This window comes from Ensifer sp. 22460, assembly GCF_052044935.1.
GTDB lineage: Bacteria > Pseudomonadota > Alphaproteobacteria > Rhizobiales > Rhizobiaceae > Ensifer.
Map to the genome: position 1 here is coordinate 1 of NZ_JBQENZ010000041.1, position 53129 is coordinate 53129.

45 protein-coding genes, 8 pseudogenes and 1 other annotated feature are annotated in these 53129 nt (G+C 56.3%); of the genes and pseudogenes, 40 read left to right on the forward strand and 13 right to left on the reverse strand.

From position 1 onward, the window contains the following. Positions 1 to 89: 89 nt before the first annotated feature. The 3 genes from tnpA (ACTJKM_RS33200) (at position 90) to tnpC (ACTJKM_RS33210) (ending at position 2598) form a co-directional block, all read left to right on the forward strand. A complete protein-coding gene (gene tnpA / locus ACTJKM_RS33200; protein WP_065998904.1) occupies positions 90 to 533 on the forward strand; it encodes an IS66-like element accessory protein TnpA in 444 nt (147 codons plus the stop codon). Beyond that, positions 530 to 883 (forward strand): IS66 family insertion sequence element accessory protein TnpB, encoded by a 354-nt coding sequence (gene tnpB, locus ACTJKM_RS33205; RefSeq protein ID WP_047637286.1) that lies wholly within the window; start codon positions 530 to 532, stop codon positions 881 to 883. The genes tnpA (ACTJKM_RS33200) and tnpB (ACTJKM_RS33205) overlap by 4 nt, the downstream gene beginning before the upstream one ends. 62 nt (positions 884 to 945) lie before the next feature. Further along, the gene (gene tnpC / locus ACTJKM_RS33210) at positions 946 to 2598 is read left to right on the forward strand and encodes an IS66 family transposase (RefSeq protein ID WP_065998900.1); all 1653 of its coding nucleotides are present in this window, start codon (positions 946 to 948) and stop codon (positions 2596 to 2598) included. Here tnpC (ACTJKM_RS33210) and ACTJKM_RS33215 read toward each other — a convergent pair. The 3 genes from ACTJKM_RS33215 to ACTJKM_RS33225 form a co-directional block, all read right to left on the reverse strand. Continuing rightward, positions 2590 to 3045 carry a helix-turn-helix domain-containing protein gene (locus ACTJKM_RS33215; protein WP_440661745.1) on the reverse strand — a complete coding sequence of 152 codons (456 nt, stop codon included), beginning with the start codon at positions 3043 to 3045 and terminating at the stop codon, positions 2590 to 2592. The two genes, tnpC (ACTJKM_RS33210) and ACTJKM_RS33215, sit on opposite strands and share 9 nt — an antisense overlap. A 458-nt stretch (positions 3046 to 3503) precedes the next feature. Next, positions 3504 to 4376 (reverse strand): XdhC family protein, encoded by an 873-nt coding sequence (locus ACTJKM_RS33220; RefSeq protein WP_243016886.1) that lies wholly within the window; start codon positions 4374 to 4376, stop codon positions 3504 to 3506. 712 nt (positions 4377 to 5088) lie between these two features. Further along, positions 5089 to 6003 (reverse strand): LysR family transcriptional regulator, encoded by a 915-nt coding sequence (locus ACTJKM_RS33225; protein ID WP_035209847.1) that lies wholly within the window; start codon positions 6001 to 6003, stop codon positions 5089 to 5091. A 158-nt stretch (positions 6004 to 6161) separates the two neighbouring features. On the opposite strand from ACTJKM_RS33225, the pseudogene ACTJKM_RS33230 reads away from it, so the two are divergent. The 4 genes and pseudogenes from ACTJKM_RS33230 (at position 6162) to ACTJKM_RS33245 (ending at position 8805) form a co-directional block, all read left to right on the forward strand. Beyond that, positions 6162 to 7009 (forward strand): annotated as a pseudogene (locus ACTJKM_RS33230) (DODA-type extradiol aromatic ring-opening family dioxygenase). Then, positions 7006 to 7386, forward strand: a complete 381-nt coding sequence (locus tag ACTJKM_RS33235; protein WP_024900007.1) for a glutathione S-transferase N-terminal domain-containing protein — start codon at positions 7006 to 7008, stop codon at positions 7384 to 7386. Before ACTJKM_RS33230 ends, ACTJKM_RS33235 begins: the two are co-directional and overlap by 4 nt. A 31-nt stretch (positions 7387 to 7417) precedes the next feature. Next, the gene (locus ACTJKM_RS33240) at positions 7418 to 7816 is read left to right on the forward strand and encodes a DoxX family protein (RefSeq protein ID WP_024900006.1); all 399 of its coding nucleotides are present in this window, start codon (positions 7418 to 7420) and stop codon (positions 7814 to 7816) included. An 86-nt stretch (positions 7817 to 7902) separates the two neighbouring features. After that, entirely contained in the window at positions 7903 to 8805 is a 903-nt protein-coding gene (locus tag ACTJKM_RS33245; RefSeq protein WP_064334260.1) for an NADP-dependent oxidoreductase, read from the forward strand. Positions 8806 to 8967: 162 nt separating this feature from the next. Here the strand turns inward: ACTJKM_RS33245 and ACTJKM_RS33250 are convergent, their stop codons facing one another. Further along, positions 8968 to 9642: a TetR/AcrR family transcriptional regulator gene (locus tag ACTJKM_RS33250; protein WP_440661747.1), complete on the reverse strand. Its 675-nt coding sequence runs from the start codon at positions 9640 to 9642 to the stop codon at positions 8968 to 8970. Positions 9643 to 9919: 277 nt separating this feature from the next. Here ACTJKM_RS33250 and ACTJKM_RS33255 point away from each other — a divergent pair, with 277 nt between their 5' ends. The 3 genes from ACTJKM_RS33255 (at position 9920) to ACTJKM_RS33265 (ending at position 13145) form a co-directional block, all read left to right on the forward strand. Beyond that, on the forward strand, positions 9920 to 10387 hold the full coding sequence (locus ACTJKM_RS33255) for a (2Fe-2S)-binding protein (RefSeq protein ID WP_024900002.1): 468 nt from the start codon (positions 9920 to 9922) through the stop codon (positions 10385 to 10387). Beyond that, complete coding sequence (gene ndhA / locus ACTJKM_RS33260) at positions 10384 to 12633, forward strand: nicotine dehydrogenase subunit alpha NdhA (RefSeq protein ID WP_084438676.1); 2250 nt, start codon at positions 10384 to 10386, stop codon at positions 12631 to 12633. Before ACTJKM_RS33255 ends, ndhA begins: the two co-directional genes overlap by 4 nt. Before the next feature lie 80 nt (positions 12634 to 12713). After that, positions 12714 to 13145 carry a pseudoazurin gene (locus ACTJKM_RS33265; RefSeq protein ID WP_051514968.1) on the forward strand — a complete coding sequence of 144 codons (432 nt, stop codon included), beginning with the start codon at positions 12714 to 12716 and terminating at the stop codon, positions 13143 to 13145. Positions 13146 to 13251: 106 nt separating this feature from the next. Here the strand turns inward: ACTJKM_RS33265 and ACTJKM_RS33270 are convergent, their stop codons facing one another. The 3 genes from ACTJKM_RS33270 to ACTJKM_RS33280 all read right to left on the reverse strand — a co-directional run bounded on the left by ACTJKM_RS33270 (position 13252) and on the right by ACTJKM_RS33280 (position 16683). Then, positions 13252 to 14565, reverse strand: a complete 1314-nt coding sequence (locus ACTJKM_RS33270) for a flavin monoamine oxidase family protein (RefSeq protein WP_064334256.1) — start codon at positions 14563 to 14565, stop codon at positions 13252 to 13254. A gap of 29 nt (positions 14566 to 14594) precedes the next feature. After that, positions 14595 to 15992, reverse strand: coding sequence for an aldehyde dehydrogenase family protein (locus tag ACTJKM_RS33275; RefSeq protein ID WP_024899997.1), 1398 nt, complete (start codon positions 15990 to 15992; stop codon positions 14595 to 14597). A gap of 283 nt (positions 15993 to 16275) precedes the next feature. Further along, on the reverse strand, positions 16276 to 16683 hold the full coding sequence (locus tag ACTJKM_RS33280) for a Rid family hydrolase (protein WP_024899996.1): 408 nt from the start codon (positions 16681 to 16683) through the stop codon (positions 16276 to 16278). A gap of 586 nt (positions 16684 to 17269) precedes the next feature. On the opposite strand from ACTJKM_RS33280, the gene ACTJKM_RS33285 reads away from it, so the two are divergent. The 9 genes from ACTJKM_RS33285 to ACTJKM_RS33325 all read left to right on the forward strand — a co-directional run bounded on the left by ACTJKM_RS33285 (position 17270) and on the right by ACTJKM_RS33325 (position 25388). Then, a complete protein-coding gene (locus ACTJKM_RS33285; protein WP_145926120.1) occupies positions 17270 to 17971 on the forward strand; it encodes a maleate cis-trans isomerase family protein in 702 nt (233 codons plus the stop codon). A gap of 12 nt (positions 17972 to 17983) precedes the next feature. Beyond that, positions 17984 to 18766: an alpha/beta fold hydrolase gene (locus ACTJKM_RS33290; RefSeq protein WP_035209863.1), complete on the forward strand. Its 783-nt coding sequence runs from the start codon at positions 17984 to 17986 to the stop codon at positions 18764 to 18766. 26 nt (positions 18767 to 18792) lie between these two features. Further along, the gene (locus ACTJKM_RS33295) at positions 18793 to 19821 is read left to right on the forward strand and encodes a leucyl aminopeptidase (protein WP_024899993.1); all 1029 of its coding nucleotides are present in this window, start codon (positions 18793 to 18795) and stop codon (positions 19819 to 19821) included. Between the two features lie 61 nt (positions 19822 to 19882). Beyond that, a complete protein-coding gene (locus ACTJKM_RS33300) occupies positions 19883 to 20515 on the forward strand; it encodes an isochorismatase family protein (RefSeq protein WP_427142553.1) in 633 nt (210 codons plus the stop codon). A gap of 134 nt (positions 20516 to 20649) precedes the next feature. Next, a complete protein-coding gene (locus ACTJKM_RS33305; protein WP_243016884.1) occupies positions 20650 to 21765 on the forward strand; it encodes an ABC transporter ATP-binding protein in 1116 nt (371 codons plus the stop codon). Positions 21766 to 21767: 2 nt separating this feature from the next. After that, the gene (locus ACTJKM_RS33310) at positions 21768 to 22673 is read left to right on the forward strand and encodes an ABC transporter permease (RefSeq protein WP_024899990.1); all 906 of its coding nucleotides are present in this window, start codon (positions 21768 to 21770) and stop codon (positions 22671 to 22673) included. Next, positions 22666 to 23466, forward strand: a complete 801-nt coding sequence (locus ACTJKM_RS33315) for an ABC transporter permease (RefSeq protein ID WP_024899989.1) — start codon at positions 22666 to 22668, stop codon at positions 23464 to 23466. The genes ACTJKM_RS33310 and ACTJKM_RS33315 overlap by 8 nt, the downstream gene beginning before the upstream one ends. A gap of 31 nt (positions 23467 to 23497) precedes the next feature. After that, a complete protein-coding gene (locus ACTJKM_RS33320; protein ID WP_440636984.1) occupies positions 23498 to 24532 on the forward strand; it encodes an extracellular solute-binding protein in 1035 nt (344 codons plus the stop codon). 160 nt (positions 24533 to 24692) lie between these two features. Beyond that, positions 24693 to 25388: a TetR/AcrR family transcriptional regulator gene (locus tag ACTJKM_RS33325; RefSeq protein ID WP_245337525.1), complete on the forward strand. Its 696-nt coding sequence runs from the start codon at positions 24693 to 24695 to the stop codon at positions 25386 to 25388. Positions 25389 to 25781: 393 nt separating this feature from the next. Here ACTJKM_RS33325 and ACTJKM_RS33330 read toward each other — a convergent pair. Next, a pseudogene (locus tag ACTJKM_RS33330) lies at positions 25782 to 26857 on the reverse strand (IS630 family transposase). Between the two features lie 292 nt (positions 26858 to 27149). Next, positions 27150 to 28348, reverse strand: a pseudogene (locus ACTJKM_RS33335) (IS3 family transposase). Beyond that, positions 27962 to 28064 (reverse strand) — a sequence feature (AL1L pseudoknot). It overlaps the preceding pseudogene by 103 nt. A 523-nt stretch (positions 28349 to 28871) precedes the next feature. Here ACTJKM_RS33335 and ACTJKM_RS33340 point away from each other — a divergent pair. The 8 genes and pseudogenes from ACTJKM_RS33340 (at position 28872) to ACTJKM_RS33375 (ending at position 38548) form a co-directional block, all read left to right on the forward strand. Then, a complete protein-coding gene (locus ACTJKM_RS33340; protein ID WP_024899825.1) occupies positions 28872 to 29906 on the forward strand; it encodes an extracellular solute-binding protein in 1035 nt (344 codons plus the stop codon). A gap of 894 nt (positions 29907 to 30800) precedes the next feature. Continuing rightward, a complete protein-coding gene (locus tag ACTJKM_RS33345; RefSeq protein WP_440636981.1) occupies positions 30801 to 33011 on the forward strand; it encodes a methyl-accepting chemotaxis protein in 2211 nt (736 codons plus the stop codon). 248 nt (positions 33012 to 33259) lie between these two features. Beyond that, a pseudogene (locus ACTJKM_RS33350) lies at positions 33260 to 33972 on the forward strand (transposase); the annotation flags it as partial. Positions 33973 to 34049: 77 nt separating this feature from the next. Next, positions 34050 to 34460, forward strand: a complete 411-nt coding sequence (gene tnpA, locus ACTJKM_RS33355; protein ID WP_427142549.1) for an IS66-like element accessory protein TnpA — start codon at positions 34050 to 34052, stop codon at positions 34458 to 34460. Further along, a complete protein-coding gene (gene tnpB / locus ACTJKM_RS33360; protein WP_440636979.1) occupies positions 34457 to 34804 on the forward strand; it encodes an IS66 family insertion sequence element accessory protein TnpB in 348 nt (115 codons plus the stop codon). Before tnpA (ACTJKM_RS33355) ends, tnpB (ACTJKM_RS33360) begins: the two co-directional genes overlap by 4 nt. A 45-nt stretch (positions 34805 to 34849) precedes the next feature. Further along, a protein-coding gene (gene tnpC / locus ACTJKM_RS33365; protein ID WP_440636977.1) for an IS66 family transposase occupies positions 34850 to 36504 on the forward strand; the annotation gives its coding sequence in 2 pieces (ribosomal slippage) (positions 34850 to 34895 and positions 34895 to 36504; 1656 coding nt in all). 33 nt (positions 36505 to 36537) lie between these two features. Further along, a pseudogene (locus ACTJKM_RS33370) lies at positions 36538 to 36761 on the forward strand (IS3-like element IS426 family transposase); the annotation flags it as partial. A gap of 317 nt (positions 36762 to 37078) precedes the next feature. Then, the gene (locus ACTJKM_RS33375) at positions 37079 to 38548 is read left to right on the forward strand and encodes a purine-cytosine permease family protein (protein WP_427142546.1); all 1470 of its coding nucleotides are present in this window, start codon (positions 37079 to 37081) and stop codon (positions 38546 to 38548) included. A gap of 175 nt (positions 38549 to 38723) precedes the next feature. Here the strand turns inward: ACTJKM_RS33375 and ACTJKM_RS33380 are convergent, their stop codons facing one another. Then, entirely contained in the window at positions 38724 to 39347 is a 624-nt protein-coding gene (locus ACTJKM_RS33380) for a helix-turn-helix domain-containing protein (RefSeq protein ID WP_430764127.1), read from the reverse strand. Between the two features lie 444 nt (positions 39348 to 39791). Between ACTJKM_RS33380 and ACTJKM_RS33385 the strand changes: the two genes are divergently transcribed. The 3 genes from ACTJKM_RS33385 (at position 39792) to ACTJKM_RS33395 (ending at position 41518) form a co-directional block, all read left to right on the forward strand. After that, entirely contained in the window at positions 39792 to 40103 is a 312-nt protein-coding gene (locus ACTJKM_RS33385; RefSeq protein ID WP_427142544.1) for a hypothetical protein, read from the forward strand. Continuing rightward, positions 40100 to 40261 (forward strand): hypothetical protein, encoded by a 162-nt coding sequence (locus tag ACTJKM_RS33390; protein WP_440636974.1) that lies wholly within the window; start codon positions 40100 to 40102, stop codon positions 40259 to 40261. Before ACTJKM_RS33385 ends, ACTJKM_RS33390 begins: the two co-directional genes overlap by 4 nt. A 96-nt stretch (positions 40262 to 40357) precedes the next feature. Next, positions 40358 to 41518 (forward strand): alpha-hydroxy acid oxidase, encoded by a 1161-nt coding sequence (locus tag ACTJKM_RS33395; RefSeq protein WP_427142542.1) that lies wholly within the window; start codon positions 40358 to 40360, stop codon positions 41516 to 41518. 69 nt (positions 41519 to 41587) lie between these two features. Here ACTJKM_RS33395 and ACTJKM_RS33400 read toward each other — a convergent pair whose 3' ends face one another. Both ACTJKM_RS33400 and ACTJKM_RS33405 read right to left on the reverse strand, forming a co-directional pair. Continuing rightward, positions 41588 to 41932, reverse strand: coding sequence for a hypothetical protein (locus tag ACTJKM_RS33400; RefSeq protein WP_427142541.1), 345 nt, complete (start codon positions 41930 to 41932; stop codon positions 41588 to 41590). Further along, positions 41929 to 43033 (reverse strand): annotated as a pseudogene (locus ACTJKM_RS33405) (IS5 family transposase). Before ACTJKM_RS33405 ends, ACTJKM_RS33400 begins: the two are co-directional and overlap by 4 nt. 164 nt (positions 43034 to 43197) lie before the next feature. On the opposite strand from ACTJKM_RS33405, the gene ACTJKM_RS33410 reads away from it, so the two are divergent. Continuing rightward, positions 43198 to 43365: a helix-turn-helix domain-containing protein gene (locus ACTJKM_RS33410; RefSeq protein ID WP_440661749.1), complete on the forward strand. Its 168-nt coding sequence runs from the start codon at positions 43198 to 43200 to the stop codon at positions 43363 to 43365. Between the two features lie 4 nt (positions 43366 to 43369). Further along, positions 43370 to 43614, forward strand: a pseudogene (locus tag ACTJKM_RS33415) (transposase); the annotation flags it as partial. A gap of 260 nt (positions 43615 to 43874) precedes the next feature. On the opposite strand, the gene ACTJKM_RS33420 reads toward ACTJKM_RS33415, so the two are convergent. After that, positions 43875 to 45392: an aldehyde dehydrogenase family protein gene (locus tag ACTJKM_RS33420; protein ID WP_427142540.1), complete on the reverse strand. Its 1518-nt coding sequence runs from the start codon at positions 45390 to 45392 to the stop codon at positions 43875 to 43877. Between the two features lie 580 nt (positions 45393 to 45972). Between ACTJKM_RS33420 and ACTJKM_RS33425 the strand changes: the two genes are divergently transcribed. The 8 genes and pseudogenes from ACTJKM_RS33425 to ACTJKM_RS33460 form a co-directional block, all read left to right on the forward strand. Next, complete coding sequence (locus tag ACTJKM_RS33425; RefSeq protein ID WP_427142539.1) at positions 45973 to 46884, forward strand: dihydrodipicolinate synthase family protein; 912 nt, start codon at positions 45973 to 45975, stop codon at positions 46882 to 46884. A gap of 80 nt (positions 46885 to 46964) precedes the next feature. After that, positions 46965 to 47846: a transporter substrate-binding domain-containing protein gene (locus ACTJKM_RS33430; protein WP_440636970.1), complete on the forward strand. Its 882-nt coding sequence runs from the start codon at positions 46965 to 46967 to the stop codon at positions 47844 to 47846. A gap of 63 nt (positions 47847 to 47909) precedes the next feature. Further along, positions 47910 to 48635, forward strand: coding sequence for an amino acid ABC transporter permease (locus tag ACTJKM_RS33435; RefSeq protein ID WP_427142537.1), 726 nt, complete (start codon positions 47910 to 47912; stop codon positions 48633 to 48635). Continuing rightward, positions 48632 to 49390 (forward strand): amino acid ABC transporter ATP-binding protein, encoded by a 759-nt coding sequence (locus ACTJKM_RS33440; RefSeq protein WP_427142536.1) that lies wholly within the window; start codon positions 48632 to 48634, stop codon positions 49388 to 49390. The genes ACTJKM_RS33435 and ACTJKM_RS33440 overlap by 4 nt, the downstream gene beginning before the upstream one ends. Positions 49391 to 49473: 83 nt before the next feature. Next, on the forward strand, positions 49474 to 50844 hold the full coding sequence (locus ACTJKM_RS33445; protein WP_427142535.1) for an FAD-binding oxidoreductase: 1371 nt from the start codon (positions 49474 to 49476) through the stop codon (positions 50842 to 50844). A 113-nt stretch (positions 50845 to 50957) separates the two neighbouring features. Beyond that, entirely contained in the window at positions 50958 to 51659 is a 702-nt protein-coding gene (locus ACTJKM_RS33450) for a GntR family transcriptional regulator (protein WP_427142534.1), read from the forward strand. 365 nt (positions 51660 to 52024) lie between these two features. Further along, on the forward strand, positions 52025 to 52774 hold the full coding sequence (locus tag ACTJKM_RS33455) for an electron transfer flavoprotein subunit beta/FixA family protein (RefSeq protein ID WP_440661751.1): 750 nt from the start codon (positions 52025 to 52027) through the stop codon (positions 52772 to 52774). 77 nt (positions 52775 to 52851) lie between these two features. Next, positions 52852 to 53129 (forward strand): annotated as a pseudogene (locus ACTJKM_RS33460) (electron transfer flavoprotein subunit alpha/FixB family protein); the annotation flags it as partial.

A 53129-nucleotide genomic window follows, 5' to 3' on the forward strand; every position in this document is an offset into this window, starting at 1 on the left:
GTAAGCGCCGTCTCCGCCCCATTGGATAGGCTGTATTTTGAGGCTGGCCGGGCGTGCGAGAAGGTTTCCAGGACTATCTGGAGATTTGCATGGCAGATGATGGATTTGTTGGGCGCTACGAAGTTGTCGAGCCGCGCCGCGGAAACCGGCGGTGGCCAGATGATGTGAAGGCGCGGATCGTCGCGGAAAGCCTTGAGCCTGGTGTTCGTGTTGTTGATGTCGCGCGCCGTCATGACGTTGTTCCGCACCAGCTTTCCTTGTGGCGCCGGCAAGTGCGCGAGGGCATTCTGACGCTGCCTTTTGAGGCTATGCCGGGCCTGTCGGAGAGCGGCGATGCCGAGCCAGCATTTGTGCCTTTGGCGATTGCGGCAGAGCCGAGCGAGGCTGTGAATGTTTTGGCGCCGCCGCTGTCGGAGGCGGTTTGTCCGGTCTTGACGTTGGAGATCGGCCCGGACGTTGTGATGCGGGTTCCCGGCGATGTGCCAGTTGAACGTGTGGCCGCTCTGGTGCGCGCCATGCGAGGGACGGCATGATCGTCGCGGGCCAACGACTGCCGATCCTGATTGCAACGCGGCCGGTGGACTTCCGCTGCGGGCATCAGGCGTTGGCTCTGATGGTGCAGACCGAGTTGAAGCTCGACCCGCATTCCGGGGTGACGGTGATCTTCCGGTCGAAGCGCGGTGATCGTCTGAAAATCCTGGTATGGGATGGCACCGGAATGGTGTTGACCTACAAAATTCTTGAACATGGAAGCTTTGCCTGGCCCAAGGTGCAGGATGGGACGATGCGTCTTTCCAGGGGGCAATACGAAGCGTTATTCGAGGGGCTCGACTGGCGGCGAGTCATGGCGCAACGGGTGATCGCGCCGTCGGCGGCAGGGTGAATATCCCGCTGCCTTTGCATTGTTTTATTTGGATTTTTTGTGCTGTCTTGCTATAAGACCGCATGTCGTCGTCCCTTGATCTCAGCCTGTTTCCGGACCTTCCGCCAGAGGTGGTGAAGGCGTTTGCGGCGATGCAGTTCGAACTGTCGGTCGAGCGTGCTGCACGTCAGCACGAGCAGGCTGTGGTTGCCGAAAAGGACGCCTTCATCGCCGAGCTGAAGGAACTGGTCGAGAAGCTTGAAGGTCAGGTTCACGACTATCGGCGCACGAAGTTCGGGCCGAAATCGGAAAAGCTCGATCCGGCGCAGATGGAACTGGCGCTGGAAGACCTTGAAACGGCAATTGCCGAAACACAGGCGCGGATTGCCGCCGTGGAGAAAAAGATCGAAGCCAGCGCATCCGATCCGGAAAAAGTCGCTCCTCGCAAGGAGCGTAAAGCCCGTGCACTGCCCGAACACCTGCCGCGGGTCGAGAGAGTGATCGAGCCCGAGAGCATCGTTTGTCCCTGCGGTTGCGGCAACATGGTTCGGATCGGCGAAGACCGGACGGAACGGCTCGACCGGATTCCGGCGCGCTACGAGGTGATCGTCACCATCCGCCCGAAATACGCATGCCCCAAGGGTCGAACGGGCGTCATCCAGGCCAGAGCGCCAGCGCATCTGCTGGAAGGGAGCTGGCCGACGGAAGCCCTTCTGGCTGAGATTGCCGTCTCCAAGCATTCCGAACATATGCCGCTCAACCGGCAGGCCGAGGTCATGGCGCGACACGGGGTGCCGATAGACCGCACGGTCCTGGCCGATTGGATGGGGCGCACGGGCAGCGAAATCGCACCGGTGGTCGACCACATGGCAAAACGGCTGCTGTGGGAAAGCACGCGGCTCTATGTCGATGAGACCACGGCTCCGGTGCTTGATCCGGGGCGAGGCAAGACGAAGACCGGCTATCTGTGGGCCGTGTTGCGTGACGATCGCGGCTGGAATGGCTCTGCGCCGTCGGGCGTGGTGTTCCATTATCGACCTGGGCGTAAAGGCGAATATGCCGCTGAAATCCTCGACGGGTTCAACGGGACAATCCAGGTGGATGCCTACGGTGGTTACTCTCACCTCGCCACGTCGGACCGGATGGGTGGCGATCCCTTGAAGCTGGCCTTCTGTTGGGCGCACGGGCGCAGAAAGCTGATCAAGGCCACGCCAAAGAGTGGATCGCCCATCGTCGACGAGGCGCTGGTGCAGATCGCCGCGCTCTACAAGATCGAAGACAGTATCCGGGGCTCAGATCCCGGACATCGCCGGGCAGTTCGACAGGACCTGTCCCTCCCGCTGGTGGACGAGTTCTTCACCTGGCTGGCAGCGCAAGCCAAGCGCGTCTCACGCAAGTCTGACCTCGGAAAAGCCCTGGCCTATATGCTGACGCGGCAGGACGGCTTCCGGCTGTTTCTGGGCGACGGCCACGTCGATATCGACTCCAACCTGGTGGAAAACGCGATCCGCCGACCGGCCATGAACCGCCGCAATGCGCTCTTTGCGGGGCACGATGAAGGGGGCCGCAATTGGGCCCGGTTTGCCAGCCTGATCGGCACTTGTAAAATGAACGGCGTTGAGCCCTACGCCTATCTGTGCGACCTCTTCACCCGCCTCGCAAACGGCCACCTCGCCAAAGACATCGATGCCCTGATGCCATGGGCCTATGCCGCCCGCATCAAGGCCTCACAATGAGCTCGTCAGGTACTCTTCGGTGAGCTCATTTGACGGCCCGTAGATCAACCTCAGATTGCTGCAACTGAAAAAGCCATGGGGCGTGGACGTCGCATACGCCAGATCGCACAGACGCCAGCGAACAACGCCGTCGAGATAGGGTGTTGGCCCACGCTCGATGGCCTGCGCCAAGGCCGCACGCTGCTGATCGTTCAACCGCGACTGCTGACCAGGAGCTTTGCCATTGATCAGGCCTTGGGGGCCGCGCTCGTTGAAGCGCATGACCCAGTCCCGGACAATCTGGAGCGTCACATTGCCGAGGCGGGCGGCATCGGAACGCGAGCCTCCATCGTAGATCAAGGCCAGTGCCAACAAACGTCGTGCCTGAGCTGCGTCCTTCGTCTGCCGCGCCAGTCGCTGCAGGTCGGCCCCAGCAAAATCCGCCCGTAACGAAATCCCTGATCGCATCGCAGACCTCCGGTTTGCACCAGAGATTCAGATTCACCGCGCTTTGGGAAGGCCAAAGAGTCGAGGTCAGCGAGGCGGCGTATTACTTCCTGATTGCAGGTCCTTTACTGCAACCGCCGCCGATAATGTAGGCGGTGCATACGAAGTTCCAGGGCATGAGGGCTTCGTTTTCGGATGCTGGCCAGACTTGAGCAATACAGGTCAGGGTCTGGGAGAGACGTCTACAAACCTGTTCTGCCGCCAAACCGGGCGGGGTGAGAATGGAAAGGCGAAACCGAGCGCGTATGGCACTGATCCCCCTTTGAAAACCAAAGCCACCTGAATCTTCAAAATCAACCAATTCGAGTCAGAACCAAATTTGCACGCCGGAGCACATTAAGGCAGGCGGTCCGATGCACTGACATAATCGGCCACCTCAGAACAACGGGATATCTCGACGTCGAAACAGCGAAAGGTAGCTATTTATCCGCAATTATTTGTCTAGCCGCTATGTCTGCAAGTATGGAAAGAGCCAGTGAGTTTGCCTCTCTTGCTGGCCCAAACATTCCAATCGGTGCCCTGATGCGCTCGAGCTCGGAGTCTTCCACCCCGTCATCTCGCAGTCGTTCCAGACGTTTCTGGTGTGTACGGGCACTCCCTAGAGCACCGATATAAAATGCGCTAGATCTTAAAGCAACGCGGAGGATTGGACGTTCACGCTCGAGATCATGGTGAAGCAAGACAACGGCGGTGAAGTTGTCAAGCAAGCCTTCTAAGTCGCGGCCGGCATCAACAATGGAAACGACATCATAAGAGCATGCTGCTGCAATCCGAGAAAGTGTTTCAGCTTCGATCCCGTTTCCAGACAGGGCGATCCGGCGCGACGGGACGTACTTAACTAGAAAACTTTCTCCGTCCCACCCAGATATGGCCGGCGGATCGGCAACCGTGAGGGTCTGGGAGCCCGGAGAGTAACTGAGTGCTGTCGGAACCCTTTTTGTGAGGCGCTCCAGAGTGCATTGTATCTCGCCCATTCCTCGCAGGAGGTGAATCGCAACTTTGATGCCGCCACCGCACGGTAGTACGATGTCAAAGTAGGGCGAACCTTCGCCAAGCGTTATCATACGGTCCCGACCTTGTGATATAGCCAGCATTGCTTCAAAAGCGACCGCTGCTTCCACACAACCGCCCGATATGTAGCCGCAAAAGCGGCCGTCTGAGGCAACGGCGATCTGGGACCCTAGCGACCGGGCGGAACCACCGCGGATTTCGATAAGCGTTGCTAGAGCAACGTCTCCTTCTCGCAGCCAAGAAGCCGCCAATGAGAGGATTTCGGCTGGATCGTCGGTCATGACTGCTCTAGTCGGTGACGTTAAGGGCAATTCATTCGAAGTCGTGAGCATAACGGTCCCTTACAAAACCAAACAATTTAGGTTCGCGAATCGAGTGTGTGCGACCTGGCGCAGCGTCGAGGAAGTGGCAGCCGCTCCCCTTATCGCTACCGTCTTGCGAGCGAGCGGACGGCGTACTTCTGTTAGCGCCGCAAGTGCTTATCGTGGCAATCTACCGGCGGGAACCGAGAAGCCTGATGAATGACGGGCGCTCTTCTGCATTTATGACTGTTAGTTTCGGTAGTTGCATCCGCGTCAGGCCTGGCAATCGATTGCGCAGTCGGACATGCAGTCTACCACACGCCTATATTCTCGTTCGCTTGATGTCTCGCACGCTCAATGAGGGGACAATACACGTCCCAGCGTCCCGTTGAAACAAAATTAATCACAATAGGAATTGTTAATTCGATAGGACGCGCCGCAGCTTCGTGATGTGGAATTTTCAAGCAGAAAGGTGGGTGATCTACCAAAACGGTGATAACGAGCCACACAAATCGATCTTGACGCATCGATATTCGATGCCAGTCGTAGGTGTAGGTGCGCACTCGCGCTTGTGGCGTCGGTAGCAACCGAGGGAGAATCTAAGTGGCGATTAAGGATCGTCGGAAACTGCGTTAAGCGATTATGGGGGGCAAAATTCGGCGATTTCTGTATTTCTGTGAATTCGGATAGGCTAACTGCGTAAGGGTGTTTTTTCTAGTCCCTGCAAGTTCGCCGTCATAAAGTCGATGAAGGTGCGGACCTTTGCTGAAAGGTATTTTCGGCTTGGGTAGACGGCGTGAAGCGTGCTGCTGAAGCCAAGCGCAAATGGAAGCACCGTCTCCAGCCGGCCGGCGACAATATCCTCGTCCACCATCCATTTCGGCAGGAACACCAGACCCATTCCCCGAAGGGCCGCGAGGTACAGGACGGTCTCGTTGTCGCTCAGCATCACATTGCGGAACGTGACGTTCTGCCGGCCTTCGGGCCCTTCCAGCGACATGCTCTCGCCCAGGTTGACGCCGCTGTAGCGAAGCATCGCGTGGCCATTGAGTTCGGCGATACTTCGCGGCCGTCCCGTTCGCTTCAGGTAATCAGGCGAGGCCAGCAGGATGAACTCGACATCGGCCAGCGGGCGGGCGACGAGGCCGGGATCCAGCCGATCGCGCGTGGTTGCCCGCAAGGCTAGGTCGAAGCCTTCGTCCACCAGATTGACGATCCGGCCGCTTAGATCCACGTCCAGGCAGACGTCGGGATAACGCCGTTTATATTCTGCCAGCATATCGGCAAAGTAGGCGCTTGCCGTCCATACCGGCGCGCTCAGCTTGAGTGTGCCCCGGGGCGCCACCATGACATTGCCGATGGCCGCCTCCACCTCGTCCAACCCTTCGAGCATCTGCCTGGTCTGATTGAAGTAGAGCCGTCCAGTTTCCGTCAGGCTGACACGGCGGCTAGTTCGGTTGAGCAGGCGCGTCCCCAGCCGGCTTTCGAGCTGTATCACATGTTTGCTCGCCATAGCCGGCGAGATGCCGAGGCGAGTGGCGGAAGAAGTAAAGCTTTTCAGTTCCGCAACGGTGCAGAACACCCGCAGGCTCGTCAACGTATCCATCGATCATCAACATCCAGGAAATAGTTCTTCAATAAATGTCACATTGATCAACGACTGAGAAAAAATCAAACTCTTCCTCAACAGGCGTCGTCGGAGGCTCGCTTTTCCAACGGCGCCACGAGCCGCGGCATTCACGGTATGTTGTGAAGGATAATCCGGTGACCGATTCTCGACTCCCGACTTATTTCATCAGCCATGGCGGCGGTCCCTGGCCATACATGACAGGCGAGTTCCGCCGTATGTTCGACGTGCTGGAGAAGTCGCTAATCGACATGCGCGCCGAACTCGGCGACAAGCCGAAGGCGATCCTGGTAGTTTCGGGCCACTGGGAGCAAAAGGGCTTTGCCATTCCTCGGGCGTGGAGCCCGGCATGGTCTACGACTACCACGGCTTTCCGGAGCACCTCTATCACATCACCTACAAAGCCCCGGGCTCGCCGGACCTCGCCAATCGCGTACAGCGGTTGCTGCGCGCAAGGGCTATCGAAGCGGCGCTTGATCCGACGCGCGGCTACGATCACGGCACCTTCAGCATCATGAAGCCACTCTATCCGGACGAGGATGTTCCGGTGGTCCAGCTTTCGCTGGATGCGGGCTACGATCCGGCACTGCACATCAATGTCGGCCGGGCGCTCGCTCCCCTTCGTGATGAAGGCGTCCTGATTATCGGTAGCGGTCTCAGCTATCACAACCTGTCGGCCATGCGCGGCACCTGGGGATACGAACCGTCCCGCCGTTTCGACGCCTGGCTCCAGGAGACGCTGGTCAATTCGCCATCCGACAAGCGCACCGAGCGGCTGATCGAATGGGAGTTGGCGCCCGCTGCCCGCGCGGCTCATCCGCGCGAGGACCACCTCATCCCGCTGATGGTGGTGGTCGGCGCCGCCGAGGACGAACCGGGCGCCACCACCTATCACCAGAAAGACTTCGGAGGCGGGCTCACCGCATCGAGCTTCCGCTTCGGACACGCCCCCTCAGCCCCGCAATCAAATGGAGACGCGCAATGACCAGCGAAACCTTCAAACCGGTCATCTACCTCAAGGAAAACTGCCCCTTCTGCCTCAAGGTCCGCCTGTTCCTTCTGGAAACGGGACTGGCCTCGGAAGTCGAAAGCCGCAATTTCGTGCCCGGCACGGAGCAGGAGGAAACGATCCGGGCGGAGCTTCAATCGCATCTCGACAAGGTGAGCTTTCCCGCCGCCCAGCTTGAGCCCGGCCGCTACATCGCAGAATCCGACGACATCATTGAATTTTTTGCCGCCAAGACGGGCCGCGATCCGGCCGGCATGACGGTCTACCGGAACTACGTCGATGGCGTGTTCGCAATTTCGATGAGGCTCTGGAAGGAAAACATGGAGCTCAAGAAGGCGGCTTCCGCCGCCTAATCGCTGACAAAAACTTCTTTGGAGAACCTCAATGACCAATATCAGCAAATGGGCGCCTTACGCCCTCACGGCCCTGCGCATCATGGCGGCCCTTCTGTTCCTCGAGCACGCAACGATGAAGTTGCTTCAGTTTCCGGGTCCTGTACAGGGCGTATCCTATCCGCTTCCGACCATCATGATCATCGCCGGTGTCATCGAGGTGATCACCTCGATCCTGATGATCGTCGGCTATCAGACCCGCATCGCGGCATTCATTGCTTCGGGCACAATGGCCATCGCCTACTTCATGGTCCACACGCCCTATGGCTTCTGGCCGTCCCTGAATATGGGCGAGCCGGCGATCCTGTACTGTTTTATCTTCCTCTTCATCGCCGCGAATGGCGGTGGCGCGTGGACGCTCGACAGCGCTCGTCGTTCCGCCATGGCCTGAGACGGCCGCCATCCGGAAACGCAGGGGCTTGGCTGCCGTCGGGCGGCGGGCCCCTCGCGCACACGAAACGATAGATGGAGCCACAAATGAAAGCCGCACTTCTCAAATCCTACGGTGATGTCGATCAGTTCGAAATCGGGGATATTCCGACACCGGCCCCCGGACCCGGCGAAGTCCTGATCAAGATCGAGGCATCCGCCGTCAATCCGTTCGACCTTATTCTCCGCCAGGGCTACATGGCCCAATTCATTCCGCTTCAACTGCCGGCAGTGCTCGGCGGCGACGCCGCCGGCACCATCGCCGAACTTGGCGAAGGCGTGACCGGCTTCGTGGTCGGAGAGCGGGTTGTCGCCGACTTCGCGGCAAACGGCAAAGGGGCGCATGCAGAATTCGGAGTGGTTCCGGCCACATCCGTGGCGAAACTGCCGGCAGGCCTGAGTTTCGAGCAGGGTGCCTCGTTGGTGAAGGCAGGCCTTACCGGCCGGCAGACCGTCGAGGCGATCGACGTTAAGGCTGGAGACCGGGTCCTCGTTTCAGGCGGCCTTGGCACGGTCGGACGTTCCGCCATCCAATATCTCCAGGAGATCGGCGCAATGCCGGTTGCCGGCGTCAGGCCAGAACGGCTGCACGAAGGTCAGGAACTGGCTGGCGAGGTGCTCGATATCACGGTTCCCACCGCACGCCCGAGCTTCGACTATGCGATCAGCACCGCTGGCCCGGTGGCCGACCACCTCATCGGCAATGTTCGCGACGGCGGCAAGGTTGCGAGCATCGTTCCAGTACCCGAAGGCGCCAATGCCGGCAACCGGGTTACGATCTTTGAAATTTACCACCGCACCGACGCGGCCATGCTCGACACAGTGCTGGTCGCCGCCGTCAGCGGATCGCTGGTGATCCCGATTTCCAAGACCCTGACCTTGGATCAGATCGGTGCGGCCCATAACGCGGTGGCGGCAGGGGCTCGCGGAAAAGTCGTTCTCAGACACTGAGATAGACCGACGCGGCTCCGCCTTGAATGCTCCCTCGATCCGCCAATTCTGGGCGGGTCGTTGGCGGGGGTGCCAGATCAACCTCTCGAAATGGGCCAGCCAGCCTATGCGGAGTGGCTAAGCACCCGCGTCAGTCCTCGATTGTAGCCTACGCCAATCAACTTAGCTGGCCGGCGCCCGTAACCCCGCAGAGAGGAAGGCGACGAGGTTCTCGAGCATAGCCTCCTTACTGAGCGATGAGACCTTTCCTTCTGTCAGGTCGCCGATACGGCCTAGGTCGTTCAGCATGAACATGTAGGTGCCTACTAGGAACGCCATGCGTACGCTCAAAAGATCACGCGGTATGCCAGGCATCGCGGTTTGGAGAGCGTCAATGTATCGTCGAACAGAGGCGTCATAAACCTCACGGCGTAGGCGGAGAGCGTGCTCCTCTTGCTCGGCATGCAGACGGGCTTGCAGGCGTACAAAAGAAGCGCCGTTCTCGTTGCTGTACTTCATGTCCCACTGGGGCTGCAGATAGGCCTTTACGATTGCCTCGACAGCTGGGCGCTCAGCCTCTTCCAGCAATTTGTCGAGCAGAACATGTCGGGTACCCGACAATATACCCCCGCGCCGCCGGAAAACTTCATCGAAAAGCGATTCCTTGTCTCCAAAATAATAGCGGATAAGCGCTTGATTTACCCCAGCATTCGCCGCTATTTCGCGCGTCTTCGCCCCAGAGTATCCCCGCTCCGCAAAAGCAATCTCGGCGTGGTCCAGGATAGTCTCTTTAAGGTCACCATCATGCGAGGGGCGGCCAGGCCGGCGGCGCTGGTGGGGTTGTTTGCGCATGCACATTCCGTGTTTTTAAAAGCCTGATTCCGTTTCATGGAAACACACATGACCACAGGCTTACGCACTTAATTTAGGCGAGTGTGGAATTATCCGGAATCGTTAATCCCGTCAATGTAGGGCCAAATGTCGAATTTTCGATGCCTATATTCTTCACCATTCTATTCGTATCCGTCGCGCGTTTAGAGAGGAACCAAATGTATTTACTATTGTGAATAATTTTGGCAAACTGCCACAAAAGACGATCTGCGACAAACGGGACCACACTCCGGAGGTGAAAAAAATGAAAGTCGATTTTACTGTTAATGGCAGCGCGCGTTCGGTCGATGTCGATCCGGCTACGCCACTGCTTTGGGTCGTTCGCGACTACCTCAAGCTTAAGGGCACGAAGTTCGGCTGCGGCGTCGGCGAGTGCGGTGCATGCACCGTTCATCTCAACGGCGAGGCCGTAAGAAGCTGCATAACTACCGTCGAAAGTGTTGCGGGGGGATCGGTGACTTCGATCGAAGGATTGAGCGCTGATCATTCCCATCCGGTTCAACAGGCATGGATCAAGCATGCCGTGCCGCAATGCGGCTATTGCCAGTCCGGCATGATCATGGCCGTATCCGATATTTTGGCCAAGAACCCCTCGCCGACAGACGAGGACATCGATAGGGAGCTCACCAATATCTGTCGGTGTGGCACTTATCCTCGCATCCGCGCGGCCATTCATGCCGCTGCAGCTATGCTGAAAGGAGCAGCTCAATGAGCGTCTCTGTCAATCGTCGCGCATTTCTACTTGGCACGGGAGCACTTGCAGGGGCGGTGCTCTTCCCGATTACCCGCTCAGGCGCGCAGTCAAGTACCGCGCCAGCAACCGAAGGGGTGGAAATACTATCCTGGATCGTCATCAACCCGGACAACACAGTGACCTACACGGTTCCGCAAACCGAAGTAGGGCAAGGCGTAACGACGACAATTCCGCAGATGCTTGCCGAAGAGTTGGATGCAGACTGGGAAAAGATGTCTGTGGCATTTTACGATCCCGCCATTAGCAAGGCTCGCGGCACGCCCTACGTCTGGACCACGACACTTGGAAGTTTGTCCGCACATTATCTCTTTGCACCCTCGCGGCTCGCGGCAGCGCAAGTGCGGGCCATGCTCCTTGAAGCGGCCGCAGAACGCCTTTCGGTCCCGACGGAAGAGCTGACGACTGGTGGGAATCAAGTGCACCATGGCAAGAGCGGCCGCAGCGTAAATTATGCCGACGTTGCCGCAGCAGCGGTTAAGCTGACCCCTCCGTTAGCTGAGAAGGTCGTATACAAATCGGTTGCCGATCGACGCTTCATTGGCAAGCCGATATCCCCCTTAAGTACTGTGCCTGCAACACGCGGAGAGATTGTTTACGGCATTGATATTGATTTGCCAGGTATGCGCTACGCCGCCGTGCAGCAATCCCCTGTCTTTGGCGGTAAGTTGGTGCGGGTCGACGACGAGGCACTGAAGGACTTGCCTGGTAATCCTCAGATCGTCCAAATTAAAGGCGGATTTGTCGGCTACAATTCGCCTGTACCGGATGGAGAGGACCCCGATCTCTGGGCGGCGGCGGTAAATATTGATGATACGGTCGCCGTTGTCGCTGATAGCTGGTGGGAAGCCAAATCCGCGCTGGAGTCATTGGAGATTGAGTGGGATGGCGGATCCCATGCTGGTTTGACGTCAGATAAGTTGAAGACAGCGCTTTCCACGCAGGCAAGTGGTGAGTTGCCTGTCTTGGTTGAGACGGGTGACGTCGGCAAAAGGATCAAAGAAGCTAAGCTATCACTGAAAGCTGAATATGTTTTTCCTTTCATGGATCCCGCGCCCTTAGAGCCGCTTAACTGCACAGTACTAATTGAGAAATCCAAAGCGACCGTGTGGGCCGGGAGCCAATATGCCGACGATGCGCATCGAATTGCGACTGAACTGACGGGCTTGGCGCCGGAGAACGTAAAGTTCAACCTGATGCAGTGCGGCGGCGGTTTTGGCCGACGTGTCCAGAACGACTTCGTTTATCAGGCAGTTCAGATCGGCAAAGCAATGTCAGGAACGCCGGTGAAAGTGCTTTGGAGTCGAGAGGAATGCATCAAGCACAGCACTTATACACCGCTTACAGTCGTGAAATTCGCAGGTGCGCTCGACGAAGATGGAAACATCGACACCTGGTCGTGCCGGATCGCTAGCGCACAGGCGGCGTTACAGTCCTATGGTGGAACGCATTTTCCGTTCTTCTTCCCTAACATGCATATTGCCTACCAACGCGACAAGACTACACCCATTCCGTTCGGATGGATGAGGGGGGTGGGGTTGACGCAGCACTTGTGGATGAACTTCGGCTTTCTCAACGAACTGGCGGTATTGGCACATAAGGACTCCGTTGATTTGTATAGGGCGTTGCTCGACCCATCCCTCATCCCGAAGGACCTTGAGCAGTACGACATCGCAGTCGCACGCTCAAAGACTCTGCGTCGGGTCCTCGATGCGGCTGCCGAGAAAGCTGGCTGGGGTGGGCGCGCAAAGAATGGCTCGGGCCGAGGCATAGCGGTGAGCGACACCGCTTATTACCTTGGCTACGAGTCGTCGTCGAAGGCGGCGGTGGTGGACGTAACGATCAAGGACGCCTCCGTCCGTGTAGATAAGGTCGCGATTACCATCGACGCTGGCACTATCATCAATCCGGATATTGTAAGGCAGCAGCTTGAAGGATGCATCTCGTACGCCTTGACGAACGCCTTCTATAGCGAGATCACCTTGGAGAACGGCCAGGTGCAGCAGAACAATTTTTATGATTACCCGATCCTTCGCATCGCTCAGGTGCCGGAGATCGAAATAAATCTGCTGCCAAGCGAGGGCTCGCCGCAGAGCGTTGGGGAGGATGCCGTTCCAATCACGATTGCCGCCTTGGTTAACGCCATCGCTGACGCTGGCGGACCGAGGATTAGGTCCCTACCGATCAAGGAACTGTCGTTAGTATAGAAACTCGGCGCGCCGACAGTTAAGAGCCGTTGCCCAGCGGCTCTTACAATCATAAGGAAGAACTCTTGAATTTTCACACCATAGTATTTTCTGCAGCGTCTGCACTCCTGCTTCCTACTGTATTGTGGGCTGCAGATCACCAAGTGGAAATGACAAACAAAGCGGCCGACGGAACAGTCATGGCGTTTGAACCAAGGGTTCTACACGTCCAGCCCGGCGACACAGTCACATTTATCCTGAAAGATAAGGGGCACAACAGCGCCTCTATCAAGAATGCCATTCCTGATGGGGCAATGCCATGGAATGGCAAGATCAACAATCAGATTTCAGTTAAGATTGATGTCCCTGGCGTGTACGTCTACCAGTGCACCCCGCACTTTGCGATGGGCATGATCGGCGCGATCGTTGCCGGAGAGCCAGCAAATTTGGAAGAAGTTAAGTCGCTAAAGTTCAATGGTAAGGCAAAGAAAATCGTGGAGCAAATTATTGCCTCGATCGAGGCAGAGAAATAAAGTTGCTTTGCAGAATGTGACACGTTAACGCAAGATGAAATAGGGACCTTCTAGAGTGGGGCCCTTATGCCTGGGCTCCGTCAAGCACGGAGCCCAGGCATAAATATTAAGCGGTCGCCTTCATAAAGTGCCGAATTTCCCGGCCGACTCGGATTCCGCTCTCTATCGCACCGTCAATATACTCATGCCATCCGTCCGCAGTGGCAGAGCCAGCAAAGAATAGACGGTTCTCCGGTTTTGCCATGTCCTTGTATCTAGAGAACCAACCTTTCCTCATGGCGGGGTAGCTCGTGCGGGCGTACTCATCCATTGCCCAATTATATGGTAGCGCTTCAAGTACCTCGACGTCGCCGTGGATTTTGCGTATTTCGGCAGCAATCGCGTCAAAATTCTCGAGGTTAATCAACGATTGCCGGCCAATCGTGATCTTGAGGATCGTCCCAAGTTCATCATCATATGCGTAAGTTTGCACAGCGTTGAATGGGTTAGGGTCATCACAGAAAGTGAATGTGTTACCAAGGTTCTGGCGTACATGGACGTAAAGCTCCGCACCGTCAGCCATCTCGGCGTGTTCGATAAATGCGCGCTTTTCGGGTGGTAGTGGTGGTTCGAAACGAACATCTGCGTAAACTTTGGTCGGTAAGGTAAGCACGCATGTGAGCGCGCGAAACACCCTCTTATCCGCAAGAGTCACCGTGACACCGTTGTCCGTCTGCGCGACAGCTTCCACAGGCACACCAAACTCAGAGTCTGCGCGGCAGTCATCGAAAATCGCTTGGCAAAGTGCATTTGTGCCGCCTTGCACGTGGTATCGCTTTTCTGAGTCAGTGAAGGTTATCGTGTCCCAAGAGGCAAGCGCGTGGAACTTAACAAAACTCGGGTAACTAAGTTCAGTGGTTGGGGCGCCGCCATAAAGCGTTAACTCCGCATTCATGGAGGCTAGCTGCAACTCGTTCAACCCAAGGGATTCGAGATGATCACGGGCAGACACGCCGTCAAGATTGGAGACCTCGTGATTGTCCAAAGGCGAATACGGCCGCGGGAACAACTCTCGTGAGCGGCTGCAGAACTTCTCGAACGCGGTGGTATACTCCTCGTCAAAAGTTGCAGGCGGCACATCGATTTTTTGGCCGTCCGCGAATACCATGTAAGCCTTATCCAGGTCCGCTAAGGGAGCTTCTTTAAATCCGAAGCCGTAGCGCTGCATCTCAGCGAAAACGTGCGGTTGGCACCAATGCACGCCGGCACCGCCTATCTCGACGGGACGACCCAGGAAATTTACGACGTGCGTTCTGCCGCCAAGTCTGTGACGGGCTTCGATAATCAGCACCGACCTGCCCTGTGCCGACAGTTCCCGTGCCGCAACTAGACCGGAAAACCCGGCACCTACGACGATTGCATCATATATCTTTTCTGTCATGTGCTTTCTCCTGCGTCGACTTTTATGAGTTAAGCTGCGTTGAGGATTTGTACGCGAGTGAATTCGTGAAAACCCTCCGGCCCGGCTTCCAGTCCAATTCCGGACTCCTTAGCTCCGGGAAAGGGAATATCCGGAGCGAGTGCCTGGTGTTGGTTGATCCAAACATTTCCCGATTCTAATCTCATGGCGAGTGCGCGCGCGCGCGTAAGATTGCTGGTCCAAATCGACGCACCGAGACCAAATGGACTCGCGTTGGCGCGGCTGATGGCGTCGTCATCATCGGTGAAGGAAATAAGCGGCGCCACTGGTCCGAATTGCTCCTCGTCCACCAGCCGCGAGCCGTCCGTAATGTCGCGAACGACCGTCGGCTCAATGAAGTATCCTGGTCTGTTGGCTACCCGTCCGCCAGCGATGATGATGCCATCTTTTTCCGCAATGGTGAGATACTCTTTGACTTTCTCGAACTGCTCGAGGTTCTGGAGAGGGCCAAGGTTGACGTCCTCGTCCAGGCCGCAGCCAAGTTTCAGCTTTTGCACAGCGATTGCGTACTTCGCGGCAAATTCATCATAAATCGAGCCTGCAACATATATGCGCTTGGCCGCGACGCAGACTTGGCCGGCATTAAGAAATGCCGCGGAGACCAACCCGGGGATGACTTGATCAATGTCTACATCGTCCAGGACAATTGCTGCATCGTTCCCACCGAGTTCGAGTGTTACCCGTTTTAGCGTGCCGGCAGCGCTAGCCATCACCTTTTTGCCCGTTGCTGTAGAGCCTGTGAACGAGATCTTTGCAACATCCGGGTGGTCGGTGAGTCTTGCGCCGAGATCGTTTCGATCGGAGATTACGTTGAAGACGCCGGGCGGAAAAATACCTTCGGCAAGTCGCCCCAGCTCTAGCGAGGTTAGCGGCGTCGTCGGCGCAGGTTTCAAAATCACGGTGTTTCCGGTGATCAGGGCGGCACCGAACTTATTGCTGGCGAGAAGCATCGGAAAATTCCACGGCGTAACGCAAGCGATCACACCCAACGGAACGCGGTGCAGTTCATATTTGCCCCGCGTATGGCTGCGTATTTCCGGTGAGGTCTCGTACGTTGCGAAATAGCGGATGCCGCGGATCGTCGCGCCGACCTCATACGTCGCCTCCGCCAGAGGTTTACCTTGCTCACGCGTAAGAAGCCGCGCAAAGTAGTCGACCTCCTGCTCTAGCCTGTCCGCCAGTAGAAGTAAGCAGGCGCGGCGGGTCTCTAACGATGTTGCGGCCCAATCAGGAAAGGCGTTCTTTGCTGATCTCACAGCCTCTTCGAGTTGTGTGGTGCTGGCGTAGGGTGCTGTCGCAAACATTTCGGCAGTGGACGGGTCGATGACCGGCATTTCTCCGGTACCCGGCACTAGACGGCCGTTTATTAGCATGTTGAAGTTTGTCACCTTTCTTTCCTCCTATTGGACTTTTTGGCGGGCTTATAGATGGGCAGGCGTACCGATCAGCTGGAGCAAGCCCGTTTTGACGAGACTGCATCTCGAAAGACTTTGATCTATTGGCAGCCCTTTGCAGGTACGCACCAAAATGGAGCTGAATTAGTCGCCGCTAACTTGGACGACACAGGCGGCTCGTGATCTTGTTTCTAGCGGACTGCGGCCAGAGCATTGACAAAACTGATCGCTGGCGTCCGATGGGCCGGGCGCTCCTCGGGGCTAACGCGCTGCTAGTTCATGGCTCGCGCGACCGTGGCAGGTATGCGACGGCTGTGGTCTCCACACGAATTGCTGGGCTTATAAAACCGACCACCTGCATGCCAACAACCGAGGGGCCTTGTTGCCCATAGAATGCTTGCCGATGGGGAAAGAGCTGTTCAGTATATTCTTTCGCGCCAACATTGTAAAATATTACTTCACTTACGATATCCTGAGGCGTCCCACCAAATTCTCGCAGCACTTCTCCGAGTATCTCATATATACGTTTCATCTGAGAACCGGCGTCCTCGGCAAATAGTTCATTCCCTGCGTTATCGGTGGCTGTCAAACCGCCGATGAATACATAGTCGCCCGCCCTTACGGCAAGGGACATGCTATAACCGTTCTCCATCTCGGGTATTCTGTGGAAAAATTGCGGCTTCATATTTCTGACCTCCTCTTGGCTCTCACGCACAACGCGCGTATTTCACGCTCTTCGCCGACATGAAAGACAGCGCCCCCTCCAAATCTCGGCTCCGAACTGTGCGCCTAACACTTCCTCCAGTGCAAAAAGGATCACCGTCCATGCAAATGGGCGTTCGGATTGGAGAATAGCCTCGCGGATGCCGCTTAAGCAGCCACTCTCGCGCCGCCACTCCCCAACAAGGTGGGTTCGAACGTAATTATTCAAGGGTATATTAAGTTGAAATGCGTGGCAAGTGTCATCAAGGCACCGCGGCTTTCTGTGGCCCGAGTGGCGACTCCATGCCGCGGCTCTATCACCCGCGGCGAAATCACATATCCAGACAAAAATTAGGTGAAAACAATACGTTACGTGAGAAGAGCGGTAAACTAGAGCTTAAGGCGCAGGCAGTGGGTTTGGTAAGCGTCGAGTCCCTCATGGGCCCAAACCACTTTTGACTTGTAATTCTTTCTTTGAATAATTAATGTGGTGAAACCTACTCGAAACAAGGGGCCTGCAAATGAAGCGCTTTCGTATTGGTCAGATCGTTCCAAGCTCCAACATTACGATGGAAACCGAGATACCCGCGTTGTTGCGAGCCAGAGAGCTCGTATCGCCAGAACGTTTCACGTTCCACTCGTCTCGCATGCGGATGAAGCATGTAACCGCCGAGGAATTGAAGGCCATGGACAGGGACAGCGACCGGTGTGCGCTCGAACTGTCGGATGCGCGCGTCGACGTGATGGGTTATGCCTGCCTGGTAGCAATCATGGCAATGGGGCATGGCTATCATCGCCAGTCGCAGGAGCGCCTGCACAAGGCAACGGTCGACAACGGCAATCCGGCGCCGGTGGTGACGTCGGCCGGAGCGCTGGTCGAGGGCATCAAGGCGATTGGCGCGAAGAAGATCGCGCTCGTCGCGCCTTACATGAAGCCGCTCACTGAGCTCGTCGTGGACTACATCCGCAACGAAGGCATCGAGGTCAGCGTATGGCGCGCGCTCGAAATTTCCGACAACCTCGCGGTGGCCGCACACGATCCGATGAAGCTGCCCGGCATTGTCCGTTCGATGGACACGAGCGATGTCGATGCCATCGTGCTGTCCGCCTGCGTTCAGATGCCCTCGCTGGCGGCTGTTTCCGAAGCGGAAGCGGTGACTCGTAAACCGGTCTTGACGGCGGCGATCGCCACCACGTGGTCGCTGTTGAAGGCGCTCGACCTCGAGACGCGCATTCCGGGTGGCGGCACGCTGCTTTCCGGTGCCTATTAAGGGGAGGGCGCATTGGCTCGGGGATACAACGTTAACGCAAACGGCATTCGCCAGCACTTGCTCCACTATGAGGGGCCGGGACCGCAGGTGCTGCTCATTCCTGGCATCACGTCGCCGGCCATCACTTGGGGCTTTGTGGCCGAACGGCTGGCCGCAAGGTTCGACGTGCATGTGCTTGACGTGCGTGGGCGTGGCTTGTCACAAGGCGGTGCGCTCGACTTCTCGCTCGATGCCATGGCAGAGGACGCCGTTCGGGTCGCTGAAGCGGCGAGCCTCGACCGACCGATCCTGCTCGGGCATTCGATGGGCGCGCGAACCGGGATACGTGCCGCTCGCATGTGTCCGTCGGGCTTCTCGGGGCTGGTTCTGGTCGATCCACCCGTCAGTGGGCCAGGCCGACGGGGTTATCCGGCATCATGGAGCTGGTACGAGGACTCGATCCTGCTCGCCCAGCGCGGCTGCTCGCCGGAGGAGATGAAACATTTCTGTCCGAGCTGGAGCGAAGAACAGCTCGCCCTTCGTGCCGAGTGGCTGCACACCTGCCAACTGGACGCGATCCGCACCGCCTTCGACGGGTTTCACTCCGATGACATCCACGCCGATCTGCCTGCGCTCCGCCTACCGATGCGCCTGGTGGTAGCAGGCGGTGCAGCGGTTATAGAGCCGGCCGATGTCGAGGAGATCAAGCGCCTCGTACCGGCAGTCGAGGTGCGAACGGTCGAGCGCGCGGGGCACATGATCCCGTGGGACGACCTGGAGGGCTTTCTCGCCGCAGTCATGGACTTTGCAGCATAGTTTTCAAAAAAAAGGGATTCTGAGCAATGGACCACACGAGTTTCACCGAAATCTGCCTCCACCAGTTGAAGATGTCCGGCGTGCGCGACGGCGAGCGCCTTGTCGTGCTCACGCAGGGCAATGAACGACTGGACTATGCAAATGCGTTTCTTGCCGCTGGCCAACGTCTTGGCGCGAACATGTACCACATGCGCCTGCCGGCGCCCTTGCCGACGGGTGGCTGGAATGTTGGCGTCACCGGCCTTGCCGCGATGCCAGATGCCGTTGAGGCCCTCAAGAACTGCGACATGTTGATCGACTGCATCTTCCTGCTGTTCTCACCGGAGCAGATGGCGATCCAGGCCGCCGGTACGCGCGTGTTGACAGCGGTTGAGCCGCCTGAACTTCTGGCTCGCATGCTTCCTTACAAGGAACTGCGGGAGAAGGTGGAAATTGGTGGCGAGATCCTCTCGAGAGCCAAGGTTATGCGGATCACGTCGCAGCACGGGACCGACGTTACATACAAGCTGAACACCTATCCCACGATCACGGAGTACGCGTGCACGGACCAACCAGGCCGGTGGGACCACTGGCCGTCTGGCTTTGTCTTCACCGGCGGCGACGACGATGGCGTCGACGGCCAGATCGTAGTCGCGCCGGGCGATATCTTATTGCCGCAAAACACCTATGTGCGTGAGCCCATCATTTACACAATCGAGAAGGGCTGGATCACCGACATCCGTGGCGGCCTCGATGCCGAAATCGTCAAGTCTTACATGCAGTCTTTCGCGGATCCGAAAGGTTACGGCATGAGCCATGTCGGCTGGGGCATGAACCCCCAGGCAAAATGGCATAACTTCGTGCCGGGCGCCTTTCCAGGCGGCATGGGCATGGAGCCGCGTTCGTTCTACGGAAACGTTATGTTCTCGACCGGCCCTAATAACGAGCTTGGCGGTCCAAACGACACACACTGCCACCTCGACATCCCGATGCGCAACTGCTCGCTCTTCCTTGATGACGCACCGATCGTCATCGATGGGGATATCGTCGTGCCGGACATGAAAATGGAACGATAAAGATCAAGTCCGAGATGCACCTCAAAATGCGGTGCATCTCGGACACAGTAGGAGACGCGCGATGTCGCAGGAAGAAGTATACGAAGCGGCTGGTTTCGGCCGACCAGTGGAGCGGGGTTCGCGTCCCGCGATTGTGATTGTCGATTTCACGTACGGGTTCACCGATAAACAGTACCCAACTGCGGCTGATATGAGCACCGAGATCGCGATGACGCGCCGTATAGCGGATGTTGCGCGCGACGCTGGATATCTCGTGATTTTTACTACAATCTCATATCATCCAAGTGAGGTGGGTAACGTTGCCTGGCTCAGGAAGGCGTCGGGTATGTCGGCGTTGCTTGAGGGCAGCCGTCTGGTCGAGATCGATGAAACTACCGGGGTTCGACCGGAAGATCTGATCTTAACTAAGAAAGGTGCCTCGGCATTTCACGGCACTTCACTTGCCTCGCTACTGACGGCTGCATGTGTCGATACCGTCGTAGTAACGGGGGCAACGACGTCAGGATGCGTGCGGGCAACGGTCGTTGACGCTGTACAATCCGGCTTCAACGTTCTGGTGCCGCGCGACTGTTGCGCCGATCGGGCGCAGTCACCGCATGATGCAAGTCTGTACGATATTCAGCAAAAATACGCCGATGTGACCGATGCTGTCGACGTCATGAATTGGCTGGGCTCTCTACGAGCGCATCGCTAGATCGCCGCACCCGCTATGCAATGAATGTGCGCCGTACAAAACACCTATTAGGGCTGAAATGATCTGAAATGGCGCGATAGGGTGTATGCTTAAACGCTAAAATGAGAGGTGTTACACGCACTGTGGACGCCTTGATGACAAAAAACGTTCCGGGAACGCAGCAAATTGGGTGGAATATGATCGAAATCAAAGATGTGAGCAAGGTCTACGGGGTGGGGGCAGGCGCCTACACAGCGTTGGATAGTGTATCCCTGACGATCCGAAAAAACGAATTTTTCACACTTCTTGGACCGTCTGGCTGTGGGAAAACGACGCTACTTCGTATGATCGCCGGCTTTGACTTCGCTACGAGCGGTACATTGACGCTCGACGGGGAGAATCTGATCAACAAACCCCCGTATCTACGACCTGTAAACACTGTATTCCAATCCTATGCCCTCTTCCCGCACATGACCTGCGCGCAGAACATTGCTTTCGGACTGCGAATGCTGCGTAAGCCAAAGGATGAGATTGCTAGAACTGTCGCGGAAATGTTGGAACTTGTGCAGATGACCCGCATGGCCGACAGGTTGACTAACCAGTTATCTGGCGGGCAGCAGCAGCGCATCGCTCTGGCCCGTGCCCTGGCTCCCCACCCGAAGGTTCTGCTTTTGGACGAGCCCTTATCCGCGCTGGACTTCAAGCTACGCAAGGAAATGCAGATCGAACTCAAGCGCCTGCAAACGCAAACCGGCATTACGTTCGTTTTCGTCACCCATGACCAGGAAGAGGCGCTGACGATGTCGGACCGTATTGCGGTTATGAGTGCCGGTAAGGTCCGGCAGATCGGCCTGCCACGAGAAATATATGATCAACCGGCAGATCGCTTCGTTGCCGATTTCATAGGCGAAACCAACTTCCTTCCAGTCAATTTATCTTCTGTTGACGGTAGGGACGCCTGTATCGAATTCGAACCAGGTATACGATTGCGAGCGCGAGCACCGAAGGATGGGTCGCGCGCTGGCCCGGTAACGCTGGCGGTGCGGCCAGAACATGCTGAGATCGTCCCGGCTGGGGCTGGTCATCTCGACGGCGAGTTGATGAACATTGTCTATTTTGGCACTGGTACCGCATATCACGTCCGCGTGCGCGAAGGCGGAGTTTTTGTCACGCGAACGCAAAATGCAGACTCGTCGACCGAAGCTATTTCTGTTGGCGATCGCGTCGGCATCCGCTTGCGTGACGGCGCGGCCCAGATTCTGGGAGACTAACCATGCATCCCTCCGTGAAACGACCGACCATATCAAAGGCGCAAGCGCTTCTGATTACACCTGCATTGTTGATTCTTCTCCTAGCCGCAATCATCCCCGTCGTATTGATAACTATCTATTCCTTCCTCACTCCCGGGGAATACGGAGGGATCGACTGGACGTTCTCAACCGAGAGCTGGGTGAATGTCGTCCTAAAGCGAGATTTCTTCACTAACGAAGTCAATTGGGCGACGGAACACCTGGTGGTATTTTGGCGGTCAATAAAACTTTCGATTATGACTGCGCTCCTAACTTTTCTGTTTGGTTTTCCTGCCGCCTACTTCATCGCGACTCGCCCACCGCATCGCCGCGATTTCTGGTTGACGTTGATAATGTTGCCGTTCTGGACAAACATGCTCATTCGGACCTTCGCAATGATGCAACTGATCCGGAACGAGGGCGTATTCAATAACGTGCTCGTCGGCTTGGGAATAATCAGTTCGCCAGTCCAAATACTCTATACCGAGACCGCGATCATGCTCGGTATGACATATGTTTACCTGCCGCTTATGGTGCTTCCTATCTACTCATCAATGGAGCGATTCGACTTTCGTTTAGTGGAGGCAGGATACGATTTGTATGCCCGGCCATTTCAGATTATGCGCGAAATAATCTTGCCTGTTGTTAAGCCTGGTGTCGTCGCCGGCGTGGTTCTGGTTCTCATCCCTTGTCTCGGCGACTATGTCATAACGACAGTTCTTGGCGGAGGAAAACAACTGTTGTTGGGCAACCTCATTGGGATGCAATTCAGTGCACTCCGCAACTGGCCGCTCGGCTCGGCACTTTCGCTGACCCTCTTAATAATCGTCGGAATTGCGATGATCGTCTTCGTGCGTGCCACGGAAAAGGAGGAGGGCGTCAATGGCTAAAACGTTCAACGTTCGTCATATGCCGGGCATTAACCTAGTAGCGATGCTATGCTTCCTGATACTATATATGCCCATCGTGCTATTGATCATGTACTCTTTTAATGCGGGCGAGGCTCTTTCCATCTGGGAGGGATTCTCGTTCCGCTGGTACGCATCGGCATGGCAGAACGCGGCAGTAAAGGAGGCGGCTGCTCGTTCTCTGACACTCGCAGCTGTCGCCGCAACCGTCGCTACGGCAAGTGGGGTTCTTTTCGCCCTAGCGACTACGCGAACGCGTCCGTGGAAAGGACAAGGATTGGCACTTGCTGTGGTCAATCAGCCGCTAATGGTCCCGGAAATAGTGACCGCGGTCGGGCTGCTGAGCTTCTTTTCGGTGCTAAAAGTGACCACTGGTTACACGGGCATGCTCTATCTTGTCGTCGCACATTCAGCATTCTGCATTCCGTTCGCCTACATGCCGGTTAGAGCGCGGCTTAAGGGGATGGACTTGAGTTTGGAGCAGGCCGGTGCAGATCTCTACGCCCGGCCAGTGGAAGTCTTTCGACACATCACACTGCCACAGCTTTGGCCGGGCCTCCTTTCTGGCTGGATGCTCGCCTTCGTCATTTCGCTCGACAACGTAGTCATTACAGAGTTCGTGAAATCCGCCGGGCAAGAAACTCTACCCACATATATGCTCGGCCAGCTCCGGCGAAGAGTAACACCTGAAATCAACGCAATCTCCACGGCTCTAATACTTGTATCTATATTATTCGTCGTGGCGACTTATTTACTTGGGCGACAGCGCAAGTAATAAAATGAACATAAACAGAAAGGGAACAGACATGAATAGAATGGCAGTCTCAATCGCCGCAGGTGTGGTGCTACTCACATCAATTCCGGCTTCCGCAGAAGGTATCTTGAACATCTACAGCTGGGGAGATCTTTGGAGCCCTGAGATGATCAAGAAATTCGAGGAACAATACGACGTCAAGGTGACATTTTCGGAGTACGATAGTAGCGATACGGCGCTGGCAAAGCTGAAGGCCGGTGGAAACGACTTCGACATGATCGTCGCAGCATCCACATATATCCCAATCTTCATCCAAGAGGGCTTGTTGTTGAAGTCCGAACCTAACAAGCTCGAGAATTTCAAGAACGTTAATAAGCGCTGGATTGATGTCAGTTTCGATCGCGGCCGCGAGTATAGTATCCCTTGGGAGTGGTCAACGGTCGGCCTTAGCGTAAATACCTCAATTTATAAGGGCGACATCAACACGGCGGCGCTGCTATTTGATCCTCCCGCCGAACTACAGGGCAAGATCAACATTATTCCCGAGATGATGGACGTTATGGGCCTGGCGATCCACTACCTTGGAGGCGACAAGATTTGCACCGACGACAAAGCCCTTCTGCAAAAGGTCCGTGATAAACTGCTGGAAGCAAAAAAGCATTGGATTTCCATGGATTACAATACTATCGATCCGATGGTAAAGGGTGACTTTGCGGTGACGAGTGACTGGGGTGGGCCGGCCTTTATCAAAAGGCAGCGCAATCCCGACATTGCATATGGCTATCCCCAAACCGGCTATGGATTGGCCATGGATAACCTTGCTATTCTCGCTGATGCGAAAAATATCGACAACGCCAAGCTATTTATGAATTTCATGATGGATCCCCAAAACGCGGCGATGTTGTCAAACTATATCAAGTACCCCAATGGCATCGACGGCTCAGAGCAGTACATGGATAAGGAAATGACCACGTCACCTGAATTCGTGGTGCCGGAGAATTTGGCTGGTCCTTCATACTGGAATGAGACCTGTTCTCCCGAAATTCAACAAATCTATGGCAGGATTTGGACAGAGTTGAAAATGTAGCCCGCGGAAACTTGAGTCGGCAGGCCGCTTCGTGCGGTCTGCCGATAAATCAGTTGCTCGTTGGGTAACAGCTGATCTGCCAACTACCCATTGTCTTAGGCGCGTTCCCCCGTTAATTAATTATCCGCATCCTTAATTCACTAATATTTTGGTGCATCGAATGGGCGGAGAAGTGATGCTACAACAAGCGAAAGCCTCCAAGGGAAGGCGCAAACCTGGGCGGCCGAAGCCTGGGATTGATTATAGAGATCTAATTTTAGATGCTGCCGAACTGATCTTCGCAGACGAAGGGTTCGCTGGCTCGAAAATGCGCGATATTGCCAACAGAGCTGGTGTCAACCAAGCTCTTATCCGGTACTACTTTGGCAGCAAAGAGGACCTGTTCGACGAGGTTTATCGTCGGCGCGGGGCATTGCTATCGGGGAGGCGCCATGTACTGCTTGACGAGGTGCTCGCCCGTCCGACGAGCTTGCGCGTCGAGGACATCGTGCTCGCTTATCTCGCTCCTCAATGGGAGATGAAACACAGCGGCCCTGCGGGTGCCGCGTTCGTCAGATTGCAGGCGCGTCTTCACGCTGAACCGGCTGAGCATTCCTTTCGCCTCCGCCGCGAAGTCTACGACTCATCCGTTAAGCGATTTGTCAACGAGATAGCTCTCCTCACCCCTGATATACCGAAGGACATTATCAGCCTACGCATGGCGTTCTTGGTTGGCACTTATCTGTTCATGTTGAATGATCTTGGTCGGTTGAACGATCTAACTGACGGTCAACTAGGTGTAGTCGGCAAAGACGAGATGCTTAAGCACCTAACGGCGTTCTTGACCGCCGGCCTCAGAGCGCCTGTGCCGGATTAAACTGGCGTTGGAAGTGATCTTGGCCCCAAGCTTCGTCCAGTTTTGGGTTCTCAATGCGCGCCTAAATCCACTCTTAAGAGCGCAGACTCACGGGAGACGCGGAACCTCGCAAGGCGGTTCACGCCGGAGGGATACCATCTTGCAGAATTCTTATTATCTCCGGGCAAGGCCGAGATCACCTCGAAAGCTTAATGCCGATCATCGGTGCCGGAACATACTCGCTATGCTTTGAACAGCTTGATCAGTCAATGGGTAACCTGATCAAGCAGATAGATAAAAATTAGACGAAGCTGGCGAAGGTTGGTCGTTCAGCTCCGGTCCCAAGTCGGCTGTTCTAGGTTCCAGGTGTCGGCCCAATCACATCTTCGGTCGTCGCCGTGACTATTCCGGACGCTAGTGGATTGATTCCAACACTTGGTGCCCCCGTTTGACGGCGGCAATGATTTCCTCGGGATCTGCCTTCCATTCGAAAGGGCGCGGTTCTTGGTTGTGCTCTTTGATGAACCGGTTGATGGCCGCCTGCAGGTCGACGACGGAGTGGAAGACGCCGTGCGTCAACCGTCGGCGTGTCAGTTTTGCGAAGAAGCCCTCGACGGCGTTCAGCCATGAACATGATGTTGGAACGAAGTGGAAGGTCCATCGCGGATGCCTTGCCAGCCAGGCGCAGACCTTCGGCTGTTTGTGGGTCGCGTAGTTGTCGAGAATGACGTGGACGGCCTTATCCTTCGGCAGTTCCGCCTCAATCGCGTTGAGGAAACGGATGAACTCCTGATGCCGGTGACGCTGCATGTTGCGGCCGATCACCGAGCCGTCGAGAACATTGAGGGCAGCAAACAAGGTGGTGGTGCATGGCGCTTGTAATCATGGGTCATCGTGCCGCCCCGACCCTTCTTCAATGGAAGGCCCGGCTGCGTCCGGTCGAGCGCCTGGATCTGACTTTTTTCATCAACGGAAAGGACAATGGCATGGACCGGCGGCGAGACGTAGAGCCCGACGACATCGTGCAGTTTCTCGGCAAAAGCCTTGTCATTTGACAGTTTGAAGCGGCGCCAGCGGTGCGGCGCAAGACCATGCTCGTGCCAGATCTTGACGACGGAAGAGGCCGCGATCCCAACGGCCTTTGCCATCGCGCGATTCCAGTGCGTGGCCTCCTGCCTGGGCGGTTCCAACGTCAGCGCGACCACCTGCTCGACCAGTGCCGGATCGAGTGGAGCGATGCCGGGCGGGCGGCTCTTGTCGCGCAAAAGGCCATCCACACCTTCGGCCATGAACCGCTCCTGCCATCGCCAGACGCAGGTCTTCGATTTGCCGGTCGCCGCCATAATGGCCACCGTTCCCAAGCCGTCGTCGCTCATCAGGATGATCTTCGCTCGCCACGCATGCTTCTGCGGCGAACCGCGGTTGGCAACGATGGCTTCGAGCCGGACCCTGTCGGCGGCGGTGACGTCAAATGCAATACCGGAGCGCATGCTGGACCGTCGCACATTCGACAACCGATGGGAATCCAAAATCGGACTCTTTTGTCGCGATCAATCCACTAGGATGTTTCGCTCGGACCCAGAATTCGCTGCATGACCTAGCCTGACCCCGCGTTAAAACTCCAGCGGTGGTACCACTCGATTGAGAGGGATTAAGAGACAGGGAGACGCAAAGCGGGTGGACACCTAGGGGCGGGCAGTTCGATGAGAGTGCGATTGTAGACGATGCCTTCTCTCTGGCCTTTGAACCGCGCCGGCTTTGCCGGAGACCGTTTGGTTTAAGTTATGCGGCCATAGCCGGTGCGTCCAGCATGGCATAGTATCGTTCTTCCGCCTCGGCCGGCGGAGTGTTTCCGATTGGCTCGAGAAGGCGGCGGTTATTGAATCAATCGACCCATTCGAGCGTGGCGAACTCCACGGCTTCGAAGTTGCGCCACGGTCCCCGTCAATGGATGACCTCGGCCTTGTAAAGGCCGTTGATCGTTTCGGCGAGAGCGTTGTCATAACTGTCGCCAACACTTCCGACGGAAGGCTCGATGCCCGCTAACCGCTCGGAATAGCGAATGGACACGTACTGCGAGCCGCGATCGGAATGGTGAACCAGTCCGCCGCGATGGACGGGCCGCCGATCATGAAGTGCCTGGTCGAGGGCATCGAGGACAAAGGCCGCATGGACCGTTCGGCTTGCCCGCCACCCGACGATGCGGCGGGCGAAGGCATCAATGACGAAGGCCACGTAAACGAAGCCCTGCCAGGTCGCGACATAAGTGAAATCGGATAACCACAGCATGTTCGGCGCTGGAGCGAAGAACTGTCGGTTCACCCGGTCGAGTGGGCATGGAGCGGACTTGTCCGACACGGTGGTTTTGACTGGCTTGCCGCGAATGATGCCTTGAAGTCCCATCATTCTCATGAGCCGTGCGACGGTGCAGCGAGCGACATCGAAGCCTTCTCGCTGCAACTGTCGCCAGACTTTCCGCACGCCATAGACCTGGAAGACCTCGTTGAACACCCGGCGTATCTCGATCTTCATGGCCATGTCGCTCCGGGCGCCCCGGAAGACCGGCGGCAACGCTAAACTGGGGAAGATTCAAACGGCACTTCTGGGGAGTATTGATCCGGTATCGACACGGTGTTCGTCGATGAAGGAAATCATCGCTTCAGTGGGCGGTCGAGCTCCGCCTGGGCAAAATACGCCGAGGCTTTGCGTAAAATCTCATTCGCCTGACGAAGCTCGCGGTTCTCCCGCTCCAGAGCCTTCATCTTCTCGGCAACGTCACTCGGCAAACCTGCACGCTTGCCGCTGTCTACCTCGGCCTTCTTCACCCATTCATTGAGCGTATGTGCCGAGCAGCCGATCTTGGCGGCAATGGAAGACACAGTCGCCCATCGCGAAGGATGCTCCGCTTCATGCTCGACCACCATTCGAACAGCGCGGGCGCGGACTTCAGGAGAAAATTTGTTCGTCGTCTTGCTTGTCATAGACCCTACTTCTCACGAGTTGGGGTCTCCAGCAAAGCCGGGGCGCTTCACTTCGCCGATAGCGGCGTCTTCATCCGGTCGGAAAGCACTTCCACCAACGGCCTCTCTAAAGCCGCGATGTGGCAGTGCAACACAGTCGAAAGGTTCTTTTGCAAGACGAAGCACCCACCTTATCATCCACCTTGAGGAATGACGTGGCAGTAGATCGTTAAACTGAGGTTCGGCGCAAACACGGCTCTGGTTGCTGGCCATCCGGCAGAGGTCTGCGCTTCGGTCTACCAAGTGCGTCATCCCACTGCGGGTAGCAGGCATCGGCTTCCGCGCAAGAGGCTCGTTATCCTCCGACGCGAGTTCAAACTGCTTGATCTTCAGATTAAGATGCCGCGCCGGCTGGCATCAGACTTTCGGCAGACGCGTCCAATGCGAGACCCGGGCCGACCAAAAAATTCCTATTTGGATTAATTAATTTTTCTTAGCCCTGTGATCGGTGTAAGGTGACATCCGCCAATAGGGAGGAAATATCATGATAACCAAAACCGCCTTGATCGCTGCCTTGACGACAGTCCTCGCAAGTGAAGTTGCCTACGCGGATGGAGAACTCAACATTTATACGTATGGTGGCTACACAAGCGCAGAAATGATCAAAAAATTCGAGAGTGAATACAACGTAAAGGTTACAATCTCGGAGTACGATACAAACGATACCGCCTTGGCAAAATTAAAGGCTGGTGGACATGGGTTCGATCTTTTTGTTGGAGCATCTACATACACCCCGATTTTCATTAGGGAGGGGTTACTTTTTAGGTCAAATCCAAATGAAATGGCAAACTTTCGAAACGTGAATAAGCAATGGGTGGATGTGCCTTTTGATCCGGGTCGGGCATATACAGCACCATGGCTCATAAATGTCGTCGGAGTCAGTGTGAACACGTCAGTATATCAAGGCGATATAAATACAGCGGCGATTATATTTGATCCGCCAAACGAACTTAAGGGGAAAATCAACGTACAGCCCGAAATGCTGGATATAATGGGGCTCGCGATCCATTATCTGGGCGGGAAAGAGCTTTGCACCGATGACAAAGTCCTTCTGATGAAGGTGAGGGATAAGCTTCTCGAGGCGAAGAAGCATTGGATCTCTATGGACTATATGACACGTGAACCCATGATCAAAGGCGATTACGCTGCATCGGCTGATTGGAATGGAGTTGCTCTACAGGAGCGCTTGCAGAACAAAGATATCGCGTTTGGTTACCCGCAAACAGGCTTCCCGTATTGGATGGATAACATTGGCGTTGTAGCCGGCGCCCCAAACTTGGAAAACGCGAAGCTTTTCATCAATTTCATTATGGATCCGCAGAACATCGCTCTTGAGTCGGATTTCACCAACTTTGCAAATGGAATTGACGGCTCGGATCAATTCATGAAGAGCGGAATTGCTTCAGCGCCGGAGTTTCTAATTCCGGACAATTTGAAAGGCGCGGGATACTGGGCTACGACCTGCCCACCCGCGATCCAAAAGCTGTATGGCGCGATTTGGTCAGAGGTTAGAATGTAGACATCGAGTCTTCGCAGCACGCCGGTACAGCAACCCGGCGTGCAATTTGCTCGCCAAATGCATACAATCAACAGCGCCCGGTTTCTCTCTTCCTCTCTTCCTGCGGGTTCGACTATATTTCAATGTATCGCTTGGCTAATTGATTAGGTCTCTTAGACCTTAGGGTGGCCGTCACTGCCCAATGAATCTTAACTGAACTTTATCCCGGAGTCATTCGCTGGGGTTTGTCTTTGTCAGAGAGCGTATTTCGGCTCGTAATCTTCATTTCTTCCGAAGCGGAGCGGACAAGTCCTGCGTTGTTCGCCAATACATCATCTGGAAGTAGGGATGTCATCAACGATGCGGTTTCCTGCCATTAGCAACCGCCCCGCTGGGCGCTAGGCGCTCGTTGCGCATGATTTGAAACGCGGTCGTCAAAAGCCTGTGCGCAATAACGCCACGCGCATTAATCGTCCTTCGAAGACCGGCGGACGGCCATCAGTCGCTATCCACAGCGTCGGACCGGTTTTGCGTCTGTTAATCTCGGAACAGGTTCACCCGGTACCTTCATAAATACGTCGGGGCGCTGCGGCTTTTGCCAGGATTGAGCGAACTAATGAGTCTCGTCTTAACTCGACGATAATTATTCCATGTTATAAAAAGAGCGTGGACGCCGGAAGCGAATACGACAGGTCGTGCACCTGGAAACGGACGCGCCTTGTTCCATGCAACGGCCTTGTATTGATCCGTGACTATCGATGTCACAAGTAGATGCGCAATTTTATTCCTTCGGTGCACGCAACGGCTGTCCTCCGCACGATTGGCAAACAAGACGTGCTGGTCGACCGGTGTGCGGAGAATGCTAGACTTGGTTTGACTGAAACTCTCGCTCATTAGATTGGGGTGGTTACAAAAATGCGCACGAAACGGTCTCTTGCTTTGAAGCTAATCGCTGTTACTGCTGCCGCGATAGCCCTAGTCTTAGTATTATCAAATGCTATCCTTGTTTTGGTTACGAAGAGCCGGATAGAGCATCTGACCGTCCAGCAGGCTAAACTCGAAGCTGCAAAATTGGCAAATGACATTTCAGCGGAAATGACAGCGTTATCGGCTCCGACATCCACGATGGCAGCTTTGATCGGCCAAGGCAGAGAAAAAGACTATCTTGATCGTGCTGCGGTGATCGACATGCTACGTGCTACAGCGCAAGCCACTATCGTTTTCAGCAGCTGGTTCATGGAAGAGCCCAACGCTTTTGACGGAAAGGCGGCAGAGTTCAAGGGAAACACGACGCTTGGATCAGCAAGTAATGGCGCGTTTTCGCCTACGTGGACAAAGCCCGGCGGGACTCTATCGATGGCACCAGTCGCCCTCGATTATAGCGCTGAATACTACCACGTAGCTTCCAAGTCCCGGCAGGGCCACCTAACGGAGCCCTACGTTTGGGTCGACGCGCAAGGATCTTTCCTCTTATCCACGATCTCGTATCCAGTCGTCAGTGCAGATCGCCTTATTGGTGTGACTGGTATGGACGTAGACCTAACGGCGCTATCCGCCAAGCTTGGCGCACAAAGGCCATTCGGGTCAGGGCGAGTATATGTTATTTCCCAGGCAAAACGGTGGATCGTAGCGCCCAGTGCGGACCAAACAACAAAGAATTATGATGGACTAGGCCAAAAGGAACTGTCCGAGGCGATCACCGAGCAGAAAACTGGAATTGTAGAAGACGTTGAGGTCGATGGGGTCAATTACACCCGCGTCCTACTTCCTTTCGAAGTGCCGCATTTGAATGTCCGGTGGGTTGTCTGCGTCGACGTTCCGACTTCGGTAATTGCCTCTGCGGTGAACGAACAAATTACCTTAATGGTCTCGGCAGGCTTTTTTGTAGTATTTATAATAGCGCTCGTCTTATTTGTTACGACAAGAATAATGCTTGCCCGTCCAATTGGGCGTTTGGTCAAAGTTGTAGAAGCGTTGGCCGTTGGGAACTATAGTGAATCAACCAAAGATACACGTCGATCGGATGAGATGGGAGCGGTCGCAACCGCGTTGGAAAAGCTACGCCATGCCCTCATCCAAGGAGAGCGTGCGGAAACAGAGGCGACTAATGTGAGAGAGGCAAACGCGCGTGAGCGCGCTACCGCCGAGGCCGCTCGCGCGGACGCGCTTGAAGAACAGCGCCTCGTAGTGCGTGTGGTCGGGGAAGCGTTGAAGGACCTTGCGCAGGGTAACCTTACCTGCCGAATTCGGGAAGAGTTCCGAGGTGAATATGCCGAGCTCAGGGTCAACTTCAACTCGGCTTTGTCCAGCTTAGAAGAGACAATCCGCGTGGTTGGCAGGGGCGTAAGTCATATCAACGCAGGGATAGAGGAGATTAGCTCAAGTGCGACCGACTTGGCGCGACGGACTGAAATGCAAGCGGCAGGCTTAGAAGAATCCGCCGCCGCGATGGCAGAACTTACGGAACAGGTCCAAGCAAGCGCGACGAGAGCTTCCGCTGCTGCGTCAAGCGTCAGCGCTGCCACCAAGGATGCAGTTACGACTGGCGATATTGTCGAGTGCGCGGTCCAGTCGATGGAGAGCATTAGCCAATCGTCGCTGGAGATTACCCGTATCACAGGCGTCATTGATGAGATCGCATTCCAAACAAATCTCCTTGCCCTGAATGCTGGCGTAGAGGCGGCACGTGCGGGTGAGGCTGGGAAAGGCTTTGCCGTCGTCGCTCAGGAAGTACGTGAACTAGCCCAACGGTCAGCTGCAGCAGCGAAGGACATCAAAGTGCTGATTAATTCGTCTGCGATGCAGGTACAACAGGGGGTCGGACTTGTCGGAGAAGCCGGCCGCGCTTTGAGCAGGATCACAGCGCAGATCACAGCAATAAATGAGAATGTAAGGCAAATCTCTGTGGTAGCGGACGAGCAATCCGTTGGCCTGAAAAGTATCAGTAGCTCGATAAACCAGATGGATCAGGTTACACAGCAAAATGCAGCCATGGTTGAGGAAACGACTGCGGCAAGTGTATCGCTTCGAGATGAAGCGCGCCTCTTGAGTGAAGCGGTAAATCGTTTCAATTTCTCTGAAAATCGCGGCAAGGAAGAACAAATCCCGCAGCGTCGTGTGGCTTGAGTTCTCGCCGGTTCGCATGGTTTCAGATACAAGTCCGGTCGCGCTCCGGTGCAAGTTTTTCACGGGGCGAGGGTCACCAGCTTGACATCTGGAATTGCCCCTTGAAACTGAAGTGCCTCAATTAGACCGGACAGTCGGCATAAGCAGTAAGCACAGGCTTGAGGACAAGCTTATGTCTACCGACTGTCGACGCATGGAGTGATCACTGTCAATCGGCGCGGAATGTTGACCCCTTATCGGCGTCCAATATTCCACGCCGAAACACAGTGATCACTGGCGACGTCCTGGTACGGGGGTGGACAACCGAGCAGAAGCTGCAGATTATCATGGGGAGTTTGGAGTTGAGCGATACGGTTTCGTCGGCCGCCCGGCGTCATGGAGTTGCGCCACGCCTTCTGTATCGATGGGGCAGACTTCTCAGTGAGTGAGGAACGGCTGTCTTAGATTACGATGAGCCGGTCGTCGGCAATTCTGCGGTCAGGAAGTTCGAGGAGCGCGTTCCCGAGTTGGAGCACATGCTGGGCCGCAAGGATGGAGGTCGAGGTTCTCCGCGACGCTTTTTCACAGGTTCAAAAAATAGCGGCAGCTCTCGTTGCCGAAGCATGGTGCCGATGAAGACCGTCGCGGACGTTCTCAAGGTATCCCGCTCCAATGTTACTGAGCTTCTGACGGCAGATCAAAGCCGCGCCGGCCGTATAAGGCTGAGGATGTCGAGCTTCTGTCAGCCCTCCGCAGGCTCGTCGACGCCAGGCCCACCTATCGCTAACGGCGGAGAGCCGCGCTGCTCAATCGCGAAAGGCGAGTCGCCGATCAGCCGGTCGTCAACCCCAAGCGAGTCCACCGGATCAGGAGCAATAACGCCATGCTGCTGGAGAAGCACACCACCGTTCGCAATGGCCGCGTCCACGATGGCTTTGCCATGGTGATACGCTCGAACTTTCGCTGGTGCTCGGACTCGCTGTAAGCCCACGGTGAGGGCCGCCTTGTGAGGTGACGCTCAACATCGGAAGTCCTAGTGCAAACACTAGGGATAGTCCTATGACGAAGCATCCGATTGAAGTGATCACGTCTGTTGAGCGTCGTCGGCGCTGGTCTCGCAAGGAGAAGGAGCAGTTGGTCGCCGCCTGCCTTGAGCCTGATGCGGTTATCTCCGAGATTGCCCGCGCGGCCGGCATCCATGTCAGCCAGCTCTTCCGCTGGCGCAAGGAGCTTTGCCAGGTCGATGGACCGTCGGCAGGAGCGGCAAGCATGTTGGTGCCGGTAATCGTGTCTGAGACCGCTTCGGCAGGCTCGCCCGCTATACCGGAGCCATCCGCACCATCCCATCCCCGACGCAAACGCTGTGATGTAACGATCGAACTTGGTCGTGGCCGACGCGTCCGCGTGGATAGCGACATCGATACTGAAGCGCTTGGCCGTATTCTCGACTGTGTGCTGGGACTGCGATGATCCTGGTCCCTACAGGTGTAAAGGTCTGGCTGGCGACAGGCTATACCGACATGCGCAAAGGCTTTCCGGGTCTGTCGTTGATGGTACAGGAGGCGCTGAAGCGTGATCCGATGTGTGGGCACCTGTTCGTATTCCGCGGCCGAGGCGGCGGTTTGATCAAGGTGATCTGGCATGACGGCCAGGGAGCTTGCCTGTTCACGAAGAAGCTTGAGCGGGGACGCTTCATCTGGCCATCGGCAGCCGATGGCACGGTGGTAACCACGCCTGCGCAGCTCGGTTATCTGCTGGAAGGCATCGACTGGCGAATGCCGCAAAAGACCTGGCGGCCGACGTCCGCCGGGTGAACGAAAGCACTGGAATGGCGGGGTCGAATATGATTCCATCCTGTCATGAGCAATGTGACCGAAGAGCTTCCGGACGACCTTGCCAGTGCGGTGCACTGCTGGCCCAGGAACGCGCTCGACGTGTTGCAGCCGAAGCAGAAGCGGCGACCGCCAAGGCTGAAGCCGCTAGCGCAAAGGCACTCGTATCGCATTCCGAGGCGCTGATCGCGAGGCTGAAGCTGGAGATCGACAAGGTTCGTCGTGAACTTTACGGCAGCCGATCCGAGCGCAAGGCGCGGCTCCTGGAGCAGATGGAACTTCAGCTCGAAGAGCTCGAAGCGGACGCCGGTGAAGATGAACTGGTGGCAGAGATCGCAGCCAAAGCTTCAGCTGTCAAAGCCTTCGAGCGCAAGCGCCCATCACGCAAACCGTTTCCCGAACATCTGCCGCGCGAGCGCGTCGTCATCGCCGCTCCCACGAATTGCGCCTGCTGCGGATCGGCAAAACTGTCGAAGCTTGGTGAGGACATCACCGAGACCCTGGAGGTCGTTCCGCGTCAGTGGAAGGTCATCCAGACGGTGCGGGAGAAGTTCACCTGCCGCGAGTGCGAGAAGATTGCGCAGCCGCCAGCACCATTCCACGTAACGCCCCGCGGTTTTGCCGGGCCGAACCTGCTGGCGATGATCCTCTTCGAGAAGTTCGCCCAGCACCAGCCGCTCAACCGTCAGAGCGAACGTTATGCCCGCGAAGGTGTCGACCTCAGCTTGTCGACATTGGCTGATCAGGTTGGAGCATGTGCCGCAGCGTTGAAGCCCATTCACTCTCTGATCGAGGCGCATGTCCTTGCCGCCGAGCGTCTGCATGGTGACGACACGACCGTGCCGATCCTGGCAAAGGGAAAGACCGATACGGGCCGCATCTGGACTTATGTCCGGGACGATCGGCCATTCGGCGGGCTCTCACCGCCGGCCGCGCTGTATTATGCCTCACGGGACCGGCGGCAGGAGCATCCGGAGCGCCACCTCAAATCCTTCACCGGCATTCTACAGGCGGACGCCTATGGCGGCTACAATCCGCTGTTCAAGGTAGACCGCGATCCCGGTTCTCTGACGAAGGCACTTTGCTGGGCTCACTCGCGGCGCAAATTCTTCGTGCTCGCCGACATTGCCGCAAGCGCCAAGCGTGGAAAGAACGCTGCGCCGGTCTCGCCCATGGCGCTGGAAGCCGTCAAACGGATCGATGCCCTGTTTGATATCGAGCGGGAGATCAACGGGCTTATGGCGGATCAACGTCTGGAGCGTCGCCACAAGGAAAGCCTGCCGCTCGTCGACGATCTGCAGACCTGGCTTCAAACCGAGCGGTTAAAGCTGTCACGCAGCTCTCCGGTCGCAGAGGCGATCGACTACATGCTCAAGCGCTGGGATGGCTTCATGTCCTTCCTGGAGGACGGCCGGATTTGCCTGACGAACAATGCGGCCGAGCGAGCGCTCAGAGGCTTTGCACTCGGCAGAAAGTCCTGGCTCTTCGCCGGATCGGATCGTGGCGCTGACCGTGCTGCGTTCATGGCGACACTGCTCATGACCGCCAAGCTCAACGACATTGATCCACAGGCATGGCTTGCCGACGTTCTCGCCCGCATCGCCGACACGCCGATCACCAAGCTGCAGCAATTGCTTCCGTGGAACTGGCAGCCAGACGCGCTGAACGCTCAGGCGGCGTAACCTGCGGTCTCCACCGGAGGCTTACGACTCGCTAAGCTCACCTGCTGGAACGGCGACGTCATCAGCTTGGCGTTCATTATCGACGCCCTCGGCCGCGAGATCATAGCCTGGACGACTGTCGTCAATGCCCGGATATCCGTCTCCGATGCGCGGGACATGATGCTGGAGACCGTCGAGAAGCGCTTCGGCGCAACGCGACACCACAAGCCATCGGACATCTGCCCGACAACGACAGAGCGTACACTGCAAAGGAGACAAGCTTACTGCTCAAGCTGTGAACCCGATGCCAACGAAATCCATCCTCATTCCGCGCTCAAAATATCATCCCTCGGCAGTTATCAGGGCAGCTGACTATCCGGGGAGACGAGGCGTACTCCAGCAGTGTAAAAAAAAACGCATTGAATGTTTAAAAAATTGGACATAGATTGCGTCCATTGCCCTTTGAGCAAGATTCAATAGAGGGTACAGGGCAGCCTAGTGTCTAATCGTCAGGAACGTCTGTCGACGGAAAAGCCGTGGCTTTTCCCAACGCGGAGTTGTGCGCTGCTTAGCGCGGGAAATGGGAGCAACTCAATTGGAAACACAAGCAGGAATCGCTTCGGGGCCGGCGATCGCGCGAAATGCGCTCGCGATCGAGCATAGGTCAATCGACTATGTTCCCCTGTCGGAAAGACATGGGCGGCTTTCGGACCAAGCAACGATTTGGTTTGCCGGGAGTGCACAACTTTTGAGCCTCGCGACAGGTGCGATCGGCATCACTTTGGGCCTCAATCTTACCTGGACGTTGATCGGCTTACTCCTTGGCACCATCCTTGGGACGATCCCGGTTGCAGCACATGCAAGCCAAGGCCCACATCTCGGGCTCCCGCAAATGGTGCAGACGCGTCCCCAGTTTGGCCGTTACGGAGCCATCTTCATCTGGCTGGTAGCCGTCATGGTCTACTGGGGCTACGTTGTGCTAAACGTTAATCTCATGGGGGCTACATCGGAACAACTCGGTCTCGGTTCCGCGAGCACTTCGGGAATCTTGCTTGGGATTATATCTGTCGTCTTCGCTATATTCGGTTACCATTGGCTTCATGTCGGTCAGCGCTACACGACAGTCGTGCTCTTGGTTGCTCTGGCGACCTTCACATTCGGCATCGTGTTTGGAGTCGGTTTCCCCCCAGAGCAAACGAGACTTTCCGGTACGTTCCAGTTCACGCCATTCTTGATGGTGGTTTCGGCATCGCTCGCATACCAGCTTTCATGGGCCTTCTTCGTCTCCGACTACTCTCGGTACATGCCGCCCACCACAAGCCATCGGTCCATCATATTCTACACAGCGTTCGGTGCGGGTGCTGGTGTCTTCGCAATGGAGGCGGTTGGGGCCGTTGGGGCGGCTCTCTACCCGAATGACAGCTTAACTCTTGCCCTTCAGGAATCCGGCAACCAGATCATGCCTGGTTTTGGCGCAGTGCTTCTCGTCGTGGGTGGAACAGCTCTTTTGATATTTAACGGAATGTGCGTCTACGGCGGGGCGCTCACCTTAATCACCGCGATGGACAGCGTCGTTGAGACATCACCGACGCGTAGCCTGCGAATTAAAACCATTGCCGTGATCGGCGTGACGGCAACCATCGTCGGCGTTCTGCTCCCGACGGATTTCATCAATACGACCTTCTATACAATTCTTGCGGTGTTGGCATACCTGATGGCACCATGGACCGCAGTAAATCTTGTCGACTATTTTATCGTGCGGAAGGGACGCTACTCGATCACTGAAATCTTCAATCCGAACGGAATTTACGGCAACTGGAACTGGCGTGGAATTGCTGCGTATACGCTTGCGTTTATCTCAATGATTCCGTTCATGTACCTGTCGTTCTACCAGGGACCAGTCGCGACATATCTCGGTGGCGTCGATTTCGCCTTCTTCGTCGGTATCCCGGTGGGTGGGGTGCTTTACTGGCTCTTCTGCTTGAATCTCGACTTGAAGCAGGAACTTGCTACTGTTGCAGTTGCCGACAAGCATCTCGATGCCTATGCGAAACCGATAGTTTGATGGCAACCCCTTGACTACCGAAAAGAACCGCGAGGATGGCAGGCGGGGCCTGTTCTCGCGGTTCAATCTTTAGCCCGGCGCGTAAAAATACGCATACGGTTACTGCTACTTTCTCGGCTTGCTAGTTTCAACAATCATTTATGCCACACGCATTTGATGGTTCAAAGCGGGTTTGTTAGATCATTGGTGGGGTGACAGCGCATGCGACGACGGCGACAGTCTTGCCTACGTTCTTTAGTCTGTACGGTTGGGCCCCAAAAATATGAAAGCCGCCGCCAGCTTCAATGCGTCGAGTGCCTACCTCGGTCTCCAGCTCGACCGTTCCCTTCAAGATGCAGGCCGCGGTCTCACCGTCGTGTTTGATTGCTACTTTTCCCGTGTCCGTACCCGGCGAGTAATGTTCGACGAACATTTGCAGCTTCTTGTCACGCCGTTCGCCTCCCAGCACCCGCATATCGACCTTACCTCGCGATACCACCGCAAGGTCCTGCGCATCGTAAACCAATACATTCTGTTTTGAGATTGGGAGCGCAAAGAAGTCCGCCATCGATATCGGAATCGCGTTCAATATTCGGTGCAGGGAAGCCAGCGAAGGGGCGTGAGAGTCAGCTTCGATCAGCGACACCGTGGAATTAGTCACACCCGCACGCTTCGCCAGTTCCCGCTGAGAAAGGCCGGCCTCTTCACGAATGGCCTTAAGGCGTGCCCCCACAGCAAGCTCCGCTGCGTCATTTTTCGGTCGTTGTTTTCCGACGATGGACTCCTCCTCGTCCGGGCCCGAAGCTTCTTTTAATCTCACAACTATCTCCATCACATCATGTCATGGCATCTATATAAGGTGATGCCAAACATTGAAAGTTGAGCGTTCAAAAAATTAAACGCGTGACGAGATGCTCAGTCGGCTCAACTTGCCGTTTGCGAACATCAGTGGCTCCATCAGCCTCCCGAGGTCGCTGTGAAAAATGTTGAAGTGTTAAAAAAATCATATTGCTTGTGCAAAAAAATTCAACTACGCATTCGTATCAAGTCATAAAATAGGAACTCCATGTGAACCCTCTCAATCAGGGACGGCTTTCTGGTGGATCGGCAGTCGTTTTGGACGTTTACCACCGTGCAGCGATCAGCAAACCAGCGCCGTTCTGAGCGCTCCTGCGATCCGATAGCGTACTCTCAACCTGCAGTTTCTCTACCTTTAGGAGGTGAGTTAGGTCGTTTCACCAAGTTCCTGGAAGGAGCCGTCCTGATGAGAATGACGAGAAGCCAATTCCTGAAGCTGATTGCGGCGGCAACAATCGCCGCGGCCGTCCCTACATTAGGGTTCGCACGAGACGCGAAAAGGCAAATCTTCGTGACCTGGGGTGATTTGGCGCCCTTTGGAATGACGAAGCCGGACGGACGTTCTACGGGGTCGAGAGCGATCTTATCCAGGAGTTGGCTAAGCGGAAAGTTCGACTACGAAATCCGCCATATGGCTTGGGATGGTATGATGCAGCGGCGGATAGACGGCAAGTTCGATGCTAACATCTACTGGTTCCCATCACGGATAAACGATTGAAAATCTTTGATTTTTCGTTTCCGTCCACCTCGGAAGCCTCCTCCTTTGCCGTTCTGAAGGACCTGCATCCTCTTCTTCCCGCGCGCACGACCGTGGAGGCCAAGCTAGTCGATGATGTCGTCGTCGAAATCTCGGTTCTTGCCTCCGAGATAGTGTGACGCGGCGGCGCGTTGATAGTCTTCCAGCTTACACTGAGCTGGCGGGAGGGGTGACTGGGGCGAACACTCTTCAATTTACACAATAGGACTTCGAGTTTGGCTCATTCATTGGATTTTCAGAACTTCTCTGAGGCGCGCGCGATAGCTAAGCGCCAGCTTCCGAAAGGGATATTCGAATACATCGACAGGGGCGCGGAAGACGAGACGGCGTTGGCCTCGAACCGTACCGCTTTCGATGAGGTCAAAATCCGACCGCATGTGCTGAAGGGGAACGCAACACCGCGCTCTACCAATATCACGCTTTTCGGCACCGAATACTCGTCACCACTCGTCGTCACTCCGACCGCCTTTGCGGGCTTGGTACGATACCAGGGCGAATTGGAACTCGCCAAAGCGGCTGCGAGATTTGGCATTCCCTATTGTGCTGCAACGGAGGCGATCTCATCCGTGGAGGAGATCGCAGACGCTACTCCCGCGCCCGTTTGGTTTCAGCTCTACTTATGGAATAAAGCACAGGCGTCGTACGACCTTATGGACAGAGCTTGGGCTAAGGGAGCGCGCACCCTCGTCCTGACTGCTGACACAGCAGTGATGCCCAAGCGTGAATTTAACCGCCGAAACGGATTTGATATCCCGTTCCGGTTCTCGTCTAGGAATGTATGGGATGTGGCAAACCATCCAGGTTGGGCCGTTCGCGTATTGATTCGATATCTGTTGACTAGTGGGATGCCCAACTTCGCGAATTATCCTGTTGAATACCGAAAAAGTCTTCTTAAGCGAGGGGGAGGGCCGTCTCTCGATTTGATGCCAGACATGAGCTGGGAGCACGTACGAGAGGTGCGGGCTCGTTGGAAGGGCAACTTGGTCGTGAAGGGCGTCCTTCGGACCGAAGATGCGCTGCAGGCAAAGGACGCTGGCGCGGACGGCATCGTTGTCTCCAACCACGGTGGTCGTATGTTCGACAGCGCAGTGTCACCAATTGCCGTGCTCCGCGAAATTGCCGACGAGGTGGGTCACGAAGTTACGGTACTCGCAGACAGCTCGGTTCGACGAGGAAGTGATGTTTTCAAGCTCATCGCCTCTGGCGCGAAGGCGGTCCTTGTTGGTCGAAGCATGCTCTACGGCACCGCCGCCGCGGGAGAGGAGGGCGCCGTGCAGATGATGAAAATTCTATCAGACGAACTTGCCATGACGATGGACCTCAGTGGCTGCCGATCGCTGGCTGAGATAGGCGAGCACCTGTTGCATCGTTCCTGATTGAGCATGCCCAAACCCATCCGCGTTGTTACGGAGAAAAATTTTAACAGCAATAGCCGTGCGATCGCCCTAGCAGGCTATTGAAGAAGTCTCCCGTTTGGTCTTTAGGATAGCCTCGTCGCCATTGTGATAGGCGAAAGTGATCTCGATCGTACTCTCGTCGAGCAATTCGGCAGGTCCGTCACCCGAGACTTCGTCCATTTCGTCGCATCCTGCCCATGTGAAGGAGACCATGGACGTGCTGTAGCCGAGTTCGAGGCCCGCTTGCATCGCACCGAAGGCGATTTCGCCATGACCGTTGGCCCTGATGGTGATTGTGGCGGGCTCGACCAGGTCGAGATAATCCCGACCCCACAGATCGGCCTCGACGATCCGCCAGCGGCCGATCAGGCGGCAGTTTCTGGCCGCGCTCATGACAGCATCGCTATCAGCTTCGGTAGCCGTACCAGATTGTAAGCGGCGGCCGCGAAGGTGAAGGCCCATCCGACGCGGTCGCGGCCACGGAACTTCGTCTTGTCCTGCCCCGCGACGGTCTCGATCCAGCCGAACGCCTCCTCGATGCGCTTACGGATGCGCAAGCTGACCCCATAGCCGGAATGGCGCGTCGTGCGACCGTCGATGGCCGAGCGGCGACCATTAATATTCTGCGCCACATGGGGCGTCACCTTCATCGACCGCAAATCTTGGACGAAGTCCTTTGTGTCATAGGCCTTGTCGGCACCCAGCGTGATCGCTTGTGTCCGATCAGCGAAAGGTTCGATCATGTGCAGCGCCGCTGCCCGTTCAGCATATCCGCTGGCCTCAGTCAGATAGGCATCGACCAGCAGCCCTTGGCGATTTTCCATCAGCCCATGCCCCATGAAGCACAGCTTGGCCTCCTTGCCTTTGCCCTTCTTATAAAGTCTTGCGTCTGGGTCGGTCGTTGAAGCATGCATCTCGTTGGAACGCTTTTCGCCATGAAAGTCTGCTTCGACATTCCGACCACCTGCATTCGAAGGTGGTTCGCCATGATCGCCCCTTTGGGCCGTCCTTCGGCTTGAAGCTCTTGATCGACGCCCAGGCTTCGATCAGCGTGCCATCGACAGAGAAGTGGTCTGTAGACAGCAACCGCTTTACCTTGGGCTGCGAAAGGATCGCACTGAGGAACTTCGCGGCGATGTCGCCTTCCAGCAACCGGTCGCGGTTCTTCGAAAACACCGAATGGTCCCAAGCTGGATCGTCAATGCCAATGCCGACGAACCAGCGGAACAGAAGGTCGTATTCCAGCCGCTCCATCAAAAGCCGCTCCGAGCGGATCGAATAGAAGGCTTGCAAAAGCATGGCGCGCAGAAGCTTCTCAGGCGCAATCGATGGCCGCCCGATCGGCGAATAGAGCGCTGCAAACTCCCGTTCCAAGAAAACCAGAGCGTCGTTCACGATCTGCCGGATTGCCCGCAGCGGATGATCACGACGAACTCGATCCTCCAGATCGACATAGCTGAAGAGTTCACCCGTCCTCACATCGCCGCCGCGCATGCATCACTCCAAAACTCGACGAAGCGAGTGAATCACGGCGAAAGCCTCCAGGCCAGCTTCTTTTTCAACAGCCTGCTAGAGCGCGTCCGGGTATCGATGAATCGATTGTGATGTGACGTGCCGGCTGGTTTCTGATTCAACATCCGCTTTGACGGATGTTGGTGATGGCCAGAGCGCTGAGCAGGGGTGTACGGTTACGTGTCTTGAAACCTGCGGATGACGGGGCATCGGCCCGGCAGGCGGCGGCCCGTTTCGGCGTCGGGGTATCAAGCGCGATCCGCTGGATCGCACGGGCGAAGATCAGCGAACTGACACCGCGGCCCCAAGGGTGACGGCGCGGCTAAGGCCGCCGGTGTGCGCGACGCCACGGAAGCGACAGGCGCAGGCTGCTCTACCTGCCGCCTTACAGTCCCAACTTTAACCCCATCGAAAACGCATGCGCAAAGCTCAAGGCATTGATGCGGTCAAGGGCCGAACAAACCATCCCCGCTCTCTGGAAAGCCGCCAGTTCCATCATCGAACTCTTTACGCCGGCCGAATGCGTAAACTGCTTCAGGACAGCCGGATATGAACCGGATTAAACCCGACGTGCTCCAGTCATATGCTCGACGACGCTGCATACGAACGGGCCGTCATGCTTCATGCAAGCTTAGTCGAAGTTGGCAAGCCGCTCTCGTTTATCAAAAGCGCACATACTGTGACAAACGTCGCCCGGACCTCGTCGCGTCTGGCTTCGCGACAATCGTGATTTGACCCTATCAGTGGGGCCTTCTCCGCGAGTTTTGAAGGCGTTTCGGGCATTCCTGTGGTCGGCCGCAGTGATGCGGCCGACCTTTCGATTTCACTCGGATTTCGCCCGTTCGAAACTCTCCGCATCTGGGTAGGGGAACCACCAGAAGTCCTGCGGGGCGGCCTCTGGATCCATCACCACGTACTTCGAGGACTGGAACTGCGCTAGGCCTTCTGGGCCGAGCTGCCGGCCGATACCTGACAGCTTACGTCCGCCAAAGGGGAGCGCGTCGTTGTCAAGGATCGGCGCATTGATCCAGACCATACCTGCTTCAATCTCGTTGACCGCTCGCATCATCTCGCCCATATCGCGGGAGTAGAGGTTAGACCCAAGGCCGAACTCGGAACGGTTCGCGAGTTCAAGTGCTTCATCGAAATCTTTCACGCGACAGATGGGCGCGACGGGACCGAAAGATTCTCCGTTGAGGATTTCTGACTTTGGATCCACATTCGTCAGGACTGCAGGCTCGATGAACCAGCCGTGATTGAGTCCATTGGGGCGTCCGCCACCGGTGGCGAAAATTGCGCCTTCATGACGCGCGCGCGCGAGAAGCGACTCGAAGCGGTCTCGCTGGCGGTGCGTCGCCATTGGGCCGATGTCAACATTTTCGAGGCCGTTGCCAATGCGAAGCTTTTTCGTTTCAGCGACCAGTCGTTCGACGAACTCGTCGTGAATGCTGTCATGAACGTAGAATCGTTCTGCCGATGTACAAACTTGGCCGCAGTTGAGGTAAGCAGCGAAGGCAGCCGCCCGCACAGCGATATCTAAAGGAGCGGAAGGCATGACGATGAAGGGGTCGTTGCCGGATGCCTCAATCAGAGCGGGTTTGAAGGTTTCGGCGCAAACCCTCAGAATTTCCTGCGCGATCGGCACAGAGCCAGTGTACGCGATGCAATGGGTCTTTTTGCTTCGGACGAGGTGTTGAGCGACACGCGGGCCGCCGGTAACGACTTGCACCAGACCCTTGGGCAGTTCGCTGAACACTTCCATGAATTTTAGAGTAGTAATGCTTGTCTGCTCATGCGGCTTGATGATGACGGAATTGCCTGCAGCGAGTGCGGCCGCCAGTTCCCAGCAAAGGAGGACAAGCGGGAAGTTGAAGGGAAGAATGATAACGACAGTTCCCAACGGTTCCTTGATCGAGAAGTGGAACTGGCCCGGAACAGTCGATCCAGCGATTCTGCCGCTCTCGTTGCGCCCAAGTTCGGCATAGTAGTCGATCGCGGTAGCGCACCACGATGTTTCGTCGACGGCTTCCTTGAACGGCTTACCTTCCTCACGGGTCATGAAATAGCCATATACAGCCTTATCGCGACGGATCTTTGCCGCGACTTCGTGAAGGGCCGTAGAGCGAGTGCGTGAATCTATGGCCAACCACGCCTTCCTCGCGGAGTTTGCGATGTCGATCACATTCTCGAGTTCGTCGTCCGTGGCATCCGCGATTTCAGCAATGCGATCTTCAGTGGCCGGGTCGATGACCGAGATTCTATTGGTTGCGGCGCTCTTCAAATAGCGTCCGTCGACAAACAACGTGCCTGAAAGGCGGTCGAACTCTTGGTGGATTGGCATGTCTTCTCCTTGTCGGCGCACACCCGGTACTCGGGCAGCTAGAAAGTCTGGTTGCTGGTTCCAAATCTTGTGGTCGGATCCAGAGATCGGGGCGATGCTGGAGCGCTCGAGGTGTGTAGGCCGGTGGCTCGTGGTGATAGGATCTTTCAGCCGGAGAGCAAGGCATCGCGAAATGCTTTCGATCCCATTTGCCGCGCGCCTTTTCGCAACCGGGGAAAGGGCACGACTTAGCCCTCCGACGCTCATCCTTCGAAGTACGTCGATCCCACCGTCCTCAATGAAATTGTTCGCTGCCGCGTCCCCGATTGTTGTGTGAAGCGGCCACCCAACGAACGCAACGCTATGTCAAAAATATTCAACATTCAATACGTTTTTTCAAACGGTGCGCGTGGACGGTTTTTTTCGCGAAATCAAAGAGCTCGCTCGATAAACTATGTGACCAAACTAAAAAGCGCGATCGCAGATCGTAGATCGCACGATTGACATTCTCTGAAAATTGCCGTCACAAATCACCCCATCGCGACGGAACGCCCGATTGCGAGGAGGAGAAATCAGATCTTTTAGGATGGAGACGAGTCACATGGCGCTGACCAAGCTCACGACGTACGGCCTATACACGGCCACCACAACGCCCCTGACCCCCGACGGAAGATTGAACACACGCGCCATTTCGGAGCAGATCGAAACTCAGTTGCAAGCCGGTATCGCTGGGATCGTTGCAATTGGCGGGACAGGCGAAGGAGCTGCCTTGTCCTTTGCTGAACGTGTTGAAGTTGTTGGAGTGACAGTTGAGGCTGTCGGCGGAAGGGTGCCGGTGCTTGCGGGCGTTATCACTCCTGGATTGCCCGACACTCTGGCACTCGGTCGCGCTTGCTTGGAGGCGGGGGCAAACGGACTGATGGTCATCACCCCCTTCGGTACGGCCCCCAGCCAAGCTGGCATTCGGGACTACTACAAGGCAGTTGCCGACGGCGTTGGCCAAGCTGTGATGCTTTACGAGATCCCTTATCTTACTCTCGTTTCACTCGAACCGGAGACCGTATGCGACATCGTGGCGGACGGTTCTGTCTTCGCAATGAAGGCATCGAACCCAGACCAGACCACCTTCACCAGGGTCGTCGAGTTGGTCGGGGAGCACATCGCGGTAATGTCCGGGGATGAGCACTTATTCGCAGCCCAGATCGCGCTTGGTGCCGTTGGAGGCGTACTGGCCTCTACGAACGTTCTACCGCGTACGTGGGTTCAGATCTTCGACACCGCACGGGCAGGCGATCTTAAGACTGCGCAGGGGCAGATCGGACGTATCCGGAACTTCCTTCTCAGCGTTTACGCGGAGCCCAATCCGGGCCCGATGAAGGCTGCTCAGACCCTTGCGGGCTTTGAGGCTGGCCCCGTCCGCCTGCCAAATAGGGCGCCTAGCACGGCGCTCGTTGAAGAGATGCGCACGCAGTTGGCAGATCTGCTCGCATACGAACGGGGACTGACTGCTTAGTCCGGCAGATCCTCGCAATAAAGCGTTCGCCACCGGTGAAGGAGGCGCACGGGGAACCGAAACCAACTGGAGAGAATGAAATGAACCGAACTGCAAGTTATTTGAGTGCGACCTGCGCCGCAATCATCATGAGTGTCGGCATAGGATTTCACGCTGTGGCAGCGGTACCGTACTATGAAGTACCAGCAGACTACCCAGCTTGTACTGACGAGTCTTATGAAAACGCGATCGAGAACGGTGTGAAGCTTGGCGTGGCTGCGGCTATGCCCTGGTCCGGTATCGACCCGGCGTCGGGCAAGGCCGTAGGAATCGACGTGGAGCTACACGCAGAAGTCCTCAAGCACATGGGTATCACAAAGATCACCTATGAGGCGGGCGCGTTCAACTCGCTCATTCCGTCGATGCTTTCTAACCGTATCGATATGGTCGTAACCGACCTACACGTAACCCCCGAACGTTCGAAGACTATCGCTTTCAGTGGTCCGGTTTGGTGGTATGGCCCCGCTGTCGTTGTCCAAGCGGGGAACCCAAAGAAGGTGAAGAGCTTCGAAGATCTTGCGACCGTTCGCGTCGGGGTTCTTCTTGGTACCGGTACTGACGAATACCTGAAAAAGGTCGGTATCGAAGCCACGCGCTTCCAAAGCTATGCGGAAGAGTTCGCTGCCATCCAGCAGGACAAGGTCGACGTAGTCGTTGAGTACGATCTCCTGGCCGCCGAGTTTAAGAAGGCCAATCCCGACGCGAACGTCGAATCCCTCGCGAGCTTCCCGATCCCGGACGATCTTTTGAAGAACGGCTACGGTTATGCCCGCTTTGGTTTCCGCAAGGAGGATTGCAGCTTCCGTGCCGCCTTCAATCAGGCTTTGGCGGAAGCCAGAGCTTCGGGCGCCATGTCAGAGGTCCTTCGCAGGAATGGGCTTTCGGATCGCAATCTCTTCTACTTCCCGCTGCAAGTGAACTGATTAAGGAGCGACTGCGTCACTGGTCGATCCTAAATCGGCCGGTGACCATCGGCGAAGAACACGATGGAACTCTTGAACTTAGACGTGATCCGGTCATACGGATATGTACTGTTGCAAGGGCTAGGAAATACGATTTTGCTCACGCTGATCGTTATAGTCCTGGCCGGCGTTCTGGCCATTCCGCTGGCGCTCGTTCGGACCTCGCGCCTCTGGCTCGTCCGCCTGCCCTTCGAAGCGTTGGTGGAGATTATTCGCGGCACACCTCTGATTTTGCAGTTGTTCTACGTGTACTACGTTCTTCCGGCTGCCGGCGTTCAGCTTGATCCGTTCGCCGCAGCGGTTGTGGCATTGACGGTGAACTACACGGCATATCTCAGCGAGGTCTACCGCGGTGGCATAAAATCCATTCCTGACGGACAGCGTAATGCGGCGGCCGCCCTGGGCATGACCCCGGCCAAGGCGTTCATCAGAATTATTCTGCCTCAAGCTTTCAAGGTTGTGACTCCCACGCTAGGCAATTACTTCATCGCGCTCTTCAAGGACACGGCCCTTGCGTCCGTCGTGACCGTCAATGAGTTGCTCTATACCGGCAACCTCGTGTCGTCCTCCACGTATCAATATTTCACGGTCTATACGGTAACCGGGATCCTCTATTTCGTGGCTGGTTTCCCTGCTGCCTTGTTCGTCCGATATCTGGAGCGACGCATGCATACAAAGCGCCGTGTGAGATCGGCCCCGTCGAAGCCAAATCTGGTCGATTCAATAGAAGCTAGGGGTTCCAGCCGATGATCCTGTTAAACAATATCCACAAATCCTATGGATCCTTGGCCGTCGTCAACGGAGTGTCGCTTGCGATACGCAAGGGGGAAGTCGTCTGCCTGGTCGGCCCCTCCGGTAGCGGCAAGTCGACCTTGCTTCGCTGTGTCAACAATCTCGAAGCACTGACTGCCGGTGAGATCCGTCTCGACGGCGAGAGGGTTTATTACGATGAGATTCCCGAAGGGCTGAAGCCTCACAGCCAGACCCGCATCGCCAGGGTCCGCGCCCGTCTGGGAATGGTGTTCCAAGACTTCAATCTGTTTCCTCACATGACGGCGTTGCAGAACGTCATGGAGGGACCCGTCCAAGTGCTCGGGATCTCGAAGGCTGACGCCCGACAGCGGGCGATGGATCTTCTCACGCGGGTGGGGCTGGCCGAGAGGCATGACTATTACCCGGACGAACTTTCGGGTGGTCAGAAACAGCGGGTCGCAATCGCGCGGTCGCTCGCCATGAAACCTGAAGCCATGCTTTTCGACGAGCCGACCTCGGCGCTCGACCCCGAGCTCGTACACGAAGTTCTCTCGGTAATGCGCGAACTCCGCAACGAGGGAATGACGATGATCATCGCGACACACGAGATGAACTTCGCGCGCGAAGTGGCTGACCGCATTGTGTTTCTGGAAGGCGGCGTCATCATCGAGGATTCTCCTCCCGAGAAATTCTTCGACGTGTCCACTAGTGCCCGCAAGGAAAGCTTCCTGCGCAGCCTTACCCGCAGGTAGGGCGCGCTACCCTTGAACAAGTGGCCGTCGCTTTTGCCCATATCGCAGCGTTGGATGCCATCACTCCCTTGAAAGCCAATGACATGAAACTCGCCGAAAACATCAAAGAGAGGCTTGCCGCGATTCTTGGCGACCGGATCAGTGTTAATCCTTCCATAATCGAGCAGCACTCCCGCGGGGAGGGCCACTTGCCGTCGGCTCCTCCGGAAGCGGTGTGCTTCCCGGTTTCGACGAAGGAGGTGAGCGCAGTCCTGAGGATCTGCAACGAAGCCGGCGTTCCCGTTGTGCCCTGGGGAGCGGGCACATCCCTGGAGGGCAACGTCAATGCGCTGCGGGGCGGGGTATGCATCGACCTCAGCCGAATGAATGCTGTGCTTGCTGTCAACGCCGAGGATCTCGACGCGACGGTCGAACCCGGCGTGACACGTAAACAATTGAATTCCTATCTCCGGGATACGGGCCTTTTTTTCCCGGTCGATCCCGGCGCGGATGCGACGATCGGTGGGATGGCGGCTACGCGGGCATCCGGCACCAATGCCGTCAGATACGGCAACATGAAGGCGAATGTGCTGGCCCTAGAGGTGGTGCTTCCGAGTGGGGAGATCATTCGAACCGGCTCTCGTGCGCGGAAATCCGCCGCAGGCTACGACCTTACGAGCCTCTTCGTTGGCAGCGAAGGCACGCTCGGATTGATCACGGAAGTCACCATCAAGCTATATGGCCTTCCCGAAGTTATTGCATCTGGTGTGTCGAGCTTCCCAACCGTCGAAGACGCGGTCACCTTGGTCACGGAAGCAGTACAGCTCGGCATTCCGCTTGCCCGAGTGGAGTTCCTTGATGAGCAGACCATTGTCGCGGTCAATCGCTTTTCCAAGCTCGAGCTCAATGTCGCGCCAACGCTGTTCTTCGAATTTCACGGCTCAACCGCGTCGGTCGATGATCAGATTGCTCAGATCTCCGAACTGGTCGCGTCACACGGTGGATCAAAATTGGAGTCCTCGACCGACATCGAGGAGCGCAATAAGCTATGGCACGCAAGGCACGAGGCGCATTATGCTCTCCTCGCGATGCGCCCCAACGCACGCGTGTACGGTACCGATTCCTGCGTTCCGATCTCTAAACTCTCTGAAATCATTCGGCTGACACGCGAAGACCTGGAACGCGTGCCGTTCTTTGTGAGCGTTATCGGCCACGTCGGTGATGGAAACTTCCACCTTGGCATGGTCATCGACCCGGAGGTTCACTCTGAATTTGAATTAGCCGAGGAGATTCATGATCGGCTTATCGAACGAACGCTCGCTCTCGGTGGCACATGCAGCGGCGAGCATGGGATCGGATATGGCAAGACCAGGTATATGGAATGGGAGCACAAAAATGCTATCGGAACCATGTGGACCTTGAAGAGGGCACTCGACCCAAACAACATTATGAATCCGGGGAAAGTACTTCCTTAGGCACGGCCGCGATCACCGAGTCGGCCGGGCGGGTAGTTTCACCCGGCTTGACCTACCCAGCATTCAGTGTTGGTGCTTTTATACGAATATGGATGCCTGAATTGAGAACCACTATGAAGTCAGGACTTGCACTAGAACCGATCGATTTTCAGTCGATGCAAGACCAAGTGTACGAGCAACTCCGAACCGTGCTGATGCGGGGCGGGTTCGAGCCTGGTCAGAAGCTCAGCGGAAGAATGGTCGGTAAAGCACTCGGAACCAGCGAGATGCCTGCGCGTGCTGCCTTGGGTCGGTTACTAGCCGAGCGAGCATTGGTTCAGAAGTCTAACGGCACGTATGCTATTCCGATAGCCACCAGGACGCGGTTTAAGGAAGTCATGGAGCTACGGGCTCTTCTTGAGAGTCACGCGACGCTCCAAGCCTGCGAGCGTATCGATAGTGATGGTCTTCGGGAGCTTCGCCGTTCAAGCGACGGTCTTATTAAGGCGCTGAATGACAACAATCTCGAGCAATACTTGGATTTCAATCAGAAGCTAAAATTCGGAATTTACAAATACTGCAGCTCGGAGACTTTGAGATCACATATCGAACTCCTTTGGCTCCAGTGCGGTCCATTCCTCAGACATCTTAGCGTCGCACCCGGCGACGCTCGGGCGACTTCCTATTGCGAGGAAGCGGTCGACGCGCTCGTGGCACGCGACGCGGCCAAGGCAGGTGCGGCCATATCGAAAGACATCCGGTCCGGCCTCGATTTTCTGCTTGTGCATGGTCAGTTTGCAGACGACGACGGGAATGACGGAGCCAGCATGCTTTAAACAAGGAAGCCTCATTTCACGGAGCCTTGCGAGCGTTTGCGCTGACATTACTTGAGGTGGCCCCCTTGCCAAGGAGGCGTAGCGCGGGCCGAAAGGTCCTTTCGATTTTCCCCTCAACGTGTTCTCATGAACCATCACACCTCGACTAGCCGGCTGCGATAGCGAGAGTGACAATATCAAGCTGCGCTCGATAGAGACTCTTTCGCGCGGTTTTCCAGCGGGCGAGTGCGGCGGGCTCTCCGCGTTATGCAGAGCATCATCCCAGATTCTTCGTATCTTTAAAACGAATTCGCGAGAAAACGCTTGACGCCAACTTTGCAGAATATATTGAAGGTTCATCAAAAATTGCGCCGGAAAGTCCAGTCATGAAAATTCTTGTTTCAGTGAAACGCGTCATCGATGCGAACGTGAAAGTCCGAGTTATGCCGGATGGTTCTGGCGTCGACCTGAACGGCGTGAAGATGTCGATGAACCCGTTTGACGAGATATCCGTTGAAGAGGCTCTGCGGCTCAGGGAGGCCGGCAAGGCCTCGGAAGTTGTGGTCGTCTCCGTCGGTCCGGCCAAGGCGGAAGAAACCTTGCGCACGGCGCTCGCCATGGGCGCGGATCGCGCCGTCCTGGTCGAGACTGATGATGCCGTCGAGCCGCTCGCCGTCGCCAAGATCCTCAAGGGGGTCGCGGAAGCCGAACAGCCGGGCCTGATCATCGTCGGCAAGCAGGCGATCGACGACGATTCGAATCAGACCGGTCAGATGCTGTCGGCGCTGCTCGGCTGGCCACAGGCGACGTTTGCCTCGAAGGTTGAGATCGGCAACGGTTCGGCCGAGGTGACGCGCGAAGTCGACGGTGGTCTGCAGACCATCGCGGTCAAGCTTCCGGCCGTCGTCACCACGGACCTGCGCCTCAACGAGCCGCGTTATGCTTCGCTGCCGAACATCATGAAGGCGAAGAAGAAGCCGCTCGACAAGAAGTCGCCGGCCGATTTCGGCGTCGATACCGCCCCGCGCTTGAAGGTGCTGAAGACCGAGGAGCCGTCGGGCCGCAAGGCAGGCGTCAAGGTTAAGTCGGTCGCCGAGCTGGTCGAAAAGCTCAAGACCGAAGCCGGCGTGCTCTAAGGCGTTCATGCCCCGAAAAGTGGGAACCGGTTTTCGGACAAGGGCATGAACCGAAGGAATCAAGGGAGAACACAACCATGGCCATTCTTCTTCTGGCAGATCACGACACCGCAACCCTTTCCGACCAGACCGCCAAGGCGCTGACGGCAGCATCGAAGATCGGTTCCGACGTGCATGTGCTCGTCGCCGGCTCTGGTGCCAAGGCTGCGGCCGATGCGGCTGCAAAGCTCTCGGGCGTGACGAAGGTCCTGCTCGCCGACGATGCAAGCCTCGGCAACAACCTCGCCGAACCGCTGGCAGCGCTCATCGTGTCGCTTGCCGGCTCCTATGACGCCATCGTCTCGGCTGCGACCTC

Excerpts from the sequence above, each read along its gene's own strand:
- tnpA (WP_065998904.1), top strand. The coding sequence starts at position 90 with ATGGCAGATGATGGATTTGTTGGGCGCTACGAAGTTGTCGAGCCGCGC.
- tnpB (WP_047637286.1), top strand. The coding sequence starts at position 530 with ATGATCGTCGCGGGCCAACGACTGCCGATCCTGATTGCAACGCGGCCG.
- tnpC (WP_065998900.1), top strand. The coding sequence starts at position 946 with ATGTCGTCGTCCCTTGATCTCAGCCTGTTTCCGGACCTTCCGCCAGAG.
- ACTJKM_RS33215 (WP_440661745.1), bottom strand. The coding sequence starts at position 3,045 with ATGCGATCAGGGATTTCGTTACGGGCGGATTTTGCTGGGGCCGACCTG.
- ACTJKM_RS33220 (WP_243016886.1), bottom strand. The coding sequence starts at position 4,376 with ATGACCGACGATCCAGCCGAAATCCTCTCATTGGCGGCTTCTTGGCTG.
- ACTJKM_RS33225 (WP_035209847.1), bottom strand. The coding sequence starts at position 6,003 with ATGGATACGTTGACGAGCCTGCGGGTGTTCTGCACCGTTGCGGAACTG.
- ACTJKM_RS33235 (WP_024900007.1), top strand. The coding sequence starts at position 7,006 with ATGACCAGCGAAACCTTCAAACCGGTCATCTACCTCAAGGAAAACTGC.
- ACTJKM_RS33240 (WP_024900006.1), top strand. The coding sequence starts at position 7,418 with ATGACCAATATCAGCAAATGGGCGCCTTACGCCCTCACGGCCCTGCGC.
- ACTJKM_RS33245 (WP_064334260.1), top strand. The coding sequence starts at position 7,903 with ATGAAAGCCGCACTTCTCAAATCCTACGGTGATGTCGATCAGTTCGAA.
- ACTJKM_RS33250 (WP_440661747.1), bottom strand. The coding sequence starts at position 9,642 with ATGTGCATGCGCAAACAACCCCACCAGCGCCGCCGGCCTGGCCGCCCC.
- ACTJKM_RS33255 (WP_024900002.1), top strand. The coding sequence starts at position 9,920 with ATGAAAGTCGATTTTACTGTTAATGGCAGCGCGCGTTCGGTCGATGTC.
- ndhA (WP_084438676.1), top strand. The coding sequence starts at position 10,384 with ATGAGCGTCTCTGTCAATCGTCGCGCATTTCTACTTGGCACGGGAGCA.
- ACTJKM_RS33270 (WP_064334256.1), bottom strand. The coding sequence starts at position 14,565 with ATGACAGAAAAGATATATGATGCAATCGTCGTAGGTGCCGGGTTTTCC.
- ACTJKM_RS33280 (WP_024899996.1), bottom strand. The coding sequence starts at position 16,683 with ATGAAGCCGCAATTTTTCCACAGAATACCCGAGATGGAGAACGGTTAT.
- ACTJKM_RS33285 (WP_145926120.1), top strand. The coding sequence starts at position 17,270 with ATGGAAACCGAGATACCCGCGTTGTTGCGAGCCAGAGAGCTCGTATCG.
- ACTJKM_RS33295 (WP_024899993.1), top strand. The coding sequence starts at position 18,793 with ATGGACCACACGAGTTTCACCGAAATCTGCCTCCACCAGTTGAAGATG.
- ACTJKM_RS33300 (WP_427142553.1), top strand. The coding sequence starts at position 19,883 with ATGTCGCAGGAAGAAGTATACGAAGCGGCTGGTTTCGGCCGACCAGTG.
- ACTJKM_RS33305 (WP_243016884.1), top strand. The coding sequence starts at position 20,650 with ATGACAAAAAACGTTCCGGGAACGCAGCAAATTGGGTGGAATATGATC.
- ACTJKM_RS33310 (WP_024899990.1), top strand. The coding sequence starts at position 21,768 with ATGCATCCCTCCGTGAAACGACCGACCATATCAAAGGCGCAAGCGCTT.
- ACTJKM_RS33315 (WP_024899989.1), top strand. The coding sequence starts at position 22,666 with ATGGCTAAAACGTTCAACGTTCGTCATATGCCGGGCATTAACCTAGTA.
- ACTJKM_RS33320 (WP_440636984.1), top strand. The coding sequence starts at position 23,498 with ATGAATAGAATGGCAGTCTCAATCGCCGCAGGTGTGGTGCTACTCACA.
- ACTJKM_RS33325 (WP_245337525.1), top strand. The coding sequence starts at position 24,693 with ATGGGCGGAGAAGTGATGCTACAACAAGCGAAAGCCTCCAAGGGAAGG.
- ACTJKM_RS33340 (WP_024899825.1), top strand. The coding sequence starts at position 28,872 with ATGATAACCAAAACCGCCTTGATCGCTGCCTTGACGACAGTCCTCGCA.
- ACTJKM_RS33345 (WP_440636981.1), top strand. The coding sequence starts at position 30,801 with ATGCGCACGAAACGGTCTCTTGCTTTGAAGCTAATCGCTGTTACTGCT.
- tnpA (WP_427142549.1), top strand. The coding sequence starts at position 34,050 with ATGACGAAGCATCCGATTGAAGTGATCACGTCTGTTGAGCGTCGTCGG.
- tnpB (WP_440636979.1), top strand. The coding sequence starts at position 34,457 with ATGATCCTGGTCCCTACAGGTGTAAAGGTCTGGCTGGCGACAGGCTAT.
- ACTJKM_RS33385 (WP_427142544.1), top strand. The coding sequence starts at position 39,792 with ATGAGAATGACGAGAAGCCAATTCCTGAAGCTGATTGCGGCGGCAACA.
- ACTJKM_RS33400 (WP_427142541.1), bottom strand. The coding sequence starts at position 41,932 with ATGAGCGCGGCCAGAAACTGCCGCCTGATCGGCCGCTGGCGGATCGTC.
- ACTJKM_RS33410 (WP_440661749.1), top strand. The coding sequence starts at position 43,198 with ATGGCCAGAGCGCTGAGCAGGGGTGTACGGTTACGTGTCTTGAAACCT.
- ACTJKM_RS33420 (WP_427142540.1), bottom strand. The coding sequence starts at position 45,392 with ATGCCAATCCACCAAGAGTTCGACCGCCTTTCAGGCACGTTGTTTGTC.
- ACTJKM_RS33425 (WP_427142539.1), top strand. The coding sequence starts at position 45,973 with ATGGCGCTGACCAAGCTCACGACGTACGGCCTATACACGGCCACCACA.
- ACTJKM_RS33430 (WP_440636970.1), top strand. The coding sequence starts at position 46,965 with ATGAACCGAACTGCAAGTTATTTGAGTGCGACCTGCGCCGCAATCATC.
- ACTJKM_RS33435 (WP_427142537.1), top strand. The coding sequence starts at position 47,910 with ATGGAACTCTTGAACTTAGACGTGATCCGGTCATACGGATATGTACTG.
- ACTJKM_RS33440 (WP_427142536.1), top strand. The coding sequence starts at position 48,632 with ATGATCCTGTTAAACAATATCCACAAATCCTATGGATCCTTGGCCGTC.
- ACTJKM_RS33445 (WP_427142535.1), top strand. The coding sequence starts at position 49,474 with ATGAAACTCGCCGAAAACATCAAAGAGAGGCTTGCCGCGATTCTTGGC.
- ACTJKM_RS33450 (WP_427142534.1), top strand. The coding sequence starts at position 50,958 with ATGAAGTCAGGACTTGCACTAGAACCGATCGATTTTCAGTCGATGCAA.
- ACTJKM_RS33455 (WP_440661751.1), top strand. The coding sequence starts at position 52,025 with ATGAAAATTCTTGTTTCAGTGAAACGCGTCATCGATGCGAACGTGAAA.